Source organism: Nocardia sp. CDC160, assembly GCF_035818795.1.
Classification (GTDB): domain Bacteria; phylum Actinomycetota; class Actinomycetes; order Mycobacteriales; family Mycobacteriaceae; genus Nocardia.
The window spans coordinates 1,082,976-1,137,661 of the sequence record NZ_JAYKYT010000002.1 but is presented as its reverse complement, the minus strand read 5'-3'; the positions used below and the strand labels follow the sequence as shown (position 1 = coordinate 1,137,661).

Here is a 54,686-nt window from a genome sequence, read left to right as displayed (position 1 = left end):
CCCTGCCCGACGAGGAGCCGCTGTTCCCGGCCCAGGAACGCGCGATCATCCGAATCCACCCCGACCGCATCATCTCCTGGGGCATCGACGGCGATTCCTTCGACTTCACCAGCCGCAGCGCCGAATAACCAAGGACCCCAATGAAACAGCTCTACTACGCCGCGGCTCTCTACACCCTGCTCGGCCTCTTCTCAGGCCTGTTCTACTGCGACTTCACCAAATCCCACAATTTCACCGGCAAAACCGAACTCGCCGTCACCCACACCCATCTACTGGCCCTCGGCACCCTCTTCTTCCTGATCGTGCTGGCCCTGGACAAGCAATTCGACCTGTCCTCCCAGCGTGTGTTCGGCTGGTTCTTCTGGACCTACAACACGGCCGTCCTCTGGACAGTGGCGTGTATGACGGCAATCGGCATCCGCACCGTCCAAGGCCGCCCCGAAAGCGACCTGCTGGCTCATGTTTCCGGCGGCGGCCACATCCTCCTGACCATCGCCTTCGTCCTCTTCTTCGTCTGCCTCCACCGCCCCGCCACGGCCCGCCGAGCCGAAGCCGACCGCCCGTTTGCCACACCTGTCCGCGGGTAGAGCGATCTCGAGACGAGCGATTCCGGAACGAGGAGAACCGATGACGGCGAACAGCGGCGATCCGCGTGAGCGCGCGGATCTCGACGATGACCCGGAAACCGAATTCGCGGACGAACATCGAGCCGTGACAGCCGACCGCGACAGCGACGGCGAAACCGAATCCCCGGAAGGCTTGGGCGGAATGGACCCCAACAACGGAACCGCCGTCTGAAAAGCGAACTCCCTCACCGTGCGACGACACGCACGGTGTGGAGTTCGGGATCGGCCGGATCCGGAACATTCATACCGTTCTCTATCCCCGTACGCAGGTAGTCGATAACGGCCGCATCGATGAGCTCGCCCGGCACGATCACCGGAATACCCGCGGGTAGGGCGTAACCTGTTCGGCCGCAATGCGTCCCGCGGCCTGCTCGGCAGGCACGGTCTCGCACGGCCCGAAGAACGCCTCCCGGGGCGACATGACGGTCTCGAGTTGCAGATCCCGCGGGGCGGGCAGCTGAATATTCTGGGGCGCAGTGTGTTTCGACCCACATGCCAAGCGGCAAGTCCGTCGTAGAGGTGTCGGCCGAATGTTTGTCGTCGCTCATCGACAGGGTCGCGCCTCGCTGAGAGGCAGCTGGCCATTGACCTCGTTGAGGAGTGGCTGGTCGACCTTGGGGTGTAGGTCGGTTCCGAACCTGAGACAGCTCAGGAGGCCCGGCGCAGGCTTGAATACGTTTCAGTCATCGTTCCGATGCGCCGAGGGCTGCGCGCCGGAATTGGTGGGGTCGCTGGTTGTCGGGGATCTCCGGGTGTTGCGCATACCAGTCACGCATCTTCTGCACTGCTTGAAGTTCGGTGGCCGAGGGGTAGCGGGTCAGCGAGTACACGAACATGGCCGTGAACCAGCCCACCCCGGCGAACATGCCGATCGCGAGGATGCCCGCACCCAGCGCGGAGCCTCCGAATGCGGCGACACCGGCACCCAGCCCCGCGCCTGTGGCACCGGATCGTCGCTTCGGAGTAGCGATTTGCTGTCTTCTGGGGTTCATGTCACGGAAGCCCAGATAGTGACTGACCGCGACCACTGCGACCACCACGGTCCACAGGATGGCCCGACCGATTGAATTCGCGTCCTTGTTGATGGCCATGACCAGGCCGCCGACGAGGAGGGCTCCGATACACAGGATGATCGCGTATAGAACGGTGGCGAGCACCCGCCGGGCCCAGTAACTCGGTCCGCGTCGAAACCACGAGGTCCCGAGACCTTTGATCGACTCGACGGGCGGCGCGCTCCACTGCTGATCGCTCATTGTCATCCGAATGCCTTGTGCCACAAGCTAGTTGTCGCGTTCTTCGTTGCGTTCCAGGCGCTACCGCCGAGATCGGCCATGTCATGACCGGTGTTGGAGAACGTATTGCCCAGGCCGTGAGTGATGCCGCTCACCACACCGCGGTCGTGGATGTCTTCGGCCCAGTGTTCATGGAATCCCTGGTAGAACGTGTCGCCGACGCCGACGACGATCGCGCCGGCGCCCACGGCAACAGCTGCTACCGGTGCCGCTTCGGGTGCCAAAGCGACGGCGGCGGCACCGGCCGCGAGGCCGATCGCGGCGGCACCATAGTCATAGGCGCGCGCCGAGGTTGGATTCTGGCCCTTCGAAATATCGTCGCGCGACTGGATTTCCGCGACCACCCCAGACGCGGCAACATCGACGACCGGGATCTCCTTCAGGAAGTTCAGGCCCTTCGGGGTGACCTTTTCCAGCGCCGGGATGAGTTTGTCCGCATCTTTGATCTTGACGTTCAATAGGTTCGACAGCGGGGCTTCGCCCTTTCCTGCCTCAGCGGCGGACAGTTTGTTCTCCAACTGGGTGAGGTCTTTGTTCGCGGCGAAGGTGTTCGCGAGGGCGGGATCGTCGATGGGTAACTGGCCGCCCTTGGCGATGAAGTCCGAGTTTGCTTTGGCGTAGTCCTGAAACGCCTGGTCCACCGTCTGATTCGCGGCCTTGATCTTGTCGGGCAGTGTCTGGCCCCACAGCGAGTTCTTCTCGTTCGGCACCGCGTAGAGACCGCGTAGGTAGTCGGCGAGCGTCACTCGTTTGTCCCAGCTGAAATCGCTGTCGTGGCCGGTCGGTTTGATCGGGGAGGCGAGGTCGTTGAGTTCCTTGGCTGCCTGTAGTCGGAACCGTTGTGCCAGTTTGATTGCCGAATCATAGGTGGCGCTGTAGTCGGATTGGGCTTGGCGTGCGTTCTTGGCGGTCTCCGTATCCGGGTCGCCGGTAATGACCAGCGGCAGCGGCTTGCCGTCGTCACCGATCTGCGCGCCTCGCAGTTTCGCGTCGTTGGCGGCGTTGTACAGATCGGCCTCGATGGCCTGCAAGTTGTCGCCGAGATCGCCGAGGATCTTTCCGGCGCTGCTGGTGACGGTGGCTACCGCGCCGACCTGGATCGATGTCGAGGTCCAGGCTTTACGGAACGAATCCGCGCCGCTGCCGGTCCATCCAGCATCACCGACGATGGTGTCCACCTTCGAGCTCAGCGCTTCGACAATATCGTTGGTCGATGCCGGTGCGGTTTGCATGGCCGTGCCCATGGCCTGCAGACCAGCCAGGTCGCCGCCGATCCAACTCATCCGGCACTCCTTTCGGTGGGCTCAGTCCAGGTTCTGGGTGAGGTCGTCGAACAGCTTGCGATTGTCGATGTCGTGGCGCTCGTAGGAATCCCGCGCATAGGCGAGCTTGTCCGAATGCGTCTGGATGGTGCGGACGACCTGATGGTTGAGGATTTCCAGCAGCTCCAGCACACCTTTCATCGCCTCGTTCAGGGTGCCGTCGCCGGAATCCACCGCCGCGGGAAGAAAGCCGGGTACGCGCGCTTCGTATGTCGTCGCTTCGTCGCTGAAGGTCTTGGCCATCGACTTCAAATCGTCGAGAACGACCTCGAAACCAGCACTCATATGCGGAACACCACCGGATTGGCCTCAGCGGTTTCTATGTTGTTCTGATACCGGTGCATCGCGGCGAGCCGAGCGCTGCTCCACCAGGTACGACAGGTCTTCTCCAGCGGATCGAGCACGATCGAAATGGCGGCGGTGCAAAGCAATTGGGGCAAGACGGCCGACGGAACCATGACCCAAGGCTGATAACGACCCAACCGCTCAATCAACCGCTCAACCGTCGAGAACACGATCGCCACCGGCGCGCCCGTGACTTCGGCACTGAGTTCGATGGAAAAGCCATCGTCGTCAGGCCGCGGATGGGCGGGAACCACAATCACCTCTGGAAGTTTGGCCCCGATTATTGTCGACGGTTCAGCAGCAGCCTGTGGCCTGACCTGCGTAGCGGGTCGGGGCGGCGTTGGTGGTTCGTCATCCCAATCGTCGTAACCACCGAAATTCACATTCTGGATCACCATGCTCGAGCGCCACCCCCGGTTAGTTCAAGATCGGCTCCATGGGGAGCCTACCAAGTGGTATGCACAGTGCTGCGTACCTCCTAGCTGCCTGCGACCCGCGCTGTCTGGCAGCATTGTGGCGCTGCCCGACTTTTGGTCGACGTCCGGCAAGTTCGGAGTTTGTGGGGGGTTCGGTCCCGGGTTTGCGGGTTCTCCGATGTGGGTAAAGGTGTAACTGCCAGCGTTGTCGCTGGTCATACACCCGATGCGCCCCCGGCAGGAATCGAACCTGCGACCTAGGGATTAGAAGGCCCTTGCTCTATCCAACTGAGCTACGGAGGCAGTGCGGGCATCGGCGGTGATGCGGGCACCAAACACCTTGACCCAAATCGATCTCGGTGTCCAGCGGGTTAAGTATAGCGAGCGTCCAGATCAGCAAAGGACCGTCGCGTAGCAACTGTTCGGCGCGTCGGGGCGGGAGTGCGGACCGGAGGACGGGAAACCCTGGGGGAGTCCGGATGGGCGCTCCGAACTACGCTTGGTCCATGTCGTCAGCGCAGGACCCGCCCGCAGGATCGGACGTTTCGGCGAAAGGGTCGGGTTCGGGGGTGACGTTCGCGGCGATTACGGCACTCGGGGCGGCGGCCGCGGCACTGGTGGCGGCGCTGGTCGTGGGGTTGTCGGCGGCGCAGGCGCTGACGCTGCTGGGCATTCCGGATCCGGGACCGCTCACGACCTACGGGTTGCCCGCGGTGCGAGCGGTGGCGGATTTCTCGGCGGCGTTGACCGTCGGGTCGCTGTTGTTCGCGGCGTTCTTCGTGCCGCCGCAGGGCAGCGGGGTGCTGGATGTCGGCGGTTATCGGGCCCTGCGGCGCGCGGGAAACGCGGCGCTCGTCTGGGCGGGTGCAGCGGCTCTGCTGGTGCCGCTGACACTGTCGGACACCACCGGGCAACCGCTGCAGAAATCGCTGCGGCCCGAAGAGGTGTGGCGGGCCGCGGACAAAGTCGATGTCGCCGGGTCCTGGCGGTTCACCGTGATGATGGTGCTGGTCCTGGCCATCGGCTGCCGGATCGCGCTGCGCTGGGGGTGGACTCCCGTGCTGCTCTGGCTGTCGGTGCTGTCGCTGCTGCCGGTCGCGCTGACCGGGCATTCCTCCTCGGGCGGCGCGCACGACCTGGCCACCAACAGCCTGATCCTGCACCTGGTTTCGGCCTGCTTCTGGGTGGGTGGCCTGTTCGCCGTGCTCGCCTACGCGCTGCGGGACGGCAAGTACACCGCGCTGGCGGTGCGACGGTTCTCGAAAGTGGCGACCGTCTCGTTCGCGGTGATCGCGGCCAGCGGTGTGATCAACGCCTACGTGCGGGTGCCGTGGTCGGATCTGTTCAGTACTACCTACGGCAAACTCGTGCTCGCCAAGGCCGCGGCGCTGATCATTCTGGGCATCATCGGATTCCTGCAGCGGCAGCGCGCGATTCCGGATCTGGAGAAGGATCCGAGTGATCGGGGTGCGCTCATTCGCTTCGCGGGAGTCGAGGCGCTGGTCTTTGCCGCGACCGTCGGCCTGGCGGTCGGTCTGGGGCGCACGCCGCCACCGGAGCTGCGCACCGTGCCCACCCCGACCGAGGTCGAGATCGGCTACAACCTGGCCGGTCCGCCGACCGTCGCGCGGATCCTGTTCGACTGGCGGTTCGATCTGATCTTCGGCACGCTCGCCATCGTGTTGGCCGTGGTGTACGTGCTCGGCGTGCTGCGGCTGCGCAAGCGCGGTGACGCCTGGCCGATCGGGCGATCCATCGCCTGGCTGGCGGCCTGCGCGACGCTGTTGATCGCGACGAGTTCCGGGGTCGGGCGCTACGCACCGGCCATGTTCAGCGTGCACATGGCTCAGCACATGATGCTGTCGATGTTGGCGCCGATTCTGTTCGCGCTGGGTGGTCCGGTGTTGCTGGCGCTGCGGGCGATTCAACCGGCCGGTCGGGACGCTCCGCCCGGACCACGCGAATGGATTCTGGCGGCGGTGCACAATCCGGTGTCGCGCTTCATGACCCAGCCCGTGATCGCCGCGGTGTTCTTCGTCGCCGGTTTCTACGCGCTCTACCTCGGCGGCATCTTCGACAAGTTCGTCGGTACGCACGGCGCGCACCTGTTCATGAACGTGCACTTCCTGCTCAGCGGCTACCTCTTCTATTGGGTGGTGATCGGCATCGATCCCAAGCCGCGTCAGGTGGAGCCGCTCACCAAGCTGGGCATGGTGTTCGGTTCGCTGCCGTTCCACGCCTTCTTCGGTATCGCGCTGATGAGCATGGATACCGTCCTGGGCGGTTGGTTCTACCGCAGTCTCGGACTTGGTTGGAACAGCGATCTGCTCGCCGATCAGCACACCGGCGGTAGCCTCGCGTGGGCGAGCGGTGAGATCCCACTGGTCGTGGTGATGCTCGCGCTGCTCATCCAGTGGTCGCGCAGCGACACCCGCCTGGCGAACCGGATCGACCGCAAGGCCGAGCGTGACGACGACGCGGACCTGTCCGCGTACAACGCCATGTTCGCCGAGCTCGCCCGGCGTGACGGAGAGGTACGTAAGTGAACGACGTCGCCATGGCGACCCGAAAAGTCAAGCGGCTCTACCGATCCGACGTGCGCCAGGCCCGCCGCCTGCTGCGCGGGCACACCCGCAAGACGCCGGTCTTCCACACCGACATCCTGGGCCCGCGCGGGCCGGTGCCGGTGACGCTCAAGCTCGAGCATCTGCAGCACGGCGGGACGTTCAAGGTGCGCGGGTGCCTGAACGCGCTGCTGCAGGCGCGCGGTGAGAAAACCGGCGTGGTGCTGGCCTCGGCCGGGAACGCCGGAATCGCGGCGGCGCTGGCCAGTGCGCTGCGCGGAATGTCGTGCACCGTGGTGGTTCCCGAGTCGGCCTCGCACACCAAGGTGGCGGCCATGTGGTCGCACGGCGCCGAAGTGCTGTGGCACGGAACGACTTACGCCGAGGCGCACAAGTACGCGCGGCAGCTGGCCGAGGAGCGCGGGGCCATGGCGCTGCACGCCTACGATCTGCCCGAAATCGTGACGGGGGCCGGGGTGGTCGGGCTGGAGATCGAGGAGCAGGTGCGGGGGCGCCCGCCGGTGCTGGTCGCGGTCGGCGGGGGCGGGCTGGTGGCCGGGGTCGCGGTGGCGTTGGGGCTGCGCGGGCGGGTGATCGGGGTCGAGCCGCAGGGCGCGCCGACGCTGCACGCGGCGCTGGCGGCGGGGCGTCCGGTGGATGTCGACGTGTCGAGTGTGGCCTCGGATGCGTTGGGGGCGAACCGGATCGGTGATATCGCCATGGAGGTGGCCACGCGGTACGGGGTGCGGTCCATTCTGGTCAGCGATGACGCCATCGTGATGGCGCGCGAGTACCTGTGGCGCGAGTTCCGGATCGTGGTGGAGCCCGCCGGGGCGACCGCGGTGGCCGCGATTCAGAGCGGCGCGTATGTCCCGGCGGCGGGGGAGCGGCCGGTAATCGTGTTGTGCGGGGCCAACACCGACCTCGCCACGCTGTAGTTGTCCACACCCCGCGAGTTGTCCACACTCGCCGTCTCGGGCCTGTTGGCGGGATTGCCGTCGAGCGAAGCTGGAAGCCAACGGAAACCAGTTGCTCGAATCGGCAAGGGGGAGTGGAATGTACGAGGCGAATACCGCGGTCATCGGCCGGGTCGTCACCCATCCGGTGCGGCGAGTGCTGCAGAACGGGGATCACGTCCTGAGCTTCCGGCTGGCCAGCACGGCTCGCCGCTACGATCAGGCCGCGGGTGACTGGGTGGACGGAGGCACGCTCTATCTCACCGTAAGCTGTTGGCGACGGGGGATCGTCGAAGGAGTCGAGGCATCGCTGCAGCGAGGTGATCCGATCATCGCGTACGGGCAGCTGCGCTCGAACGAGTACACCACCCGGGATGGCGCGGAGCGCACCGACCTCGAGATGCGGGCCCTGGCAGTGGGTCCGGACCTGGGTCGTTGCACCGCTCCGGTGGTGCGCAAAACCTTCGGTCGAGCCGACCGGACCGACCCCGTAGAACGGCCGTCCGCGGATGCGGACACTGCCGGAGAACCCGCTACTACACACAGTTAGGCTTGCCCATATGGCTGAGTTCATTTACCAGATGGTGAAGGTGCGAAAGGCGCATGGCGACAAGGTCGTGCTCGACAATGTGACCTTGAACTTCCTTCCCGGCGCGAAGATCGGTGTCGTCGGCCCGAACGGCGCGGGTAAGTCCAGTGTGCTGAAGATCATGGCGGGACTGGACCAGCCGAACAACGGTGATGCCTGGCTCGCGCCCGGCGCGACGGTCGGCATCCTGCAGCAGGAGCCGCCGCTGAACGAGGAGAAGACCGTTCGCGGCAATGTCGAGGAGGGCCTCGGCGAGATCAAGGTGAAGCTGGACCGCTTCAACGAGATCGCCGAGCTCATGGCCACCGACTACTCCGATGAGCTCATGGAGGAGATGGGCAAGCTCCAGGAGGATCTGGACCACGCCGACGCGTGGGACATCGACTCCCAGCTCGAGCAGGCCATGGACGCGCTGCGCTGCCCGCCGCCGGACGAGCCGGTCACCAACCTCTCCGGTGGTGAGCGTCGCCGCGTCGCGCTGTGCAAGCTGCTGCTGAGCAAGCCGGACCTGCTGCTGCTCGACGAGCCCACCAACCACCTCGACGCCGAGTCGGTGCTGTGGCTCGAGCAGTTCCTGGCCTCCTACCAGGGCGCCGTGCTGGCCGTCACCCACGACCGGTACTTCCTCGACAATGTCGCGCAGTGGATCCTTGAGCTCGACCGCGGCCGCACCTACCCCTACGAGGGCAACTACTCCACCTACCTGGAGAAGAAGGCCGAGCGCCTCGAGGTGCAGGGCAAGAAGGACCAGAAGCTGCAGAAGCGCCTGAAGGAGGAGCTGGCCTGGGTCCGCTCCGGCGCGAAGGCGCGGCAGGCCAAGAACAAGGCGCGTCTGGGCCGCTACGAGGAAATGGCCGCCGAGGCCGAGAAGATGCGCAAGTTGGACTTCGAGGAGATCCAGATCCCGGCCGGTCCGCGCCTGGGCAATGTGGTCGTCGAGGTCGAGCACCTGGACAAGGGCTTCGGCGACCGGCAGCTCATCAAGGATCTGTCGTTCACCCTGCCGCGCAACGGCATTGTCGGCGTCATCGGCCCGAACGGTGTCGGTAAGTCGACGTTGTTCAAGACCATTGTCGGTCTCGAGCAGGCGGACAGCGGCTCGGTGCGCGTCGGCGACACGGTCAAGCTGAGCTACGTCGACCAGAACCGCGGCGGCATCGACCCGAACAAGACGGTGTGGCAGGTGGTTTCCGACGGGCTGGATCACATCCAGGTCGGTCAGGTGGAAATGCCTTCCCGCGCTTACGTTTCCGCGTTCGGATTCAAGGGTCCGGATCAGCAGAAGCCCGCGGGGGTGCTCTCCGGTGGTGAGCGCAACCGCCTCAACCTGGCGCTGACCCTCAAGCAGGGCGGCAACCTGATCCTGCTCGACGAGCCCACCAACGACCTCGACGTCGAAACCCTGAGCTCGCTCGAGAACGCCCTGGAGAACTTCGCGGGCTGCTCGGTGGTCATCTCCCACGACCGCTGGTTCCTCGACCGCACCTGCACCCACATCCTGGCGTGGGAGGGCACCGACGACAACCCGGCCTCCTGGTTCTGGTTCGAAGGCAACTTCGAGGCCTACGAGGCCAACAAGATCGAGCGCCTCGGCCCCGAAGCCGCCCGCCCCCACCGCGTCACCCACCGCAAGCTCACCCGCGGATAACCGCCCACCCCAACCGATTCCGCCGCCGTCCCCACCCTGCCAGGGTGGGACGGCCCGGTCGGATGCTCGGGGTGTGGGGTGAGGTGGACGGTGTACGAAAGATCTTGTGGGGCAGGGGGAGTAGGTTGGCTTGGTGGTGGGTCCGAGGGGCCTGCCGAGGAGTGACTCTGCGGGGCGAATGCTCGGTCGGGTGACGGTGGGTGGTTGTTGCCATCGTGTTGGTCTAGTGATTGTTTGCTGGACGGGTTGCGGTTCGCTGGGTGGCGGGCCGGGGCCGAGATCGTGAACGGTTATCCAACAGCGAACTCGGCGGTTTCGCATTCGCACGTTTGCGTGAAATGTGTTTTGGTGCAAGGTTTGTCGGGGACGACCTGGAGGTTTCGCGCGCGGGCTCGCGAGCCGCGAACCGTCTGGTTCGTCCGTATTGTGAGACGCGGCGCGGCATTGAGAGGAATTCAGCCCGGCGCATCTTGCACCCAGTTACTCTCGCATCGGCGTCACTTTGTTACGGAACCGAATCCGAGGAGTTGGCGAAATGACCGTCTCGTCCGAATTGTCCAGCGCGGCCTGGGCTGCGAGTTTGCCCGAGTCCTTGCGGGGCAATCTGGTATCCCTCGAGGAGGCATATTTCCGACACGTAGATGCTGGTGACGCCGACTGCGCCATCCCCGCGACCTCCACCCACATCTTCCGCTGCCACCTCGATCTGGGTATGCAGCGCACCCCCGGCACCGCGAATGTCCATGTGTACCAAGCCGACGACGAGGCCGGACTGGGCGTCGCCGTCCAGATGGTCACCGATGACATGCCCCTGCTGGTCGAGTCGGTCACCTCGTCGCTGAGCCGCATGGGCGTCAGCGTCAGCGAGGTCGTGCACCCCATTTTCGAGGTCACCCGGGATGCCACCGGCCGCCTGGAGACCGCGGCCCCGCACGAGGTCGACGGCAATGGATCCACGGGTCTGCGCGAGTCGTGGATGCACGTGCAGTTGCACCCCGCCACCAGCCGCGCGCAGCTCGAGAAGATCGAATCCTCGCTGCCCGACGTGCTCACCGACGTGCGCCGCGTCATCGAGGACACCGAGGCCATGCGCGAGGCCCAGGAACGCGTCGCCGGTGAACTCGACGCGGCCGCCGAAGCGGGTAGATCCCCTTTCCCCGCAACGGATCTCACCGACTGCGCCGACCTGCTGCGCTGGCTGGCCGACGGTCACTTCACCGTGCTGGGCTACGCGCGCTACGAACGCAGCACCGTCGACGGCCAGGCCAAGTCCGTCATCGTGCCCGAGACCAGCCTCGGCGTGCTGCGCCCGAATGTCGGCACCGACTTCCGCGTTCCCGACAACAGCGGCGACCAGCCGCTGCTCATGCTCACCCAGGGCCTGGTGCCCGCCACCGTGCACCGCGCGGTCTACCCGTACTTCGTCGGCGTCGCCGAAATGGACGAAACCGGTGCTGTCACAGGCGAACACCTGTTCATCGGCGTCTTCACCGTCACCGCCCTGCACGAGAACGTGCTCGACATCCCGGTCATCGAGCGCCGGGTGCGCTCCATCATCGAGGCGAGCGGCTTCGACCTGGACTCCTTCTCCGGCCAGGAGATGCTCGAGGTCATCCAGTCCTTCCCCCGCACCGAACTGTTCTCCTCCGACAGCGATGCCCTGCGCCGCACCGCCGGTGCGGTGCTGAATGTCGGTATGCGCCGCCAGGTTCGGCTGTTCATGCGCATGGACGGCTACGGCCGCTTCGTGGCCTGCATGGTCTACCTCCCGCGCGATCGCTACACCACCCACGTGCGCCTGGAAATGCAGGACACCCTGGTTCGCGAACTGGGCGGCGTGTCCATCGACTACTCGGCGCGCGTGTCCGAAAGCGACCTCGCCAGTGTGTATTTCACGGTGCGCCTGCCCGATCAGGGCGCGGCCGCCGACACCTCGGAGGCCAACCGCCTGCGCATCCAGCACCTGCTGGCCGAGGCCAGCCGCACCTGGGACGACCACCTGCGCGACGAGGTCGCCACCTCCGCCGTGCTCGATCCGGCCGTGGTGCAGCGCTATGTCGAGGCCCTCCCGGAAAGCTACAAGGAGGACTTCGAGCCCACCCGCGCGGTGGCCGACATCCTGCGGCTGCAGCGCCTGACCGAGGGCGGCATCGACCAGCACCTGTACCGCCAGCCCGATTCCGCCCCGGGCGCTTGGCGTTTCACCTTCTATGTGTGCGGCAGCGGCATCTCCCTGAGCCAGGTCCTGCCACTGTTGCAGAGCCTGGGTGTCGAGGTCATCGACGAACGCCCGCACGAACTCGAGCTCGCCCAGGGCCCGGAACAGTGGGTCTACGACTTCGGCCTGCTGGCCCGCCCCGAACTGCTGCGCAGCGCGCTGGACCGCAATATGGACGCCGAGCTGGTGGAGGCGGTCGGCCGCCTGGACGCTCTCGACGCCCAGGTCCGCGGGCTGCGGGAACGCTTCACCGCTGCCTTCGAGGCCCTGTGGTACGGCCGCGCCGAGGCCGACGGCTTGAATGAACTGGTGCTCGGCGCGGGCCTGGGCTGGCGCACCGTCTCGATCCTGCGCGCGTACTCGAAGTATCTGCAGCAGGCCGGTTTCCCGTACAGCCAGGCGGCCATCACCCGCGTGCTGCTGGCCTATCCGGAAGCGGCCAGCATGTTCGTGGACCTGTTCGCCGCCATCTTCGACCCGGACTCGGCCAACCCGGATCATGCCGCCGAGCTCGAGGCCGCGGTCCGCCACCGCATCGACGAGGTGGTGAGCCTGGACGCCGACCGCATCCTGCGCGCCATCCTCGGCCTGATCAAGGCCACCCTGCGCACGAACTACTACGTCACCGATGCCGACGGCAAGCCCCGGGACTACCTGTCGTTCAAGGTGGAACCGCAGGAGATCGCCGAACTGCCCAAGCCCAGACCACAATTCGAGATCTGGGTGTACTCCCCGCGGGTGGAGGGCGTGCACCTGCGCTTCGGTCCGGTCGCACGCGGTGGCCTGCGGTGGTCGGATCGTCTGGAGGACTTCCGCACCGAGATCTTGGGCCTGGTCAAGGCGCAGGCGGTGAAGAACGCGGTCATCGTGCCGGTGGGCGCCAAGGGCGGTTTCGTGGTGAAGAACCCCCCGGCCACCACCGCCGACCCGGTGGCCGATCGCCAATCCCTGCAGGCCGAGGGCATCGCCTGCTACCGCACCTTTATCTCGGGCCTGCTCGACGTCACCGACAATGTCGATCGCGCCACCGGCAATGTGCTGCCGCCCGCACGGGTGCTGCGTCGCGACGGTGACGACACCTACCTGGTGGTCGCCGCCGACAAGGGCACCGCCACCTTCTCCGATATCGCCAATGATGTTGCCCAGCAGTACGGTTTCTGGCTCGGGGATGCCTTCGCCTCGGGTGGGTCGGTGGGGTATGACCACAAGGCCATGGGCATTACCGCCAAGGGCGCGTGGGAGAGCGTCAAGCGCCACTTCGCCGAGATGGAAATCGACACGCAATCCGAGGATTTCACCGTCGTCGGCATCGGCGATATGTCCGGTGACGTGTTCGGCAACGGCATGCTGCTCTCGCGCCACATCCGCCTGGTCGCGGCGTTCGACCACCGCCACATCTTCCTCGACCCGAATCCCGATGCGGCGACCTCGTTCGCTGAACGCGAGCGCATGTTCGCGCTGCCGCGCTCCTCGTGGGCCGATTACGACCGGAGCTTGATCAGCGAGGGCGGTGGTGTCTTCGACCGCACGGTCAAGTCGATCCCGATCAGCGAGCAGGTGCGCGAGGTCCTCGGCCTGGCTGCCGAGATCACCGCGCTGTCGCCGCCGGAGATGATCAAGGCGATCCTGAAATCGCCGGTGCAGTTGCTGTGGAACGGCGGCATCGGCACCTACATCAAGGCCAGCACCGAGACCAATGCCGATGTCGGCGACAAGTCCAACGACGTGGTCCGCGTGAACGCGAACGAGTTGCGGCTGAAGGTGATCGGCGAGGGCGGCAACCTGGGCGTCACCGCGCTGGGCCGCATCGAATTCTGCCGTCACGGCGGCAAGATGAACACCGATGCCCTCGACAACTCCGCGGGTGTGGACTGCTCCGACCACGAGGTCAATATCAAGGTCCTGCTCGACGGCGTCGTCTCGGCCGGTGAACTGCCCGAGGCCGAGCGCAACCCGCTGCTGGCGTCCATGACAGACGAAGTCTCCGAACTCGTCCTGCGCGACAACGTTTCCCAGAACATCCTCATGGGCATGTCCCGGGCCGAGGCCCCCCGCATGCTCAATGTGCACCAGCGCCTCATCGAGGATCTCGAGGAGCGCCGCGGCCTGGACCGCGAACTCGAGGCGCTGCCCAGCGACGCGGAGATGAAGCTGCGCCTGGAACAGGGGGCGGGTCTCACCTCGCCGGAACTGTCGAATCTCATGGCGCACGTGAAGCTTTCGCTCAAGGCCGATCTGCTCGGCAGCGATCTGCCCGACAGCGTGTACTTCTCGGCGCGGCTGCCGCAGTACTTCCCGACCGCGCTGCGCACCCGCTTCGCCTCGGCCATCAAGCGGCATCGCCTGCGTCGCGAGATCACCACCACCATGCTCGTCAACGAGGTGGTCGATCTGGGCGGCATCACCTACGCGTTCCGCCTGGGCGAGGAGATCGGGGCGTCGGCCTCGGACGCGGTGCGCGCCTTCACCGCCGCGACCCAGATCTTCGACCTGCACTCGGTGTGGAACCGCATTCGCGCCGCGGATGTCCCCACCGGCATGAAGGACGCGCTGGAGCTCGAGACCAAGCGCACCCTGGACCGTGCCTCGCGCTGGCTGCTCAACAACCGGCCGCAGCCGGTGGCCGTGGGCGCGGAAATCCACCGGTACGCCCAGGGCGTGCGCAGCCTCTCCCCGAAGGTGCCGGGCTGGCTGCGCGGTCACCACATCGACACCCTCAACGACCAATGCCAGGCCATCATGGATCAGGGCGCGCCCTCGGAGCTGGCCCTCGAGGTGTTCAACCTGCTCAACCAGTTCCCGCTGCTGGATGTGTTGGACATCGCCGACATCACCGATCGCAGCGGCGAGGAGGTGGGCGCGCTCTACTACGCGCTCAATGACCACCTCAAGATCGATTGGCTGTTGCAGGCGGTCAGCCACCTGGAACGCGGTGACCGCTGGCACGCGCTCGCCCGGCTCGCGCTGCGCGACGACATGTACGGTTCGCTGCGCTCGCTGACCCTCGACGTCCTCTCCGCCGGTGACCCGGAGGAGACGGCCGAGGAGAAAATTGCATACTGGGAGTCGAAAAACCAGTCCCGGTTGGGGCGCGCACGCAGCGCCCTGTCGGAACTGTTCGAATCCGGAACCCACGACCTGGCCACGCTGTCGGTTGCGGCGCGGCAGGTGCGCAGCATGGTGAGCGGGGTGGGAGCCCAATCGGAGGTACCGCGTTGACGAGTGTCGGTTCGCTGAACGGCCACGCCAAGACGGCCATCCCGGCCGAGCCTGTGCCGGTGTCGGAGCCCAAGCGGTTCCACACCAAGGTGGAGGTGCGCTGGTCGGATATGGACGCCTTCCAGCACATCAACCATGCCCGCATGGTGACCCTGCTGGAGGAGGCCCGCATCCCGTGGCTGTTCCTCGACGAGCGACCGACCGTCAAACTGCGGACCGGCTGTGTGCTGGCCGATCTGCGGGTGCAGTACAAGGGCCAGTTGCGGCACGAGGATTCGCCGCTGGACGTGTCCATGTGGATCGAGCGGCTGCGGGCCGTGGACTTCACCGTCGGCTACGAGGTGCGCGCGGCCGGTGCCGCGCCCGACTCCCCGCCCGCGGTGATCGCCTCCACCCAGCTGGCCGCCTTCGACATCGACACCCAGCGCCTACGCCGTCTCACCGCCGCGGAACGGGACTACCTGGCGCTGTGGCTGGCCGACTGACCAGAGATCGATCGTGTCGGGAGACCTGACCCTGCACGTTCCGGATCCCGCGGAACGAGAGAATCTGGCCACCTTCATATCGCACGCGGTACGCCTCGACCCGGCGGCCGTCATCCGGTTGCGCCGCCGGGGTGACCGCTATGTCTCCGCCTGGGCGGCCACGGGATTCGAGGCGCTCGCCGTGCGCACGGTGGTCGCCGAGCTCGGCATGGACGACGTGACGGTCGGCGGGGACACCATCCTCGCCGGTCTGCACGGCCCGGACGCCGGACGGGCGTTCGGGCTCGGCTATGCCATGGATTCCGCGTGGCGGACCGCCCTGCCGCCCGAGGCCGGGTTCGTCCACGTCGACGATGTGCCCGCGCGCATGCTCGTCGAATTGGCCGAGCGCGGAGCCGAATTGGCGCAGGAGCACGCCAGTCAGCACGGTCCACCCGCCGCGCTGCTGGACCAGACGGTGCTGACCGTCTCGGGCAGCGGCGAGCGGGTGGAGGTGCCGATGCGGGTGGTATTCGCCTTGGCCGCCATGGATTTCATTCCGCACGGCGGTGAGAAGACCGCCTCGCGCCGTATCTCCGTCGACGAGATCGTGCGGGTGCGGGCGGCCCGCACCTGGCTGCGGTTGGATGCCCGCTACGGCTCGGTCGCGCGGCGGCGGGGACCGGCGCTGCCGCTGCTACCGCACTGAGATCCCTGCTACCGCACTGAGATCGCGGGCGCCTCGTCTCGACGTTCGAATCGGCCCCCAATGCACGGGGCACCGAATATCCTGGCTCGTATAGCTTTTCGAGCCCGGATACGTTCGAGGTGATTCGAACGCAACCGCCGGGGAGGGGCGATCACCATGACGATTCTGAGAAGCATTCTCGCGGGCGTGGCGCTGGGCATCGCACTATTGGCTCCCGCCTTCGGGCCGGTGGTGGGCGGCTGAACGCATACGTGGCCGTGCCGATTGGTCGACGGGCGGCGTCCGCATTACCTTGGCGGCATGACCGATGCCGCGACCGTGACCGAGTGGATCGACCTGAAGGTCGGCAGTGCCGTAATGAGCGCCTACGTCGCCCGACCGGCCGAGCCGGGGCCCTACCCCGGAGTCGTTGTGGGACACGAGATCTACGGCCTGCACGAAACCGCGAGAGCGGCCACCGACCGCTTGGCATCCCTCGGCGTGATCGCCGTCCTGCCGGACCTGTTCCACCGGGTCGCCCCGCGCGCCGAACTGAGACTGCACGTCGACCGTGAGCGCGGACTGGAACTCCTGCGCACCCTGACCCGGCCCGAGGTCGTGGACGATATCGCCGCCTGCCTAGACGAATTGCGCCGTCGCGGAGCGACTTCGCTGAACATGGTCGGCTTCAGCGCGGGCGGCCACGTGGCGTACTACGCCGCGACCCAGCTGCCCTTGGCCGCCACCGCCGCCTTCTACCCGGGCTGGCTCACCAATACCGATGTCCCGCTGTCCACACCCGAGCCCACCGTCGACGCGACAGCGGGCATTACCGGCCGCATCGCGCTGTTCTTCGGCGGAGAGGACCCGCTGATCGACGCCGAGGCCCGCGACGAGCTCGAAGCGGCCTTGAGCGCCAACGACATCCAGCACGAGATCGTCGTCTACGACGACGCCCCACACGGCTTCCTCTTCCCGGGTCGCGATTCCTACCGGCCGGAGTTCGCGGAAGACTCCTGGGCTCGCCTCGCGGACCTGTTGCGCGGCTGAGGCTCTGGTCGTGCGCTCGCTCCGGTCGTGCGCTCAGTGCACGCCCAGCATGCGCAGACCGGCCGTCACCACGGCCGCGGAAAGGATCACCACCAGCAAAGGCGCTCGCCTCCACGCCAGCCCGGCCGCGACCAGTACGCCCGCGGGCAGTGCCCACCCGAATTGGCCACCGCCCGTGGGCACCAGCGTGGTCACCGCGAGCGCGGTCAGCAGCACCACCGAGGCGATCTCCAGCAGTCGAATCGTGCGCGGCGAGATCTTCACCCGGCTCCGCAACAGCGGCCCGGCGAAGCGAAATGCGAAGGTGCCCACGGCCAATGCCATGGCACCCAGCAGCAGGGTCTTGGTCATCCCGCGGATCCGGCTGCCAGGGCTGCGGATTCGCGCTCGGCGTCGAGTTCGTGAGCGTCCGCGTCGGCGGGCATACGACCCGCACGGCGGACGACCAGCAGCACCGCGGTCAGAGCCAGCAGGACCGGCAGGCCCGCACCGAGGAACGGCGTGGTCACCGCGGCCACCGCCGCGCCCGTGAGAGCGGCTGTGCGGGTGAGGGGTTCGCGCAGGGCGGGGATCACGAGGGAGAAGAGCACGGCGGGGAAGACGGCGTCCAAGCCGAAGGCATTGGGGTCCGGAACCACCGAGCCCAGGATCGCGCCGATGGCCGCGCCCAGGGGCCAGGCGGCGAAGACCGCCAGGCCGCACAGCCAGTAGGCGGCTCGTCGACGGTCCCGGTCCGGCTGGGCCAGGGCCATGGCGACCGATTCGTCGTTCATGACATGGGTGCCGAGCAGTCGCCGCCAGCCGGTGCCGACTACATCGGGGACCGACAGCCCGTAGGGCAGGTGCCGTGCGTTGACCAGCAGTCCGGCCAGCACGGCCGCGACCAGGCCGCCGCCCGCGGTGAGAATGCCGATGAAGACGAACTCCGACCCGCCCGCGACCACGGCCACGCTCATGAGCACCGGCAACCAGCCGGGCAATCCCGAGGTCACGGCGGTGGCGCCGTAGGATACGCCGATCATGGCGACTGCCAGGCAGATCGCCGCGATACCTGTAATCACACCCCGATCGAGTGTTCGCCATGCCGAACGCATGTTTTCTATAATGAACACATTGGGTCGGGTTCGTCAAAGGGGCACCCCGTCGTCCCGGTACTGTGAACCTCATCATGACCCAGCCAGACAGCTCCGTGCCGGTGTCTCCACAGGAGGCGACTGTGTCGCCGCAGGCCGTACCGGGGTCGCCGCAGGAGACCATCGCCGCGGCCCTGCGCCGGGAGCGCGCCCGCTCCGGACTCTCGCTGACCGAGGTCGCTCGCCGCGCGGGCATCGCCAAATCCACGCTGTCCCAACTCGAGTCGGGCTCGGGCAATCCCAGCATCGAAACGCTGTGGGCGCTCTGCATTGCCCTGGACATCCAGTTCTCCCGGCTCCTGGATCCGCCGAGCCCGGCGGTGCAGGTCATTCGCGCGGGTGAGGCACCGTCCCTGGCGTCGGGGCAGTCCGAGTATCGCATCGCGCTGTTGGCCGCCTCGCCGCCGTCGGTGCGCCGCGATATCTACCGGCTGACCGCGGAACCCGGTTTCCCCCGGGAGTCCGATCCGCACTCGCGCGGCGTGGTCGAACACGTCGTCCTGTGCGTCGGCCGCGCCAAGGTCGGCCCCGCCGAGGCTCCGGTGGAACTCGCCCCCGGCGATTACATCTGCTACCCCGGCGATATGCCCCACGTCTTCGAGGCCCTCGAGCCCGGCACCTGGGGAATGCTCATCAGCGAATACAGCTGAGCGAGCTCAGGCCGCGCCCTCGCCGAGGTACTGGAGCCAGGTCGGGTCCAGTTCGGAACTGGCCGACAGCAGACGCCAGTGCGGGCCCTTGGGGGCGACCATCGGATGGTGCAGATCCCAACCCAGCTCGCTGAGGAGTTTGTCGGCCTTGCGGTGATTGCACGGCGCGCAGGAGGCCACGCAGTTCTCCCACGAGTGCGCGCCGCCGCGGCTGCGCGGAATCACGTGGTCGATGGTCTCGGCCTTGCCGCCGCAGTAGGCGCAGCGGTAGCGGTCGCGGTGCATGAGGGCGGCGCGGGTCATGGGTACCCGTGCCCGGTACGGGACGCGCACGTAGTTGCGTAGTCGGATGACCGAGGGCAGCGCCACCGAGGTCCCGGCGGAATGCACGACCGGACCCTCCGGATTGTCGTGCACGGTATCGGCCTTGTCGCAGATCAGCAGCACGATGGCGCGGCGCGCGGACAGGGCGGTGAGCGGCTCGTACGTGGCGTTCAGAAGCAGCACGCGGCGTTTGGCCCAGGCGGGAACGGGTGCTGCGGTGGGCGGATGATGCGAATGTTCGCGATGGTCGCCCGGATGGGCAGGCTCGGGATGAGCGCCCGGGTGGTGCTCGGCATGAGAATGGTCGGACAGTAAGTGCAGCGGAGTAGCCCCCGACCCACGATTGTGGACGTCGGCGGGCTGGAGTTGTCGATGCGTCCGCGCCTCGTGTCGGGCGCCGTGCCGCTGCTTCATGGGCCATACCCCGGTTTCGTATTCGTCCGATTGTGTGGTATCTCGGCAGACTGCCACCCAGTTGACCATGACTCGGCGCACAATGCACGGTGATTTCACACATTGTCGGGCACATTCGGATGAACGGGACGTGACAATCTTGCACCCCCGCGCGGCGTGCGTCGAGCAACTCGTGTCGATGGGCTAAGCGGTGTACAAACGGACACCGGTCGGAGCCACCGCCGCCGCGGTTTGGGCCCGCTCAGGGATGCGGTCCGGACGGAATCCGCGGGAGTGGGCAGAATGGGTGTCGTGACTTCGGGCGAGCAGACTGCAACTTCCTTCTACGAGGCCGTGGGCGGCGAGGAGACCTTCCACCGCATCGTGGCGGCCTTCTACCGCGAGGTGGCCGAGGACGAGGTGTTGCGGCCGCTGTATCCGGAGGCGGATCTGGGTCCCGCCGAGCGACGGCTGCGCATGTTCCTCGAGCAGTACTGGGGCGGCCCGCGCACCTACTCCGACGAGCGCGGCCACCCGCGACTGCGGATGCGGCACATGCCGTTCAAGGTGGGTCCGATCGAGCGCGACGCCTGGCTGCGGGCCATGCACATCGCGGTGGCCGAGATCGAGCCGGAGGTGCTCGACGACGCGCACCGGCAGCAGCTGCTGAACTACTTCGAGATGGCCGCCAATTCGCTCATGAATTCGCCCTTCTGAATTCGTTCCGTAGAAGACGCAGTGCCCCACAGCGATTCCGCTGCATCGCCGCCGCGCGCTGATCATTTGCTGAAACTGGACAAGTCCCGCCGACGGGCACGCGAAAGTCGGTGTGCTTTGGCACCATTACGGCTGTGACTGATATTTCCGCCAGGGCCGGGGGCGGGACCGCGCAGGTCCCGTGGTGGCGATCGGCCGTTTTCTACCAGGTGTATCCGCGTTCCTTCGCCGACTCCGACGGCGACGGGGTCGGCGATCTGGGTGGACTGCGCGACAAGCTCGGCTATCTGGAGTTGCTGGGGGTGGACGCGCTGTGGATCTGCCCGGTCATGCGCTCGCCCATGGCCGACGGCGGCTACGACGTATCCGATCCGCGCGATATCGATCCGCTGTTCGGTGGGATCGCGGCGCTGGACGAGATCATTCTCGAGGCGCACGACCGGGACATGCGGGTCACCATGGACCTGGTGCCCAATCACACCAGCGATCAGCACCCCTGGTTTCGGGCGGCGCTGGCGGCGGGGCCGGGGAGCCCGGAGCGGGCGCGGTATCACTTCCGGGACGGGCGCGGGCCCGACGGCGCTGCGCCGCCGAACAATTGGCCGAGCATCTTCGGCGGACCGGCCTGGACCCGGGTGACCGAGCCCGACGGCAGACCCGGGCAGTGGTACCTGCACATTTTCGCGGCCGAGCAACCCGATCTGAACTGGGAAAACCCGGAGGTCGCAGCCGATTTCGAACAGACCCTGCGGTTCTGGCTGGATCGCGGTGTGGACGGGTTCCGGCTCGATGTCGCGCACGGTATGGCCAAGCCCGAGGGCCTGCCCGATATGGCCCGCCTGCCAACCCGGATGCTGCACCTCGACGACGATGATCCGCGCTTCAACAACCCTGGCGCGCACGAGATTCACCGGCGCATCCGCAAGGTGCTGGACGAATACCCGCACGCGGTCTCGATCGGCGAGGTGTGGGTCAACGACAACATCCGCTTCGGCGAGTACGTCCGGCCCGACGAGCTCCATCTGGCCTTCAACTTCCGGCTGGCCCAAACTCCGTTCGAGCCGGACCGAATTCGCGAGGCCGTGGAGAATTCGCTGATCGCCGTGGCCGGGGTAGGGGCTTCACCCACCTGGACGCTGTCCAACCACGATATCGAGCGCGAGGTCACCCGCTACGGCGACGGCCCGGTCGGCCAGGCGCGGGCGCGGGCCATGATCATGCTCGAATTGGCGTTGCCCGGGGCCGTATTCATCTACAACGGAGCCGAATTGGGGCTGCCCAATGTCGACGATCTGCCCGAGGCGGCGCTGCGGGACCCGACCTGGGAGCGATCCGGGCACACCGAGCGCGGCCGGGACGGCTGCCGGGTGCCGCTGCCGTGGGAGGGGGACCGACCCGCGTTCGGATTCACGACGGGCACACCGTGGCTGCCCATGCCGCCGGGGTGGGCGATGCTGACCGTGGAGAAGCAGTTGGAGCGGCTCGAGTCGATGCTGTCGCTGTATCGCATGGCCATCGAATCTCGGGCGGTGCGGCCGGAATTCGCGGGCGGGCTGGAGTGGTACGGGAGTCCGCCCGGCTGTCTGGCGTTCCGACGCGAGGGCGGTTTGCTGTGCGTGCTCAATGCCACCGACGCCCCGATTCTGTTGCCCGCCGGGGACGTCTTGTTGGCGAGCGCGCCGATTAGTGGAAGGAAACTTCCGGCAAACTCGACTGCCTGGCTCGTCTGAAAGGCGAATATTACGACACGGTCGCACTACCCCTTACCGGTCGTAGTAGTCGCGGGCGCATCGACTACCGTTGGGCCGTGAGCATTCTCCAGACAGTGCTGATCTACGTCGGCATCCCGGTCGCGATCTATCTGGTGATCGCCGGTTTGTCGTTCCTCGGCAAGCCGCTGCCGGGCAAGAAGCCGGCACACTATGAACTCGGTGAGAAGTGGACCCAGCCCCCGGTGCTGTGGAGCGCGACCGACGAGGTGACCGTCTCCGGCCACCACGACACTGCTGATTCGCATGGCAACCATGCGGCTATCGACTCCGCCCCGGCGGACCTGATCGGAGGCCGGGCAAGTGGCAACTTCTAATTGGCCCGCGGTGAACCAGGCCGACCTACCTCACGGCTACGCGATCACCACCAGCGGCCGGGTCTCCGGTGTGCACGAGGCGGGCGATCTGTTCAACGACGCCCCGTTCACCGACCGCGAGCGGCTGCTCATGGACAACGCTCTCACCGATGCCACTCGCGCCACCAAGGTGCGGTTCAACATCTACATCGGTGACCTGGGCGCCGACGCCGCCGCCGGTGCGGACGCCCTGTTCCCCTCCACCCCCGAGGCCGCCCGCTCGGTCCTGATCGCGGTGGACCCGAACACCAGCTCCGTCGAGGTGCGCTCCGGCCGCGACGTCGCCGAGCGCGCCAACGACCGCGTCTGCCAGCTCGGCGCGACCGCCGCCACCAGCTCCTTCCGTCAGGGTGAGCTGATCGACGGCCTGGTCTCCGCCGTGCGCGTGATGGCCGCCGCCATCGGTCGGGTCTGATCCGCCGAAGGCAGTCCAGCCCCGAATCCCACGGATTCGGGGCTGTTTCATTTCTGCCGCGGAAGTCCCGGCCCGTTCGCCCACAGCAGATCGGGGCGCGGGGGCGGAGCGCTGGCACTTAGGCTCGGGCTTATGGCCGAGCATCCGCGTTTGACAGCTATTCCCGGTGGCCTCGACGAGACGGGGCGGGGGGAGCGGCGCGGAGTCTCGCCCGCTCGCGACGTGAGTGTCGTGCCCGCCCGCGATTCGGGTGTCGCGCCCGCCCGCGAGGTGTCCGGGCGGGAGCGGCCGGGGGCGGTGCGGCCGGACACCGGGCGCGAGCCGTTGTGGCGCGAGGCGCTCGGGGCGCAGTTGCGTTCGCGGCGCTTGGAATTGGGGGAGAAGCTCACCGAAACCGCTGGGCGGGCCGGGATTTCGCCGCAGTACCTGTCCGAAGTGGAGCGCGGCCGTAAGGAACCCTCGAGCGAGATGATCGCCGCCCTCGCGGGGGCGCTGGGCACCACCCTCAGCGGGCTGACCCTGCGAGTGGCCCAGGAGCTGCGCAATCGTCAACTGGCCTCGTTCACTCGCACGACCGTCCCGCAGCGGTACTCCGGCCAGGCCATGCTCTCCCTGGCCGCCTGATCCCACGGCCATTCGGGCCACGCAGCTCTCCCGGCGGTATGACCTCCGCCAGCGGGAGCGCTGGCCCGCGAGAATGTATTGGTGCGGTGGCCTTTTCGGGCTTTGCCGCACCAATACGTGCTCGTCGGAGTCAGTTGCGGGGGCCGAGGATGGTGTCGGCGAGGCCGTAGGTGAGGGCGGCTTCGGCGGTGAAGACGCGGTCGCGGTCGGTGTCTCGGCGCAGGGTTTCGGGGGATTGGCCGGTGTGGGCGGCGAGGATTTCTTCGACCTGGGCCCGCATGCGGACGATTTCGTCGGCCTGGAGGATGAGGTCGGGGATGGTGCCCTGGCCGCGGATCGCGGGCTGGTGCAGGACGATTCGGGCGTGCGGCAGCACATTGCGGCGGCCCTTCGCGCCACCCGCCAGCAGGACCGCACCCACCGCGATGGCCTGCCCGACGCAGGTGGTGACCACGGGGGATTGAATGTGCTGCATGGTGTCGTAGATGGCCAGCATGGCCGACAGGTCGCCGCCCTCGCAGTTGATGTAGAGGTTGATGTCCTGGCCGGGGCTCTCCGCGTCCAGATGTAGCAACTGGGCGATGAGGGCGTTGGCGACGCCCGCGTCGATGGGCGTGCCCAGGTAGACGATTCGTTCCGTCAGCAGGTGCGAATAGACGTCCATGATGCGTTCGCCGCGCGGGTCGCGCGCGATGACGTTCGGGATGGTGTAGCTGGTCATGCTGTACCTCCTGGAAAGGGGCGGGGCCGCAGGCGATTACGCCGAGATGCCCAGGCGCGGACGGTCGGGGATCACCTGGTTGAAGGACTCCACGATGCCGTCGATGAAGCCGTATTCGCGGGCCTCGGTGGCGGTGAACCAGCGGTCGTGCAGGGAGTCCTCGAAGACGCGGTCGTAGGGTTGCCCGGTGTCCTCGGAGATGCGGCTGAGGATGGTCTGCACGGTGTAGCGCAGATCGTCGGCCTGGACCTCCACCTCGACCGCGCTGCCGCCGATGCCCGCCGAGCCCTGGTGCATGAGGATGCGGGCGTGCGGGAGCGCGAGCCGACGCCCGCGGGTCCCTGCCGACAGCAGGAATTGACCTGCGCTGCAAGCCAATCCGAGAGCTAGGGTGGAGACCTCGCAGGGGATCAGACGCATGACGTCGCGGATGGCGAGCATGGCCGGAACCGAACCGCCGGGGGAGTGGATCCACAGCGAGATCGGCGCGTCCGAATCCTCGGCCGCCAGCGTCAGGAACTGCGTCATGAGCAGCGCGCCATTGTCGTCGTCGAGCTGGCCGTCGAGCACCAGCACCCGGCGGGCGTAGAGCTGTTCGCGGGTCCGCCAGTTGAACATCGGAGTCTTGTTCTCTGCCATGACTTCACGGTGCCGCAAACCACCGGCGAAAGTCCGGTCGCGCTGCTGTCAGCGGATCCGCTCACAGCAGCGCGGCGCGGACCCCGGAACCGGGGGCACCGGTTCGGAGGGCTTCAAACCGGGGCTTTCTCGCTCTAATGTCCGGAGCGCTAAGGGAATTGGGAGTAGAGAAAGGTATTCATGAACTTCGTGGCGATCTCCACCGGCAGCGCGGTGACCGATCTGGCGGTGACCCTGCTGAGGCTGCTGGGCATCACGTCCATGTGCACGATCTCGGCCAATTACGCCGGGTGCAATGGACAGCCCTGGTAGGCGGCCCCGACCCTTTCCGGGGCAGTGAACGACAGCCCCTCCCGAGTCTCTCGGGAGGGGCTGTCGCTGTGTGAAAGGCGTTGCCGTACGGCCTTTTCTAGCCGCGGTCGAAGGCGCGGGCGCGCAGCGAGCGCTCGATGCCCGCCTTGCCCTCGATCACCAGGCGGCGCAGGGCGGGCGGGTGGTCACCGGCGAGGAACTTGTCGGCCACCGCGACGGCCTCGTCGGTGACGGCCCAGTGCGGGTAGAGGCCGACCACCACGGTCTGCGCGACCTCGCTCGAGCGGCGCTCCCACACCGAGGCGATCTCGGCGAAGTAGCGCTCCACGAACCGGGCCAGCAGTTCGGCCTGGCCCGCGGGGGCGAAGCCGCTGACGATGGCGCGGGCGGTGATGTTCGGGACCGTGTCATCGCCCATCACGGTGTTCCAGGCCTGCTCCTTGACCGCCGCCTGCGGGCGGGCGGTGGCGGCAGCGGCGGCCTGGCGACGGCCCGCGGCGGTGTCGTCGCGGGCGAGTTCCTCGTCGATGAGCGGGGTTTCGATGCCGTCGGAGTCGATGGCACCGGCGGCCGCGAGCGCCTGGGTGAGCCGCCAGCGCAGGTCGGTGTCGACGGTCAGGCCCGCGAGGCCGACGCCCTGCGGGTCTTCGGCGAGCAGCTGGCGCAGCACCTGCACGTGCTGGGGCGAGAGCAGCGAACCGGTGAGCGCGTTGACGAAGGCCAGCTGGTGATCCGAGCCCGCACCGGCGGCGCGGGCCAGCTCCAGCAGGCGGTCGGCGTAGGCGGGCCAGCCTTCCGACGCCGCCCATTCGGGGTCGGCGTAGGCGCTCAGCGCGGTATTGGCCTGCATGAGAAGCCGTTGCACGACCCCGATTTCCGTTTCCGCGCCGACGCCGCGCTGCACCAACGCCACGAAGTCGCGGGCCTTCATCTCGGCCTGGCGGGTCATCTCCCAGGCGGCCGACCAGGCGAGGGTGCGCGGCAGCGGCTCGGCGATATCGGCGATGCGCGCCACCACCGTGTCGAGGGAGTCGGCGTCGAGGCGGACCGAGCAGTAGGTGAGATCGTCGTCATTGATCAGCACCAGCTTGCCACGGCCGACGCCGACCAGCTCGGGCACCTCGGTGCGCTCGGCCGGGTCGATATCGAGCTCGACGCGCTTGGTGCGCACCAGCTTTCCGTCCCGATCGTCGTAGACGCCGATGGCCAGCCGGTGCACGCGGCGCTCACCGGCACCCGGCTCCGCGCCCTCCTGAATGACGGTGAAGGAGGTGAAGTTGCCGTCCGCGTCCACGGTGAAGTCGGGGCGCAGGATGTTCAGGCCGGTGGTCTTGAGCCACTGCGCGCCCCAGTCCGACAGGTCGCGGCCCGACGCCTTCTCCAGCGCGCCGACCAGATCGTCGAAAGTGGCGTTGCCGAAGGCGTGTTCGGTGAAATAGTCGCGCAGACCCGCCAGGAACGGCTCCTGACCGACATAGGCGACGAGCTGCTTGAGCACGGAAGCGCCCTTGGCGTAGGTGATTCCGTCGAAGTTGACCTCCACGGCGGCCAGATCCGGGATGTCGGCGGCAATGGGGTGGGTGGAGGGCAGCTGGTCCTGCCGGTACGCCCAGGACTTCTCCACATTCGCGAAAGTGGTCCAGGCATTGGTGTATTCGGTCGCGCCGACCTGGCACAGCACCGAGGCGAAGGTGGCGAAGGACTCGTTCAGCCACAGGTCGTCCCACCACTTCATGGTGACCAGGTCGCCGAACCACATGTGCGCCATCTCGTGCAGGACGGTCTCGCAGCGGCGCTCGTAGGAGGCGCGGGTCACCTTGGAGCGGAAGACATAATCCTCGAGGAAGGTCACCGCACCGGCGTTCTCCATGGCGCCCGCGTTGAATTCGGGCACGAACAGCTGGTCGTACTTGCCGAAGGCGTAGGGCACACCGAAATTGGTGTGGTAGAAGCCGAAGCCCTGCTTGGTCTCGGTGAAAAGCCGTTCGGCGTCCATGAATTCGGCCAGCGAGGCGCGGCAGTAGATGCCCAGCGGGATCTCGCCGTGCGAATCGCGGTAGGTGTCGGTCCATTTCGCGTACGGACCGGCGATGAGCGCCACCAGGTAGGTGCTCATGCGCGGGGTGGTGGCGAAGGTGTGGCGGACCACGGTGCCGATCTTGTGGGTGTCCACGACCGCGCCGTTGGAGATGACCTCCCAGTCCTCGGGCGCGGTGACGATGATGTCGTAGGTGGCCTTGAGGTCGGGCTGGTCGAAGCAGGCGAACATGCGCTTGCAGTCGGCGGTTTCGAACTGCGAGTACAGGTAGACCTTGTTGTCGGTGGGGTCCACGAAGCGGTGCAGGCCCTCGCCGGTGTTGGAGTATTCGCCGTCGGCCTCGACGACGAGCTCGTTGCTGGCGGCCAGATTCGGCAGCGTCAGGCCCTGCTCCTCGTCGTAGCCGCTGACGTCCAGGGCCACGCCGTTGAGGACGGCCGAGCGCACGCCCGCGCCCACGAAGTCGATGAAGGTCTGCGCACCCGGGGTCGCGGTGAAGGTCACCGTGGACTTGGTGTGGAAGCTCTCCCGGCGCGGTTCCTCGGCATTGGTGGGCTGGCCGGTCAGGTCCAGTTCGACCCGGTAGTTCTCCACCTGGACCGTCGCGGCGCGTTCGATCGCCTGCTCGCGGGTGAGATTCGGTGCGGACAAGGGGGCTCCTTAGCTCTCGGAGAACTGCTGCCGTGCAGGTGCACCCGGCTCGAGGGGCGGCGCTGCCCGCGGTCCGGTGCGTGATGCGGTGTTCCCCACAATGCCATGTCCGGGTGATCGAAGGTGGTGGGTACGCTGTGCGCGGCAGCAATCGCCCAGCACGAGGAGGACCGTTGAAGCACATCCACGCCGGTAAGGTGCGCGACCTGTACGAGGACGGCGATTCGCTGATCCTGGTCGCATCCGATCGGGTGTCGGTGTACGACGTGGTCCTGCCGACGCCGATCCCGGACAAGGGCGCGCTGCTCACCCAGCTGTCGAACTGGTGGTTCGGGTTCTTCTCCGATGTGCCCAACCACATTCTGTCCACCACCGACGTGCCCGCCGAGTTCGCGGGCCGCGGCGTGCGGGTCAAGCCGCTGAAGATGGTGAAGGTGGAGTGCATCGCGCGCGGCTACCTGACCGGCGGCGGCCTCGCCGAGTACCGGCGCTCCGGCACCGTGTCCGGGATTCCGCTGCCGCCCGGGCTGCGCGACGGCGACAAGCTGCCCGAGCCCATCTTCACCCCCACCACCAAGGCCGACGAGGGCCACGACGAGCCGATCAGCTTCGCCGACGTGGTGAACCAGGAGGGCCGGGAGATCGCCGAGAAGCTGCGCGACCTGACCCTCGAGATCTACTCGCGCGGCGCGGATCACGCCGCCGCCCACGGCGTGATCATCGCCGATACGAAGATCGAACTCGGTTGGGACGGTGACGTTCTCACCGTGGGCGACGAGGTGCTGACCTCCGACTCCTCGCGCTTCTGGCCCGCCGACGACTACGAGCCGGGCCGCCCGCAGAAGTCCTTCGACAAGCAGTTCGTGCGCGACTGGGCCACCTCCACCGGGTGGAACAAGGAGTACCCGGGTCCGGAGATTCCGGCCGAGGTGATCGACGTGACCCGCCAGAAGTATGTCCAGGCGTATGAGTTGATCACCGGCAACAAATGGAACGGGGTCGGCGTCTAACGCCTCGGCCGGTCATCGGCGCGTGATCAGGCCGGAATCGACTCGGCGGCAAGGAAGTTCGTGACGAACTCGTCGGCGCGGCGCTCCAGGTCGGCGTATTGCGCCGCGCGTTCCGCGCCGACGGTGGCCGGTTCGATCACCAGCTGCCCGTCGGCGTCCAGGCGCTGACGGCGTTCCTCGGTATCGGGCAGCAGGCCGACGGTCGAGTGCGCGAAGCCGCAGTAGTAGGCGATTCCCACATTGAGCTGGCCCTCGAGGGCCAGCCGCATATTGGGCACGAGCGGGTCGGCCGCGCCCAGGCCCGCGAGCGCGAGCCAGAGGATCCGTTTGCCCGCGAGCCCGGACTTGCTGCGGCCGTAGGCGAGACCGTAGTTCCACACCCGGTCGATCCAGCCCTTGAGCAGCGCGGGCGTGCTGGCCCAATAGACCGGGAAGGCCACGACCACGAGGTCGGCGGCGAGGATGCGGTCCATGTGGTCGTGGACCTCGCGCGAGTAGGTCTTGTCACGATTTCCCCAGTCGGGTTGGTCGGCCACGGTCATGCGCGGGTCGAAGCCCTCGGCGTGCAGGTTCAGCAGGTCGATGCGGTATCCGGCGGCTTCCAGGCGGGCGGCGGCGCGGCGGGCGATGTGGGCGGTCAGCGAATCGGAGCGGTGATGGGCGACCACGACCAGTGCCGTGCGGATATTCTGATCGATATCGTTGTGCGACAAGGGATTTCCTCCTGGATCGGTAGTGCTTGCGGTCCGGTGCCTCCAGTACACCCGCCCGGGTGTGGACGATCCATGGGTGATCAGCTTCATTGGATAGGAATTCGTCTACGCTGGAGCGAGTGGATCCTCTGAGCAGACTGTTGGGCGGTATTCGCGCCGAAGGTTCGGTGCTGACGCATGCCGTCATGCCCGCACCCTGGACCATCCGGTTCGCCGATCGCGCCCCCCTCACCATGATCACCGTCCTGCGCGGCGGCGGGGTGCTGCTGCTGCCGGATGGCACGCAGCGGACGCTCGGGGCCGGTGACACCGCGCTGGTGCGCGGTCCGGACGAATTCCGCTTCGTCTCCGAGGATTTCGCGACCGCGGATGGTCACCATGTTCGCCCGACCGAATACGAGATCGCCTGCTTCATCGGCGATTCCGAATGCTCGGGCGAGGAATTGACCGGAATCCATTGGGGCAGTGAGGCCGACGCCACCGCGTTGCTGGTCGGCGCGTACCGCACGTCCACCCGTCGCCACGACCGCCTGTTGCGCGCACTGCCGGAATTCCTGGTGATCCACGAGAACATGGACACCTGCGCCTGGTTCGAGCAGGCCGCCGCCTCGGCGGTCGACCAGAGCGCGGGCTCGCAGGCCATGATGGATCGTCTGCTGGACTGGAGTCTGGTGTGCACGCTGCGCACCTGGTTCGAACAGGCCGGGCCCGACGCCCCGACCTGGTTTCGCGGCCTGTCCGATCCGGTCGTGGCCCCGGCCCTGCACGCCATCAACACCACCCTCGGAGCGCCCTGGACGGTGGCCTCGCTGGCCGCCGAATCACAGGTCTCCCGAGCCTTTTTCGCCAAGCGCTTCGCCGCCGTCATGGGCCAGCCGCCCCTGACCTACCTCACCGCGGCCCGCATGGACGAGGCCGAGGAACTCCTCACCGACACCGACCTCACCGTCGCCCAGATCGCCAAATCCGTCGGCTACGCCGACCCGTTCGGCTTCTCCGCCGCCTTCAAACGCCACCGCGGCCTCAGCCCCACCGCCTTTCGCGCGGCGGCCGCCTGACCCGGCGTCAGGTGGCGCGGCGGAGGCGGGCGGCGCGGATGGTGAGGTAGTCGCGTTCGGGGAGGCTGGTGGTGGCTCGGGCGGCGGCCGCGTAGGCGGCGATGGCTTCTTCTGGGTCGCCTGCCATTTCGTAGAGGTGACCGCGGACGGCGGCCAGTCGGTGATTGCCCGCCAGTGAATCCTGAAGCGTGTCGGTGAGATCCAGGCCCGCTTGGGGGCCGTGCACCATGGCCAGGGCGACCGCGCGATTGAGGGTCACCATCGGGTTGGGGGATTGGCGTTCGAGGGCGTTGTACAGCAGGAGAATTCGGGGCCAGTCGGTGTCCTCGGGGCGCAGCGCCTGGGCGTGCAGGGCGGCGATGGCGGCCTGGATTTGATATTGGCCGATGAGGCCGCTGCGCACGGACGCGGTGGCGAGCCGCACACCCTCGATGATCATTTCGCGGTCCCACAGGCTGCGATCCTGTTCCGCGAGCGGGATCAGCTCGCCGCGTTCGCCGGTGCGGGCCGCGCGCCGGGCGTCGGTGAGCAGGAGCAAGGCGAGCAGGCCGGTGACCTCCGGATTGTCCGGTAGCGCGCGAAACAGGGCCCGCGCCAACCGGATCGCCTCGGTCGACAGGTCGGCCCGATGTAGCCGATCACCGCCGCTGGTATGGCCCTCGGTGTAGATCAGGTAGAGCACCCGCAGCACGTTGTCGAGTCGCTCATTCCATTCCCCCCGTTGCCCATTCGCCGCGACGGGCATGGCGAACGGCCGTTCCTCGGCGGCCAGCCGCTTCTTGGCGCGTGTGATCCGTTGCGCCATGGTGCGTTCCGGCAGCAGAAAGGCGCGCGCGATCTCCTCGGTGGTCAGACCTCCGACCGCGCGCAGGGTCAGCGCGATGGCGCTCGCGGGCGTCAGTGCTGGATGACAGCACAGGAAGAGCAATGTCAGCGTGTCGTCCCGGCCCGCGGCACCCGACGCACCGCCGAGCCCATCCCGGACCGGCCGATTGCCGTTCGGTGCGTCGCCGCTCGGACGGTCGGCTCGGCCGGGTCCCATGCCGACGCCGAAGGCGTTGGGCCGCGCCGAATCCGGCGGACCCGCCAGCCCCGGCAGCTCCGCATCCGCCAGTGCCGCGATGGCGGCCTCGGCCGGATCAGGCGCGGTCTGTTGCCACGCGGGATCGCGAACCGCATTGGCGGCCTCGCGATTCCGGCGAGCCGATTCGGCGCGGATCGCGTCGATCAGGCGGCGCTGGCCGACCGAGATGAGCCACGCCCGGGGGTTGTCGGGGATGCCATCAGCGGGCCATTGGGTGGCGGCGGCGAGCAGCGCCTCCTGGACGGCGTCCTCGGCGGCGTCGAAGTCGTTGTAGCGGCGCACGAGTGCGCCGAGGACCTGCGGCGCGAGATCGCGCAGCAGGTCCTCGAGGGTGCGGTCCGCCGTCACAGGTCGGTGGTGGGCGCGCTCATGATGGGACGCACTTCGATGTACTCACCGATCGGCTTGCCGCCCGGGCCGGGGGCCGCGGACGCCTTGGCGGCGATCTCCACGGCACGCTCGGGGGAGTCGACATCGATGATCCAGTACCCGGCCAGGAATTCCTTGGTCTCCGGGAAGGGCCCGTCGGTGACCACCGGCGCGGAACGGCCGTCGGACATGACAATGCGCGCCTGGCCCGGATCGGCGAGGCCCTGGGCGTCCACGAGCTCGCCGGACTTGGCCAGTTCCTCGCCCAGGGTGCGCTGGAAATCGATGTGCGCCTGGATCTCCTCGGGCTCCCAGTCGCCGATGAAGGTGTCGCAGTAGGCGGCGGGGGAGTAGGTCTTGATCAGGATGTACTTCACGATCGGCTCCTTCGTCTGTGCGCGCCCCGGTGGCGCTCTCGTACCCAGGGTCGGAGCCGTGCACGCCGGGTCGACGTACTCCTCACTCCCAGTTCTATGACCGCGGTCACAGAGTGTCGGGATCCACGGCCTCGCCACCGAGGATCAGCTGTTCGATCTTGTCCGTCACATCCCACACGTTCACGTTCATTCCGGCCAGCACCCGATTCCCGGAGTCCAGCCAGTAGGCCACGAACTCGCGCTTACCGAGATCGCCGCGCACCACGACGCGCGCCTGCTGCTTGGGCGCGACGTAGCCGGTGTACTCCATGCCGAGGTCGTATTGGTCGGTGAAGAAGTAGGGCAGGCGGTCGTAGACGGCCGGTTTGCCGAGCATGGTCAGCGCCGCGATCGCGGGCTGGTTGAGCGCGTTGGCCCAGTGCTCCACCCGGATTCGCTGTTCGAGCACCGGATGCAGCTGATCGGCGATATCCCCGACCGCCACAATGTCCGGGTCGCTGGTCGCGAGGCTCTCGTCCACGAGCACGCCGCCGCCGACGGCCAGCCCGGCATCGTCGGCCAGTTCGATATTGGGTCGCGCGCCCACGGCCATCAGCACCGCGTCGGCCTCGATCACGGTGCCGTCGTCGAGGCGCACCCCGGTGGCCCGCCCGTCGGCGACGGTGATCTCGCCGACCTTGGCCCCGCACCGCAGATCGACGCCGTGCTCGCGATGCAGCTGCGCGAACACCTCGCCCATCTCGGTACCGAGTGCCGCCTGCAAGGGCACCGATTCCGCTTCCAGCACAGTCACTTCCACGCCCGCCGCCCGCGCCGCCGCGGTGACCTCGAGCCCGATCCAGCCGCCGCCGATGACGGCCAGCCGCCGCGCGGTGCCGAACATGGCCAGCAGGGCATCGGAGTCCTCGATGGTGCGCAGCGTGTACACGCCCTCGGCGTCCGCGCCCGGCAACCGCAGCAGGCGCGGGCGGGATCCGGTGGCCAGTGCCAGCTTGTCGTAGGGCAGCGTCGTACCGTCCGGCAGCGCAATCGTTTTCGTGGTGCGGTCCACGGCGGTGACGGTGGTGCCGAGCAGGACCTCGACATGGTGATCGCGATACCACTGCGCGGGATCCACGGTGAAGTCGACCAGCGCCTTCTTGCCCAGTAAATGCTCCTTGGACAGCGGCGGCCGCTCGTAGGGCAGGTGTTCCTCCGCGCTGACGAGCGTGACCGTCCCGTCGAAGTCATTGGCGCGCAAGGCTTCCGCGAGCTTCGCCGCGGCCAGCCCACCTCCCGCGATGACGAACCTGGATGTGGTCATGCCGAAACCTCCCTGCTGCCGCGGTCGGGTTCCACCCCGACGCATTTCCCGACGAGGCCGATATTCCGACACTAGCCCCGGCCGGAGGGGGCGGAGCGGAAATATCGGCAACAATCCTGGTTGTTGCGCATGGAGTACGGTCGCGAGCGTCTGGTGTAGAGCGCTGCCCCGGGCCGTCGACAAGCTGCGAAAGGACTTCCTGTGAGCGACACCAAGAAGGACCGGGTCGATTTCTGGTTCGACCCGCTGTGCCCGTGGTGCTGGATCACCTCCCGCTGGATCCTCGAGGTCGAGCAGGTGCGCGATATCGAGACGCACTTCCACGTCATGAGCCTGTCGGTGCTCAACGAGGGCCGCGAGGGCCTGCCCCCGCAGTACGAGGAGCTGCTGGCGACCGGCTGGGGCCCGGTGCGCGTCGCCATCGCGGCCGCCCAGGAGCACGGCGACAAGGTGCTGCTGCCGCTGTACACCGCCATGGGCACCCGCCTGCACAACCGGCGGGCCGAGTACGAGCGCGACGACGCCTCGCGCGCGGAGGTGCTGGCGCAGATCATCTCCGAGTCGCTGGCCGAGGTGGGCCTGCCTGCGCAGCTGGCCGAGGCCGCCAATGCCACCGATTTCGACGAGGCCCTGCGCGCCTCGCACCACGCCGGTATGGACAAGGTCGGGCCGGATGTCGGCACCCCGACCATTCACATCAACGACGTCGCGTTCTTCGGCCCGGTACTGTCGCGCATTCCGCGCGGCGAGGAGGCGGGCAAGGTGTGGGACGGCGCGGTCGCGCTGGCCTCCTACCCGCACTTCTTCGAGCTGAAGCGGACCCGCACCGAAGATCCGCAGTTCGACTGAGCTCGCGGAGTAGTCGACGCGCCGTCGCGAACAGTGATCGGGCGGGGTCCGCACAGGGCGGACCCCGCCCGATTGCCGTCGCCGCGAAACCTCAGTTGGGGCCGCGGTATTCGTGGTAGGTCGGGGTGTCGCCGTACTCCTGCGGTGCGCCGTATCCCTGTGGAGCGCCGTACCCGGGAGTCGTGCCGTACCCCTGGGGATTTCCGAAGCCGCCTGGGCTCGGCGGCTGGTAGCCGCCGTAGGGCGGGGGCAGGACCGGTTGCGTCGGCGCGCTGGGGCGCCAGAACAGCTTGCCGTGGCGGCTGCGGTCGCGCAGGGCCCACATGCGCCAGGTCAGCACGGGATGGCTGGCCATGGCGTTCACGATCCAGACGAAGAAGCCCTTCTCCTGCGCGGCCCGGTCGGCCATCTCGTCGAAGCTCACCAGATTGTTGAGGTATTTGCCGCCCGCGAGGGTCTGCATGGCGGCGGGCGCGCCCTGCGGCCGATTGCAGAAGCCGTGATTGTCGGCGGTGTACTCCTGGGCGCGGATCAGCGAGATGCCCAGGATCGGCACATAGGAGCCCGCGAACATGCCGAGCTGCCGCCAGTACGAGACGTGCCCGGCCGCGATGTGCCCGACCTCGTGGCCGATGATGAACGCCAGCGCGTCGGGATTGCGTGCCGCGCCGCCGATTTCGAACAGATCGCTGTAGACGACCACGAAGCGCCGGAAGCCGTGCCCGGAGGCGAAGGCGTTGATCTGGCCGTTGCCCAGCACCACGTAGGCGTCGGGCACCTTCTTCAGGCCGAAGCGGGCGGCCGCCTCCTGCACCATCCGATAGCCCTCGGGGAACTGCGTGGGCGACATCTTGATGCCGTTGATGCGTTGGGTCGCATAGGTCATACCGCGGATCAGATAGACGATCAGCGGCGCGAACACCAGGAGCAGGGTCAGCTGCCCGGCATTACCGGTGACCAGGAGCAGCAGCGCGATCAGATACGCGATGACAGTGATGATGACGACGATCACCAGCAGCGGGATCTCCCAGCTGTGGCGCGCGGGCATGCCGTACGGGGACAGGCCGCGGGTCTGCTGCACCACCGGTGGCGGGGGCGGTGAATACGACTGCTGTGGACCCCAACCCGGCGGGCCCAGGCGCGGGTCCCACCCGGACACGCCGTTGATCGTGGCGACGGGTTGGCTTCCGGTGCTCGGCTGCCCCGGTAGCCCGCCAGCGGTTTGCCCCCCGTAGGCGTTCGGCGGTTGCGATCTGTCGTCGGACGTCATGCCTGGATAGTACGTTTCAGCGCACAGGTCGGTTCGGCCTCGGTGAGAGCCCCCTGCCGACCGACCGCGAGCGCCCTGACACAATCGCTGCCATGCGCGTATACCTGGGTGCCGACCATGCCGGTTTCGAACTGAAGAACCACGTCAAGACTCACCTCGAGGGCCAGGGCCACGAGGTCGTCGACTGCGGCGCGCTGGAATACGACGCCCTCGACGACTACCCGGCCTTCTGCATCGAGGCCGCCCGCCGCGTGGTGGCCGACCCGGGCTCGCTGGGCTTCGTGTTCGGCGGCTCCGGCAATGGCGAGCAGATCGCCGCCAACAAGGTGCCCGGCGCGCGCTGCGCCCTCGGCTGGAGCGTGGAGACCGCGCAGCTGGCCCGCCAGCACAATAATGCCCAGTTGCTCGGCATCGGCGGCCGCATGCACACCACCGAGGAAGCCCTCGCCATCGTCGACGCCTTCGTGACCACCCCGTGGTCGAACGAGGAGCGCCACCAGCGCCGCATCGACATTCTCTCCGAGTACGAGAAGACCGGCGTCCCCCCGGCCCTCCCGAACTGACCTGTGCCCGAAGGTCATACGCTGCACCGCCTCGCGAAGCTGCACCACAAGCGCTTCGCGGGCGGTCAGGTCCGAGTCTCCAGCCCGCAGGGCCGCTTCGCCGACGGCGCGGCACTGCTCGACGGCCGCGTCCTGACCCGCGCCGAAGCGTGGGGCAAACACCTTCTGCACCACTATGATTCGGGCGTCACCCTGCACATCCACCTGGGCCTGTACGGGAAGTTCACCGAATCCTCGGTCCCGATGGACCCGCCCGTCGGCGAGGTCCGCATGCGCCTCATCGGCGGTGGCCGCAAGGGCGAACTCCACGGCACCGACCTGCGCGGACCCAACGCGTGCGAAATCCTGCACGCCCCCGAGGTCGACGCCCTCACTTCCCGTCTCGGCCCCGACCCGCTGCGCCCCGACGCCGACCCCGACCGCGCCTGGCACCGCATCAGTCGCTCCCAACGCCCCGTCGGCGCACTGCTCATGGACCAGAAGGTCCTCGCCGGAGTCGGCAACGTCTACCGCGCGGAAGTCCTCTTCCGCCATGGGATTTCACCCCATCGGCCGGGAAAGTCGTTGAGCCGCAGCGAATGGGACGAGATGTGGACGGACCTGGTGGCCCTGATGAAAATCGGCGTCCGCCGCGGCCTGATGCACGTCGTCCGCCCCGAACACGACCACGGCGCACCCTCCTACGCACCCGACCGCCCCCGCACCTACGTCTACCGCCGCCTCGGCGACCCCTGCCGCCTGTGCGCCACCCCGGTCCTCCATTCGGTCATGGAGGGCCGCAACCTCTTCTGGTGCCCGACCTGCCAGCCGGGCTGACGGACGCGCGCTTCTAGGCCGAGGCTGCCGTCATGTCGACCGGTATCAGGACGTCGGAAAGGCGTTGCAGCGCTTCGGGAACGATACGGTAGTACACCCACGTGCCGCGGCGTTCGGAGGTCAGCAGACCGGCCTCCCGGAGCACCTTGAGGTGGTGGGAGATGGTGGGCTGGGACAGGTCGAACGCCGGGGTCAGCTCGCAGACACACACTTCCTCCCCGCGCGCTGCCGCGATCAATGACACCAGGCGCAGGCGGACCGGGTCGCCGAGTGCCTTGAAGGTGGTCGCGAGTGTGGCGGCTGTGGCGCTGTCCAGGGGTGAGGACAGGGTGGTTTCGCAGCAGCCGGGGGAAGCGATCACCGGGAGATCCTGTTTCGACACTCATCAATATTGACATCTGTCTAATCAGAGCGCCACACTTGCTTCGATGGATATCGATATAGCCAGTTCGGGATGTGAAAATCACCCGAGCTTGGGCCGCTGAGAGGGTGTGAATTCAATGTCGGAGCAGGGTGACGAGCTGCGCGAGACGGTGCGCGAGCGGTATGCCGCTGCGGCGGTGGCTGTGGCGGGAGGTGGCACGGCCGAGGACTGTTGCGGGGGGAGTGACTGTTGCGCGACGGGGGCGATCGATATCGACGAGAACTTTGGTGCCAGCCTCTATCGGGCCGCTGATCGGGATCAGCTGCCGATCCAGGCCGTGGCCGCGTCGCTCGGCTGCGGTAACCCGACCGCGGTGGCGGACCTGCGCGAAGGTGATGTCGTCCTCGACCTCGGGTCCGGCGGTGGCATCGATGTGCTGCTGTCCGCGCGCCGCGTCGGGCCGACCGGCAAGGCCTATGGCGTCGATATGACCGACGAGATGCTCGCGCTCGCACGGGAGAACACCGCCAAGGCGGGCGTCACCAACGTGGAGTTCCTGAAGGGCACCATCGAAGCAATCCCTCTCCCCGACAACATGATCGACGTAGTGATCTCCAACTGCGTCATCAACCTGTCCACCGACAAGCCTGCCGTCTTCGCCGAAATGTCCCGAGTCCTGACCCCTGGCGGCCGCATCGGCATCGCCGACGTCGTCGCCGAGGATGCCCTGACCCCCGCCGAACGCGCCCAACGCGGCGACTACGTCGGCTGCATAGCGGGCGCCCTCTCCTTCACCGAATACCGAAACCACCTGGAAGCGGCCGGATTCGCCGACATCCAGATCGAACCAACCCACCCGGTAGCCGACGGCATGCACTCCGCAATCATCAAGGCGGTGAAGCCCGCCGACCGCACCTGCTGCGGCCCCGACTGCTGCCATTCTTGATTGGGGAGGCCGAGATCAATCGTCATCCCATCCCGCCCCGACCTCGTCGGTAAGCAGATCGCGGGTGGCGTCGATATCCTCCCCGAACCCGGCAAGCGGTGTGTGTTCGGCGAAGAACTCGACCAGCACGTGGCGGTCCAGGTTGGGTTTCGGCCCGGTGTTGCCAGGTAGTCTCCGCAGGTCTCCTTCACCAGCCACAGGGCTCAGGTTATCGCAGCCCCTCCGGATTCAGTTCTTGTAGCGCTGGCCTTCTGCGAGTGTCCGGGAGATGGTCTCGGCGCCTAGAGCGCGTTGGATGGCGGCGGTCAGGGTGGGGGCTATGCCTCCCAGTAGGGCGATCAGGCGCAAGTTCGGTGGGGCGACGTCGATTTCGGCGCGGTTCTTCTCGATGGCTCGGATGGTCGCCTGGGCCACGTCGCGTGGGGAGCGGGTGCCGATTCCGCGTGGCAGGGTCACACCGGAGTCGACGACCATGCCCGCGTCCCTGATGTAGCCCGGGAAGAGAGTTGAGACGCCGACATTGTGCGGGCGCATATCCTCGCGGAGAGCGAGGGCGAAGCCGCGTAGTCCGAATTTGGTTGCGCTGTAAAGGGAATCCAGGGCGGTGGCCGTTTTTCCGGCCAGGGAGGACATGAACACCAGGTGGCCGCGGCGGCGGGCGGCCATCTGCTGGGCGGCGAGTTTGGCCATCACGATGGGCGCGCGCAGGTTGACGTCGAGCGCGCGGTCGAGTTCGGCCATGGAGAATTCCGTCAGCAGTCCGCCTGCCGGGAGTGCGGCATTGGCAATGAGAATGTCGATGTCGCCCGCGTCCCGGAGCAGCTTGTCGATGGCGTCGCGGTCGGTCAGGTCGGCGGGAATGGCTCGTACGCCGAGTCTTTCGGCCAGCGGCTCCAGCAGGTCGATGCGTCGGCCGGTGAGCACCATCTCGCCGCCGCGTCCGGCCAGCTCCGCCGCCAGGGTGTGCCCGATTCCGCCGGTGGCCCCGGTCAGCAGGATCTTCGCGCCACGCACGTCCATGTCAGATGCTCCGATCGGTGAGTTCGGGGGTGACGTCGGTCGTGGCGGTGCCGGGGGCGCGGGGGTCGGCGGCGGTGGATTCCAGGGTGGTGCCCGGGGTGAGGAACAGTTCGACGACCTCGTCGGCGTCGATGTGTCTGTGCCAGTGGCCTTTCGGGACGATGGTGAATTGTCCGGTGGTGAGGGGGAGGCGGTGGCGGGCGGTGTCGGTAAGGATTTCGACGGTGACGCGGCCGGACAGCACCATCAGCAGTTCGTCGGTGTCGGGGTGCAGTTCCCAGCTCGAGGTGGCGAGGCGGTCGCCGTAGAACATGCAGAACGCCGCGTCGTTGAAGGGCTCTAGCACCTGGAAATCGAAGGGGGAGAGGGTTTTCGCGAGGGCGAGGGGGTCGTGAATTCGCATGCTTCGACCTTGCCGGGGGCGGGGGTCGGCGTTCTTGTACGAATGTTCCCTATCGTGCGTAGGCGAGGTGGTCGGCGGCGAATCCGGGATCACCGGCCAGTGCGACCGGGGTCATTCCGGTGAAGGCCACCACCTCTCGATGCAGGTGGGACTGGTCGACATAGCCGCAGTCCGCGGCGACCCGGGCGGCATCGCGGCCCGCCGCCAAATGATGGGCGGCCCGGTCGAATCGAACCAGTGAGGCGGCGCGCTTGGGAGGCAGACCGACCTGGTCGCGGAAGCGGGTCCACAACCGTTTGCGACTCCAGCCGAGCTCGGCCGCCAACTCCTCGACCCGAATTCGGCCGTGGCTCCGGACGATTCGTCTCCACGCCCAGGCCACCTCCGGGTCCGGCGCGGGGCCGGTCTCGCCGCGCCGCGCGAGCAGTGCGTCGGCCAGCGCGAAACGGTGTGCCCACGAGGGGCTTTCGCCGAGTTGCTCGCGCAGCCGCGCCGACTCCCGGCCCCACAGGTCGTCGAGCGAGAGCAGGGCGCGGCCCAGCTCCGCCGGGCTGGTGCCCAGGACCGCTCGGACGACCAGGGGCGACAGTCGTACTTCCAGACACGCGATATCGTTCCCGCGCAGGCGAACTCCGCCGAACGTCAGCCCGGCGACGTGGCCACCCGGCTGTCGCCGTCCCGTGGCGTCCTCCACGACCAGTGAGCCGGTACCGAAATCCGCCACGAGCGTGACGGCGGGATGCGGGATCACCGGCATCTCGATCGGCCCCGAGGCTCGGCTCCGAAATCCGGCCATTCTGAGTCCGATCGCCGCTCCGGGACGCACCGGTCGGGCAATGTCCCAGCTCACGGCGTCGGCGGTGTCGTGGTCGTCCCCCGCGAATCGCACCGGTCCATGGTACGAGCGGACCGGCCCGCCTAGCCGATCTTCACTATCGGGTACGGGAGCGCAGGCGCGGGAGTTGGGCGAGGCCGACCATGAGGAGCGCGACCGTGGCGAGGATGTAGACGTCGCCCGGGATGTGTTGCCACCAGGTCCAATTCATTTCGCGGTGTTGGCCGTTGGGCATGAGGCCGGGGCCGATCAGGAAGACCAGGGCGATGATCGTGATGGCGGCGAAGGGGGCGCGACCGGGGTTCTTGGTGGTCCAGGCGATCGCGGTGAGCAGGGCGGGGGCGACCCAGACCCAGTGGTGGGTCCAGGAGACCGGCGAGATCAGCAGGAGCACCGCGGCATTCACCAGCAGAGCGGTGACCGAGTGAATGGTGATCGGGGTGGCGAGGAGGTCGGGCGAGGTGCGCTCGACGCCGATCAGGTAGTGCATGAGGACCGCCCCCGCGCACATGACGACCAGGGCCAGAGCCAGCCACACGACGGTGGTCGCCGAGTGCGGGACGCCGACCCGGAACACCATGCCCTTGAGGGATTGATTGCCGACGTAATCGGGGGAGCCGATGCGGTTGGTGTCGGTGATGGCGTGCAGCCAGTAGTCACGGGATTCCCGTGGGAACAGCAGGAATCCGGCCCCGATCACACCGGCGGCGGTGGCGGCCGCGGTACCGGCGGCCTTCCAGTCGCGGCGGATCAGGAAGTACAGGACGAACGCGGCCGGGGTCAGCTTGGTCACCGCGGCGACGCCGACGAGGACACCGCGCGGCCAGCGGGGCTTCTCGGTCAGGCAGTCGAGGGCGACCGCCGCCATCAGCACCAGATTGATCTGACCGAACCACAGGGTGGTGCGCACCGGCTCGATGGCCAGCGCCACCACGAGCGCGCCCGTGGCGAGCGTGAACCGGGTGCGCGGGTCCAGATCCGGTCGCACCCGCGAGAGCACGAGCCACAGCGTCACGCCCAGGCAAGCGAGCGAGCTCAGGGTGACAAGGAATTCCGCGAGCCACAGCGGCATGATCGCCAGCGGAATCATCAGGACCGCGGCCGACGGGGGATAGGTGAACGGCAGATCGGTGTGTCCGGCCACCGGCAGGGTCGGGCCGTAGAGCGTGCCGTGTTCCAGCCAGCCGCGGGTGTCCACGCGATAGACCTGCAGATCGAGGAAGCCGTGCAGGGCCGAGAATGCCACCGTGAACGCCAGCGCGAGCGCGAGCACGATCAAGATCGGAATGCGAGGCAGGCCAGCGCGGCCGTCGGTCTTCAGGTGGCGCAGCAAGTTTCGTTGCCCCGCCCGCGTCGTGATCATCACCGAGACACTAACCCTTCCGGCTTTCGCGCAACTTGTCCGGATTGCCTTGGGAGGGCAGTGAATCCATGGCAAATCCATCCGGCGCGATGCGGCCGCCCCACTGCGCCACTCGACCACCGGGGTGAGCGAACCAGGTCGCGTAGAAGGTGAACACCACGGCGGCCAGCGAACCCAGCACGAGAATTCCGGCGGGCACCGGATATTCGGCCATGGTCTCGGCCAGGAATCGATATGACAGCAACAATCCAGCGAGCACGGTGGCACCCAGCGAGACGATCCGCACGCGATGCAGGTCCCAGCCTCGATCGGGATCGCGCAGCGCCGACTCCACCGTCAGGCACAGCACGGCACCGGCCACCAGATCGCTGCCGTAGTGGTACCCGAATCCCAGCGTCGCGAGCAGCGTGCAGGCCAGCCAGAACGCACCCGCCCAGCGCAGCCATCGCGGCCCGCTCCGGGAATGGATGAACAGGGCCGTCGCCCAGGCGGTATGCATGGACGGCATGCAGTTGCGGGCGGTCACCGAGTCGAACAGCATCGGTTGCGGGTCGGAGGTGAGGGCGGGCCAGACCGTCGGCCAGTCGCCGATTTCCAGCCCGTGGCCGAGCGGACCGTACGCGAAGACCGGGCCGACGACCGGGAACAGCACGTAGCCGAGCGGGCCGATCACGCCGAGTACCAGGAAGGTTCGCACGAGATGGTGGCGCGGCCAGCCGTCGGTCGTCACCTTCCGCAGCTGCCACACGGCGACGACGACCGCCGCCACGGGCAGTTGGATGTAGACGACATGCAGCACGTGCGACGGCACGGGCCCCAGCGCGTCGAGCAGGCGCCCGATGACCCACGCCGGTTCGCCGAGCGCGCGGTCGGCCAGCTGCACATACTGATCGAGCACGCGCGGCCCCGCGATGATGCTGACCATCAGCCAGGTGTCGGCGAGCTTGGACGCCATGATCAACAGCGCGCCGAAGCCGATGGCGTGCAGGGCCGTCCGGCGGCGCTCGCCCTCCCATCGGAAGACCGTCACGGTCAGGGCCGTCAGCGCGAGCGTCGGACCGGTTCCGATCGACACGTGCCATCCGCACGCCGCCTGCAGCGCCAATGTCAGCGCGTCCAGCACCCCCGCGGCAACCAGGCTGACGACCCGGACCCGCCCGGGCACGCCGATGCAGGCGAGCCCCAGCCCCGCCCACGACACGGCCGCGGACTGTGGATTGGCGAAGTAATCGTCGACCAGGCTGCGCAGCGGACCGAGCATCCCGTGCGCCGAGGCCCAGAGCTGCGCGGCACCGAGCAACACCGCCGCCACGACCAGCGCGGCGACGGGCAGAACCTTCGAACGCACCCCGTCGGTGGACAACGACGAGCTGGAAACGTTCACCTCGTGGTTGACCAGCACTGTTAATCGATAACACAGTGCAAACGGAGGCACAACATCCGGTTACCGGCAAGGTGTGATCACTTGCACGGAAGGTTAAATCCAGAGCCATTAGCTATGAGTTGCCGGACGGGTGCGGGCCGGGCGTGTCGAGGATGGCGTCAGGCCACGCCGCCGTTCACCCGCAGGATCTGACCGTTGACCCAAGAGGAGTCCGGGTGCAGTAGGTAGGCGACCGCGGCCGCGATCTCGTCATTGTCCCCGAGTCGGCCCAGTGGTGATTGGGCGAGGAAGCGCCGCAGCTCCGCGTCGGTCTTGCCCTCGCGGAACATTGGTGAGTCGATCAGCCCGGGCGCGACGGCATTCACGCGAATCCCCCTCGCGCCGAACTCCTTCGCCGCGACCCGTGTGAGCGTCTCGACACCGCTCTTGGCGGCAAGGTAGACGCCGAGGCCGGGTGTCGCGGTGTGTACAGCGGTGGAGGACAGATTGACGATCGCGCCGCCGGGCACGAGTCGCGCCGCGGCCTCGCGCATGCCGTACAGCGCGCCGAAGAGGTTCGCGCCGAACAAGTCTCGGATCAGGGCGTCGTCACTGTCGGCCAGGGGCCGGACCCGCGCCGCCCCGGCATTGTTCACCAGGCCGAATACCGGCCCGAATGTCGTTTCGGCGGTATCGAATACGGCACGCAGATCGGCGGGCGAGGCGACATCGGCGGGCACGGCGACTGCTCGGCCGCCGCCGCGCTCGAGCTCCGCCACGACCGCCGCGGCGCGGTCGGATCCGGTGCGATAGGTGAGGACGAGATCGTGCCCGGCGCGGCTCAGTCGGCGCGCGATGGCCGCGCCGATCCCGGCGGATGCGCCGGTCACAATGACTGGAGTTGTCATAGCAACCAGTGAAACACGGTCGGGTTGCTATGACAACTACGATGTTTCGCATGACGGAACTCACTGCCGAGGACATGACGATCTGGCATGCGTGCAAGACCCTCGGTGATCACGTGACCCGGCGCGTCGCCGCCGACATCACCACGGCGTCGGGCATGTCGGGTACCGACTACGGCGTCCTGTCGCGACTGGCGGAGCTCGGCGGCGGCCGCCTGCGTCAGCAGGTGCTCACCGATTCGATGGGACTGCACAAAGGGGCGATGTCACACCAGCTGACCCGGATGCAGAATCGCGGGCTCATCCGCCGCGAGCGTGTGCCCGCGGGCACCGATGTCGTTCTCACCGACCAGGGGACGGCCGCCCTGGAGACGCTGCGACCCATTCACGCCGACGCGGTCCGCCGACACCTGCTCGACCGCCTCATGCCCGAGGATCGAATCGCATTGCGGCGCATCGCCACCGCACTGGCGGAGGCGGCGTCGGGGGATTGAGGACCCTGCCTACTTCGGTGGCTTCACCGCCGCGGACGTTCTGCCGGTTAACATTTCGAGCTCCCTGACGATCTTGAATTGGCGGGGGCGCGTGGTCCTCCGCGTCAGTTCGAGGGGAAGTACACATGCGCACGTTCATCACCGCGGCCGTTCTCGCCATGGCAGTGGCGGGCGGCTCGGCGGCCACCGCCGTTGCCGCGCCGGTCGTCTCCATTCAGAAGCAGTCACCGGCCTCCGAGGCCGCACTGAAGGAGACGCTCGCCGACTACACCCACCACATCGGCGAATCCTTCACCGTCTACGGCGAGATGTACAACGTCACCGACGAGAGCCACGCCGCCTTCGTCACGGCGGGGCCGACCGACACCTACGCGCTCGACGGCACCTCCATCGAACTCACCGGCCCGGGTGTGGGCACCCTCGCCGAGGACGACTACTTCACCGCCACGGTCACCATCACCGGCAACGAGATTCTCGGGGACCCGGAATTGCGCATTACCTCGGTGACTCGCACGGGGCACAACAACGGCTGACGGTCACGCCGGGCTCGACCGCTTCGGTCGGGCCCGGCGTGGGTTCGTTGTTCGCGGGTTCGATCAGGGGATGTTCAATACCTGACCGACATTGATCATGTCCGGATTGTCGAGGCCATTGGCTCGCACGATCTCCATGAAGCGGGCCCGGTCGCCGAGTTCGCGTTCGGCGATCGCCTCGAGGGTGTCTCCGGCCTGGACGGTGTAGGGGTGTGGGCCCGCGGCCGCCGGTGCGGCCTCGCTCACCGGCTTGGGTTTGTCGGTCGCGGTCTTGCTCGACCACACGCCCTTGTCGCCCGCGTAGACCACCAGATTCCGGTCCGGCTGCAGGGTCACCCGATCGGCCCCCTTGCCGTTCGTCCCGGACGACCACGCGGCACTGCCGTCCGACTTGTAGAGCACGAAATTGCCGTCGTCCTGCATGACGGCCCGCTGCACATCCTGGCCGTGTGTCCCGGACGCCCACACCTCGGCGCCGTCGTCCATCAACACCAGATTGCCGTCATTCTGCAAGGTCAGCGAGTACGCGCCATTCTGCAGCGACTGACCCAGCCCAAGCTCCTCACCCACTCGCAACGTATCGCTCATGGCTGCTCCTTTCGAAGAAGGTTCGCTCGTCTGTCGATCAACTTCGCAGGTGGTGCACATGCACCCGCCTAAACGGTACGCCTGCCCAGAAACGGCTCGACGGCGCAGCCACTGCACCGAGACTTAGAGAGAAAGGAGGCGTGAGCGCCCCTGAAACATGCTCGCCCCGGAGGGATTTCGAAGCGGAGCTGAAAGATGGTCGGGGTGACAGGATTTGAACCTGCGACCCTCCGCTCCCAAAGCGGATGCGCTACCAAGCTGCGCTACACCCCGTTACGCGTTCGGTGAACGCTCCCGCTGAGGGGCGGGACAAGAGCGGGTGACGGGAATCGAACCCGCACCATCAGCTTGGAAGGCTGAGGTTCTACCATTGAACTACACCCGCATCACCGCATCCGTGGATGCCGCGTGCGTTGAGCACTGTACCGAACCTCACTCCCGGAATGCCAATCCGCCCCTGTAGTCGCACGTCGCGGCAGGTCGCGCGGTGCGCCCGGCGAGTCGTGGAAAACATGCCGAAATCGGGTGTAACACCTCCTGCGCTGTAGCGATGAGCCATGCGATCGCCATTCGCGAGACAGCGGGAACCTGTTCTGAATCAGGGGTTTTCGATGTCGGGTGGCTTGCTAGGATCCTTTTTGTCCGGACGGGGGTATCGGAAAGGGGGCGGTGAGCATGCACCTCAGGTGTGGCCGACCGCGTAGTAGTGAGCTCGATCCACAGGGTAGGACCGGCGGCGAAGTCGGCCCCGACAGCACGTACGCAGGGTGAGCGCGCATGCCCATCCGCGTCGATACTCGAACCTCCGCCGTCGTGGCGGCCACCATTCGGGAATGGGTGCGGTCCGTGCACCCGGGCGCGAGCAGCGCCGCGCTGGGGCATTCGCCCGCGGTTCCCGCCGATGAACTCGAGCGCATCTTCGGCCGGGTCATCGATGAATTGCTCGAATTGGCCGGGTCCGAACCGTTTCCGGTGCAGGCCGCCCGCCGCATCGGCCGCAGCCTGGCCGAGTCTCCGTTCGACCGCACCCGCATGCTCGCCCCGGCCAGCCGCGCGCTGCTCGGACTGTCGCCGGGCATGCGCGGTTCGCTGATCGCGACCCGCTGGTCGTTCATCGCCAGCCAGGCCATCGACGCCTATGCCGAGGCGCTGCAGCAGCGCGCCCTCGCGCAGCAGGAGCGCAGCCTCTCGGAGGCGGTGTCGGTGCGGGTACAGGAGATCGCGGCGCTGCAGACGCGGTTGCGGCACGAGGCCACCCATGACGTGCTCACCGATCTCGCGAATCGCTCGCTGCTGCAGGAACGCGTGCGGGTGATGTCGACCGATCCGGCGCGCGGTGTCGGCCTGCTGCTCATCGACCTCGACGACTTCAAGCAGATCAATGACGGCTACGGCCATACGGTCGGCGACGAGGTGTTGGTCACCATCGCCCAGCGGCTGCGCGCGGTCTGCCCGGCCGAGAGCGTGATCGCGCGCTACGGCGGCGACGAGTTCGTGGTCGCGCTGCCCGCGCGCCGCAATACCCTCGGTGAACTGGCCATGCGGGTGCTGTCCGCGCTGTGCGAGCCGGTGCCGACGGCCGCGGGTCCGGTCCCGGCGTCGGCGAGTGTCGGCACCGCCTTCTGCCCGCCCGGACGGGACTGCGACTTCTCGGATCTGCTGCGCAGCGCCGATCGGGCCATGTATTCGGCGAAAACCGCTGGCAAACGTCAGTTCGCGGTGTCGGAGCTGGATGAAGAGGAGGTTGATCCAGGTCGCCGCGAAGCGCGCTTTGCGGCGGTGGCCGGATAATCGCGTAGCTCACAGCGCGTGGCAACTAAGTGGCGAATTTTGCTGCGTAGGCTGGTCGCATGGCCACGGTCGTCGTTCTGCTCATTGTCATGGTTGTCGTCCTGCTGGGTGTGGTGGCGGTCAACCGCGCCCAACGCTCACGGTCGAACACCCAGCTCGAGGATGCGAAGGCCGATGCGCGCCGGGTGATCGAACGGCTCGGCGGGCAGGTCTACAACCTCAATGGCACCGACGCGGCGTCCAAGCAGGCGCTGGCCGACGCCGGGGAGCGGTTCAATGCGGCGGGTTCGCAGATCGAGCAGGCCACCACCCCGGCGCAGGCTCGGCTCGCCAAAGAGACCGCGCTCGAGGGCCTCTACTACGTGAGCGCCGCGCGCACGGCCATGGGCATGGATCCCGGTCCCGCGGTGCCCGAGCTCGATGGGCAGCGCACTGCCGGTCGGGTCACCGAGGACCGGTCCATCGACTTCGACGGTCGGCGCATCGAAGCCTCACCGACCCCCTCCACGGCGACTCCGAACTACTACCCGGGCGGTCGAGTCGCGGGTCGTCCAGTCCCGGCCGGTTGGTACTCCGAGCCGTGGTGGAAGCCCGCGCTCATCGCCGGTGCCTGGGGTGTCGGTTCCGCGATGCTGTTCAATGCCCTCTTCACCGGCATGTCCGGTGTCGGCTATGACGCCGCCGCCTTCGAAAACGGTTACGGCGACGGCTATCAGGCGGGTCTGGACGCCGCCGACGGCGGGTATGCCGACGGCGGCTACGACCAGGGCGGCATCGATCCCGGCATCGACCTCGGCGGCCAGGACTTCGGCGACTACGGCGATTTCGGTGGCTTCGACGGATTCGACAGCGATTTCTGATAGCCGAAGAACTCCATCGCCCGCTCGACGACCCGCTCCGGCTGCTCGGTCGCGGGAAAATGTCCGACCTCGTCGAACACCTCGACGCGGATATCGCTTGCCAGCGAGCCGAATTCGCGTGTGGCGGTGACCGGGAGCAGCGGATCCCGATTGCCCGCGAGGATCAGCGTCGGAACCCGGAGCCGAGACCAGCGGTACTGACCCGACAGCAGCAGCGGTATCTCATGGGTGATGAGATTGCGGTAGTAGCTGACGGTCGCCGCGACCCGGGCGGGTTCCTCGAACTGGGCCAGGAAGATGGCCCGATCCTCCGGCGTCATGGTCGCCGATCGATGGGTCCAATGCCGCAGTGCCCAGTCCGGAATCGTGTGCGCCGCGAGCCGCGGACCCACCAGCGGTGCGGCATTGGCGGCGATGTGCCAGAGGCGGACGCCGTCGGCCAGGACCCGCGGTGTCGGGCGCAGGAACGGGCTCGCCGTATTGATGGCGATGTAGTGCCGCATGCGTTCCGGAAAGCGCAGGGCCAGTAGATATCCCACCAACCCGCCCCAATCGTGGCCGATGGCGCGAAACCGCTCGACACCCAATTCGTCGAGCAGGCCCGTGATGTCGTCGGCCATCACCGCGGGCCGGTACCCGTTCGGCGGGGCGTCGGTCCAGCCGAGCCCGCGCAGATCCGGGCAGATGACCCGAAAGTGTTGTGCCAGTGGGCCGATCACGTGCCGCCACTGCCACCAGTGCTGCGGCCAGCCGTGCAGCAGCACCAGCGGCTCACCGCCGCCCGCCAGTGCTACATGCGTCCGCAACCCGCCGACGTCGACGAAGCGGTGTTCGACGTCGGCGAGGTGGGGCAGCTCGCGCACGGTCATCGCGGGCTCTCGGCGCGGGTCGCGTTGAGGAAGGTGGTGATCGCGGCGGCCAGCTGAGCGGGCTGGTCCTCGGGAGAGAAGGTGCGTGAATCGTGAATCCACTCGATGCGGGCGTCGGGGAAATCGGCGGCCAGGCGCTCGGCGTAGCGCTCGGGGAAGAATCGATCGCCCGCCGACCAGGCGAGTAGCACGGGCTTCTTGAAGTCGGCGAAAGTCTTTGCGGCGGCGAGGGTGTACTTGCTGTCGATGCCGCCGATGACGCGGCGGACATCCTCGCGGATGGCCTTGGTGCTCACGGGCAGGACATACGAGTCCCCGACGGCACGGTCGAGCGGACCATGGGTCAGCCAGCCGTAGGCGATGGGCAGGCGGCGCACCGCGCGGATGCGCATGCTCAAGGCCAGCGAGGTGAGGCCGCCCGGGGCCCGGGCGGCGAGGCCGACGAAATTGAAGAACGGCGGCGGGAAATTCTCGTAGGCGTCGCAGGAGGTCAGGATCAGGCGGGCGACCAGATCCGGGCGGGCCGCGACGACCAGCTGACTCACCGCGCCGCCGGAGTCGTTGCCCACCAACGTGACCGGGCCCAGGTCGAGTTTCTCGATGGCCGCGATGACCAGCTGGGCCAGACCGGGTGCGGTCAGGTCGGCGTCGGGCATGGCGGTGGTGTGCGAGCCGAACGGCAGATCGATTGCCACGCAGTGATATTCGCGCGCCAGCGGCGGAATGACCTTGCGCCACAGGTTGGCATTGACCAGCAATCCGTGCACGAAGACCACGGGATCGCCACTGCCGCTGTCGAATACGGTCAGCGTGCCTTGCGGGAGGGTGAGCTCGTGCCGGGTGCCGAGGGCGGGATCGCGCCAGGCGGCGGGGGATTCGGGGCTGATGGTGTTCGTCATCTGGATGACTCCCTTTGGAGCAGAGACGGTGAAGAGGATTTCAAAGTAACAAACAGGCTGCCTGTTTTCAATAGATTCACGATACGATCCACCCACCGAGCCCAGAAAGGTGTCGATGATCAGGCAAGCCGAACGATCCGAGTCGACCCGCGCGACCTTGATCGCCGCCGCGCGCGAACTGTTCGCCGAACGCGGTTACGCGGCCGTCGGCACCCCCGAGATCGTGCAGCGCGCGGGCAGTTCCCGCGGCGCGATGTATCACCAGTTCAAGGACAAGAAGGACCTGTTCCGGGCCGTCTACGAGCAGGTCCAGCAGGAAATCCTGCAGCAGGTCGGCGAGACCATGGCCCAGGTCGCGCCGACCGATCCGCTCGCCGTGCTCGAGGCCGGGCTGCACAACTTCCTGCTGTCGTGCGTCGACCCCGAGCGCGTGCGTATCACGCTGATCGACGCGCCGTCGGTGCTGGGCTGGCAGGAATGGCGGGAGGTCGACGAGAAGTACGGCCTGGGTCTGGTGGTGGCGGGCCTCGAATCCGGCATCCAGGCGGGTGTGCTGCGCGCCGATCTCGATATCCGCCCGCTGGCCCTGATCATCCTGTCCGCCCTCGGCGAGGCGGCCATGTTCATCGCCAATGCCGAGGATCCCGAAACCGCGCGCACACAAACCGAACCCGTGGTCCTGGCCCTGATCAACGGTCTACGCGCCTAGACACCGGAATTCACCGACACGCCAGAGGATTCGAGGCGATGGCCGCACAATCGATCGGGTGACGGACCTGGTGCTCACGCCGCAACGCCGGACCGAACTGTCCGCCCTGCTCGGGGACGAGGCGCGCTTGCGTCTCGAATTCCCCAGGGTCGCCGAGTATCTCGACACCGCCTCCCGGCTACCGGGCACCGGGGACGAGCGCGCGGACGCGGCCTTCGACCTCAGGCTCGTGCATTATCTGACCGGCGGCGAGTCGGATAATCCGTACTGGGACATCGTCTGTCCGGCCGTGTCCGAGTTTGCCCGGCGTCGCGTCGTCAACGGCGGTCGGGTATCCGGCAGCGCGAGACTCGCCTTCGCCCAGACGATCCTGCAATCGGCCTACGCCTATGCGATTCCCGCGCCCGAGACGATCGGTTGGCTGGTCGACGTCTGCGACGGACGCGCCGTCACGGAAATCGGTGCGGGCCGCGGCTATTGGGCCGCCCAGCTCACCCGCGCGGGCCTGACCGTCCACGCGTACGACTCCGAGCCGCCCGGCATCGCCCCGAACCCCTCGTTCCCCACCGCCCGCGGCCAGCGGACACTGTGGCATCCGGTGAGCCCCAACCTGACTCACGCCGCCCACAATGCCGGACGACACGGACGGACGTTGTTCCTGTGCTGGCCGCCCGGCTGGGGCAATCACATGGCGTCCACGGTGCTCGCCGACTTCACCCGCGCGGGCGGGAACCGCCTCGTCTACATCGGCGAGCCACGCGGTGGAAAGACCGGCGACGAAGCCTTTTTCGACACCCTGGACTCCGCATGGCGGCTGGAATCCCAGGACTCGCACTACGTCTCGTGGTGGAACCTGACCGACACGGCCCAGCTCTGGACCCGCCCCTAGCCACGCAGATAGGTGCGCGATGCCGCGACAGGTACTGAATACTTCGACAGATGGCCGCGCTCACCCTGTTCGACACCCCGCTCCTGCACCGCCTTCGGGACAGCGAACGCATCCTGATCGCCGGTGCGGGCGGCGGCTTCGACCTGCTCAGCGGCCTGCCGATCGCCTTCTCGCTCTGGGAACGCGACAAGACGGTCTTCCTCGCGAACCTCACGTTCACGCCGGTCACTCGCACCGATGCGCGACCGGTGGCGCCGGGACTGTTCGAAATCGACGCCGACACAGGCGGATCGGCCTCCTACTTCCCCGAGAAGCACCTCGCGGTCTGGTTGCGCGACCACGGCCACCCCGACCGGGTGCACCTCATCCGCAAGGGCGGTCCGGCCGACATCCGGGCCGCCTATGCGTGGCTGGCCCGGGAACTGCGCCTGGACGCGGTGGTCCTCGTCGACGGCGGCACCGACCTGCTGATGACCGGCGACGAGGCCGGACTCGGCACCCCGGTCGAAGACATCACCAGCCTGCTGGCCGCGAACGCCCTCGACCTCCCGGTGAAACTGGCGGTCTGCGTCGGCTTCGGCGTCGACACCTACCACGGCGTCTGCCACGCCCACTTCCTCGAAAACGTCTCCGCCCTCGCCAAACTCGACGCCTACCACGGCGTCTTCTCCCTCCTCCCCGGCATCCCCGCCGTCGACTCCTGGCTCGCCGCCGTCGACTGGGTCCAGCGCCACACCCCCGGCCGCGAAAGCATCGTCTGCGCCTCCATCACCGACGCCGCCCGCGGCGAATTCGGCAACCACCACTCCCTGTCCCGCACCCGCGAAAAGCCCACAGAACTCTTCATCAACCCCCTGATGTCCATGGTCTGGGCCTTCGACCTCCCCGCCGTCGCCACCCGAGTCCGCTACCGCAACGAAATCGCCAACACCACAACACCTTTCGAGGTAGCAGCCGCCATAGAAGCCTTCCGAGACACCATCCCCCTCCGCCCCCACCGCCCCATCCCCGCCTGACAGCTAGCAAATCCCCACCAGCATGCAATCGAGCAGGTGCCTTCTCGGCCGATGCCTGCTCAATTGCATGCTCGTCATCAAGCACCGTCCGCCTGTGCCAATGGCAGGTCCTGCGATGGCGGTACGGCACGACGGGCGTACGTTTCCTCGGGGTGGACGGTGATGACGTCGAGGCGCTGCACCAGCGAGCTGGGGATGTGGCCGTCGGAGAAGTGCGCCGGACTCGGCACGATCACCGCCTCGGCGGCGAGACGGGTCGCCTGGGTTTTCAGCCGAGCCAGCGGCGGGCGAGCCGAGTTCGGATCGAAGACCACCACCTCGGCCAGGTCGTACCCGTATCTCGCCGCGAGCCTGCGTATCTCGGATTCATCCCACTGCTGACCCACACCGGACACATCGGTCCGAAGGTATCCCAAACAGGTTGGTTTCCAACGCATTGCAGCCCCTTGGTGTTCATGTCCGTCGAGCACGATGTGTCCGTTGATCTCGAGATAGAAGCCCGAGTAGTCCTCTGTGTCGTCTCCGTGCGACTGGAGTTCCAGCACGCCACCGGGGAACTGGTACAGCCGTATGTGCGCCTCCATGAACCGACGCTACGAAGCGCGTACATCTTCGAGCCACACCTATGCCGAACTATGCCGAAACTGGCTGAATACCTGGATGTGCCACACATCTGAGCGCGACAATCAGTACGCGCAGGCATAGCTGCGCCTAGTCCAAATAGGGAGGTCATCATGTTGTTGAAATTCCTGGGCAAGGGTGGTTCGGGCGACGGTGAGTGCCCGTCGCTGTACGCGACCGACACCAGCACCTACGTCGTCGTGGGCTGGAAGACCGAAACGCCGGGGACGGTGGAGATTCCGCATCTGCTGTTGGGATTCGCGGAGCCGGATACCTTCGTCGGCGCCACCATGACCGATACCGGCCGGGGAACGTTCCTGGTGTCCGGCCGACCGGTCACCGACCTCGAGACGGTGGTGCGGCTGGCAATGGAGGCTGACGAGACCGCTATCGAAGTGCCCAAGGTCGAGAGGACTTTCTACGGTGTTACTGCGGCAGCCTAGCCCGTGGCCTGAGCTGTTCAGGGAGGCCCAACGCGAGGCATTCCACTTGGAGGTGAGAGACACTTACTCCGTGCCTGCCGAATCAGAACCGTTGCGGCGGTTCCTGAACGGTGAGCCACCGGTCCCGGATTACGGCAAGCGGCCCTGGACAGAACTTGTTCAGGAGACTGTCGGCCGGGGTGTGCGGGTTACCCGTGTCCGGGTAGTCACCGAGCCGCACTCCG

Annotated in this window: 61 protein-coding genes, 3 tRNA genes and 1 pseudogene (2 of these 65 cut by a window edge); 33 read left to right on the top strand and 32 right to left on the bottom strand. The window is 67.4% G+C overall.

Going from position 1 to position 54,686, the window contains the following annotated elements; genetic code table 11:
* The 3 genes in view from VMT40_RS12795 to VMT40_RS12785 are tightly spaced (at most 40 nt apart) and all read left to right on the top strand, a layout consistent with a single transcriptional unit that may run on beyond the window.
* Window positions 1-128 carry the 3' end of a PPOX class F420-dependent oxidoreductase gene (locus VMT40_RS12795; protein ID WP_326358187.1) on the top strand. It extends 271 nt beyond the left edge of the window, so the window shows 128 of its 399 coding nt (coding positions 272-399); the start codon falls outside the window, past its left edge; the stop codon is at window positions 126-128.
* A gap of 12 nt (window positions 129-140) precedes the next feature.
* Window positions 141-587: a DUF2871 domain-containing protein gene (locus tag VMT40_RS12790; protein ID WP_326358186.1), complete on the top strand. Its 447-nt coding sequence runs from the start codon at window positions 141-143 to the stop codon at window positions 585-587.
* A gap of 40 nt (window positions 588-627) precedes the next feature.
* Window positions 628-798, top strand: coding sequence for a hypothetical protein (locus VMT40_RS12785; protein WP_326358185.1), 171 nt, complete (start codon window positions 628-630; stop codon window positions 796-798).
* Window positions 799-811: 13 nt separating this feature from the next.
* Here VMT40_RS12785 and VMT40_RS39360 read toward each other — a convergent pair whose 3' ends face one another.
* The 7 genes and pseudogenes from VMT40_RS39360 to VMT40_RS12755 all read right to left on the bottom strand — a co-directional run bounded on the left by VMT40_RS39360 (window position 812) and on the right by VMT40_RS12755 (window position 4,304).
* Window positions 812-940, bottom strand: a complete 129-nt coding sequence (locus tag VMT40_RS39360) for a hypothetical protein (protein WP_442789957.1) — start codon at window positions 938-940, stop codon at window positions 812-814.
* Between the two features lie 9 nt (window positions 941-949).
* Window positions 950-1,180, bottom strand: a pseudogene (locus tag VMT40_RS39355) (hypothetical protein); the annotation flags it as partial.
* A 129-nt stretch (window positions 1,181-1,309) separates the two neighbouring features.
* Window positions 1,310-1,879 (bottom strand): hypothetical protein, encoded by a 570-nt coding sequence (locus tag VMT40_RS12775; RefSeq protein ID WP_326358184.1) that lies wholly within the window; start codon window positions 1,877-1,879, stop codon window positions 1,310-1,312.
* Window positions 1,880-1,881: 2 nt separating this feature from the next.
* Complete coding sequence (locus VMT40_RS12770; RefSeq protein ID WP_326358183.1) at window positions 1,882-3,201, bottom strand: WXG100 family type VII secretion target; 1,320 nt, start codon at window positions 3,199-3,201, stop codon at window positions 1,882-1,884.
* Window positions 3,202-3,222: 21 nt separating this feature from the next.
* Window positions 3,223-3,525, bottom strand: coding sequence for a DUF6317 family protein (locus VMT40_RS12765; protein WP_326358182.1), 303 nt, complete (start codon window positions 3,523-3,525; stop codon window positions 3,223-3,225).
* Window positions 3,522-3,983: an SAV_915 family protein gene (locus VMT40_RS12760; protein ID WP_326358181.1), complete on the bottom strand. Its 462-nt coding sequence runs from the start codon at window positions 3,981-3,983 to the stop codon at window positions 3,522-3,524. Before VMT40_RS12760 ends, VMT40_RS12765 begins: the two co-directional genes overlap by 4 nt.
* A gap of 247 nt (window positions 3,984-4,230) precedes the next feature.
* A tRNA-Arg gene (locus VMT40_RS12755) sits at window positions 4,231-4,304 on the bottom strand.
* Between the two features lie 176 nt (window positions 4,305-4,480).
* Between VMT40_RS12755 and VMT40_RS12750 the strand changes: the two genes are divergently transcribed.
* From VMT40_RS12750 to VMT40_RS12715, 8 genes are all read left to right on the top strand, one after another.
* Window positions 4,481-6,547, top strand: a complete 2,067-nt coding sequence (locus tag VMT40_RS12750; protein ID WP_442789956.1) for a cytochrome c oxidase assembly protein — start codon at window positions 4,481-4,483, stop codon at window positions 6,545-6,547.
* A gap of 11 nt (window positions 6,548-6,558) precedes the next feature.
* Window positions 6,559-7,503, top strand: a complete 945-nt coding sequence (locus VMT40_RS12745; protein ID WP_326358606.1) for a threonine/serine dehydratase — start codon at window positions 6,559-6,561, stop codon at window positions 7,501-7,503.
* Window positions 7,504-7,621: 118 nt separating this feature from the next.
* On the top strand, window positions 7,622-8,071 hold the full coding sequence (locus tag VMT40_RS12740) for a single-stranded DNA-binding protein (RefSeq protein ID WP_326358179.1): 450 nt from the start codon (window positions 7,622-7,624) through the stop codon (window positions 8,069-8,071).
* Window positions 8,072-8,081: 10 nt separating this feature from the next.
* A complete protein-coding gene (ettA, locus tag VMT40_RS12735; RefSeq protein WP_326311687.1) occupies window positions 8,082-9,758 on the top strand; it encodes an energy-dependent translational throttle protein EttA in 1,677 nt (558 codons plus the stop codon).
* 535 nt (window positions 9,759-10,293) lie between these two features.
* The gene (locus VMT40_RS12730) at window positions 10,294-15,195 is read left to right on the top strand and encodes an NAD-glutamate dehydrogenase (RefSeq protein ID WP_326358178.1); all 4,902 of its coding nucleotides are present in this window, start codon (window positions 10,294-10,296) and stop codon (window positions 15,193-15,195) included.
* 53 nt (window positions 15,196-15,248) lie between these two features.
* Window positions 15,249-15,680 (top strand): acyl-CoA thioesterase, encoded by a 432-nt coding sequence (locus VMT40_RS12725; RefSeq protein ID WP_326358605.1) that lies wholly within the window; start codon window positions 15,249-15,251, stop codon window positions 15,678-15,680.
* A 13-nt stretch (window positions 15,681-15,693) separates the two neighbouring features.
* On the top strand, window positions 15,694-16,368 hold the full coding sequence (locus VMT40_RS12720; protein ID WP_326358177.1) for a hypothetical protein: 675 nt from the start codon (window positions 15,694-15,696) through the stop codon (window positions 16,366-16,368).
* Between the two features lie 300 nt (window positions 16,369-16,668).
* On the top strand, window positions 16,669-17,397 hold the full coding sequence (locus VMT40_RS12715) for a dienelactone hydrolase family protein (protein WP_326358176.1): 729 nt from the start codon (window positions 16,669-16,671) through the stop codon (window positions 17,395-17,397).
* A gap of 33 nt (window positions 17,398-17,430) precedes the next feature.
* On the opposite strand, the gene VMT40_RS12710 is transcribed toward VMT40_RS12715, so the two are convergent.
* Window positions 17,431-17,748: an AzlD domain-containing protein gene (locus VMT40_RS12710; RefSeq protein WP_326358175.1), complete on the bottom strand. Its 318-nt coding sequence runs from the start codon at window positions 17,746-17,748 to the stop codon at window positions 17,431-17,433.
* A complete protein-coding gene (locus tag VMT40_RS12705) occupies window positions 17,745-18,491 on the bottom strand; it encodes an AzlC family ABC transporter permease (protein WP_326358174.1) in 747 nt (248 codons plus the stop codon). The genes VMT40_RS12710 and VMT40_RS12705 overlap by 4 nt, the downstream gene beginning before the upstream one ends.
* A 122-nt stretch (window positions 18,492-18,613) precedes the next feature.
* Between VMT40_RS12705 and VMT40_RS12700 the strand changes: the two genes are divergently transcribed.
* The gene (locus VMT40_RS12700; protein ID WP_326358173.1) at window positions 18,614-19,180 is read left to right on the top strand and encodes a helix-turn-helix domain-containing protein; all 567 of its coding nucleotides are present in this window, start codon (window positions 18,614-18,616) and stop codon (window positions 19,178-19,180) included.
* A gap of 6 nt (window positions 19,181-19,186) precedes the next feature.
* On the opposite strand, the gene VMT40_RS12695 is transcribed toward VMT40_RS12700, so the two are convergent.
* Window positions 19,187-19,918, bottom strand: coding sequence for an HNH endonuclease (locus tag VMT40_RS12695; protein ID WP_326358172.1), 732 nt, complete (start codon window positions 19,916-19,918; stop codon window positions 19,187-19,189).
* Window positions 19,919-20,200: 282 nt separating this feature from the next.
* On the opposite strand from VMT40_RS12695, the gene VMT40_RS12690 reads away from it, so the two are divergent.
* The 5 genes from VMT40_RS12690 to VMT40_RS12670 all read left to right on the top strand — a co-directional run bounded on the left by VMT40_RS12690 (window position 20,201) and on the right by VMT40_RS12670 (window position 23,778).
* On the top strand, window positions 20,201-20,614 hold the full coding sequence (locus VMT40_RS12690) for a globin (RefSeq protein ID WP_326311695.1): 414 nt from the start codon (window positions 20,201-20,203) through the stop codon (window positions 20,612-20,614).
* A 134-nt stretch (window positions 20,615-20,748) separates the two neighbouring features.
* On the top strand, window positions 20,749-22,344 hold the full coding sequence (locus VMT40_RS12685) for a glycoside hydrolase family 13 protein (RefSeq protein WP_326358171.1): 1,596 nt from the start codon (window positions 20,749-20,751) through the stop codon (window positions 22,342-22,344).
* 77 nt (window positions 22,345-22,421) lie between these two features.
* Window positions 22,422-22,700: an aa3-type cytochrome oxidase subunit CtaJ gene (ctaJ, locus tag VMT40_RS12680; protein WP_326358170.1), complete on the top strand. Its 279-nt coding sequence runs from the start codon at window positions 22,422-22,424 to the stop codon at window positions 22,698-22,700.
* Window positions 22,687-23,154, top strand: a complete 468-nt coding sequence (locus VMT40_RS12675) for a DUF5130 family protein (protein ID WP_326358169.1) — start codon at window positions 22,687-22,689, stop codon at window positions 23,152-23,154. The genes ctaJ and VMT40_RS12675 overlap by 14 nt, the downstream gene beginning before the upstream one ends.
* A gap of 132 nt (window positions 23,155-23,286) precedes the next feature.
* Window positions 23,287-23,778 carry a helix-turn-helix domain-containing protein gene (locus VMT40_RS12670; protein ID WP_442789955.1) on the top strand — a complete coding sequence of 164 codons (492 nt, stop codon included), beginning with the start codon at window positions 23,287-23,289 and terminating at the stop codon, window positions 23,776-23,778.
* A gap of 130 nt (window positions 23,779-23,908) precedes the next feature.
* On the opposite strand, the gene VMT40_RS12665 is transcribed toward VMT40_RS12670, so the two are convergent.
* Entirely contained in the window at window positions 23,909-24,499 is a 591-nt protein-coding gene (locus tag VMT40_RS12665; RefSeq protein ID WP_326358168.1) for a ClpP family protease, read from the bottom strand.
* A 36-nt stretch (window positions 24,500-24,535) separates the two neighbouring features.
* On the bottom strand, window positions 24,536-25,138 hold the full coding sequence (locus tag VMT40_RS12660; protein WP_326358167.1) for a ClpP family protease: 603 nt from the start codon (window positions 25,136-25,138) through the stop codon (window positions 24,536-24,538).
* A gap of 180 nt (window positions 25,139-25,318) precedes the next feature.
* Here VMT40_RS12660 and VMT40_RS12655 point away from each other — a divergent pair, with 180 nt between their 5' ends.
* Window positions 25,319-25,450 (top strand): hypothetical protein, encoded by a 132-nt coding sequence (locus tag VMT40_RS12655; protein ID WP_326358166.1) that lies wholly within the window; start codon window positions 25,319-25,321, stop codon window positions 25,448-25,450.
* A gap of 97 nt (window positions 25,451-25,547) precedes the next feature.
* Here VMT40_RS12655 and pepN read toward each other — a convergent pair whose 3' ends face one another.
* Window positions 25,548-28,139, bottom strand: coding sequence for an aminopeptidase N (gene pepN / locus VMT40_RS12650; protein ID WP_326358165.1), 2,592 nt, complete (start codon window positions 28,137-28,139; stop codon window positions 25,548-25,550).
* 173 nt (window positions 28,140-28,312) lie between these two features.
* On the opposite strand from pepN, the gene VMT40_RS12645 reads away from it, so the two are divergent.
* Window positions 28,313-29,149 (top strand): phosphoribosylaminoimidazolesuccinocarboxamide synthase, encoded by an 837-nt coding sequence (locus VMT40_RS12645; RefSeq protein WP_326358164.1) that lies wholly within the window; start codon window positions 28,313-28,315, stop codon window positions 29,147-29,149.
* Window positions 29,150-29,175: 26 nt separating this feature from the next.
* Here the strand turns inward: VMT40_RS12645 and VMT40_RS12640 are convergent, their stop codons facing one another.
* Complete coding sequence (locus tag VMT40_RS12640; RefSeq protein ID WP_326358163.1) at window positions 29,176-29,862, bottom strand: NAD(P)H oxidoreductase; 687 nt, start codon at window positions 29,860-29,862, stop codon at window positions 29,176-29,178.
* Window positions 29,863-29,981: 119 nt separating this feature from the next.
* On the opposite strand from VMT40_RS12640, the gene VMT40_RS12635 reads away from it, so the two are divergent.
* Window positions 29,982-30,920, top strand: coding sequence for an AraC family transcriptional regulator (locus tag VMT40_RS12635; RefSeq protein ID WP_326358162.1), 939 nt, complete (start codon window positions 29,982-29,984; stop codon window positions 30,918-30,920).
* Between the two features lie 7 nt (window positions 30,921-30,927).
* Here the strand turns inward: VMT40_RS12635 and VMT40_RS12630 are convergent, their stop codons facing one another.
* The 3 genes from VMT40_RS12630 to VMT40_RS12620 form a co-directional block, all read right to left on the bottom strand.
* The gene (locus VMT40_RS12630; RefSeq protein ID WP_326358161.1) at window positions 30,928-32,352 is read right to left on the bottom strand and encodes an RNA polymerase sigma factor; all 1,425 of its coding nucleotides are present in this window, start codon (window positions 32,350-32,352) and stop codon (window positions 30,928-30,930) included.
* On the bottom strand, window positions 32,349-32,750 hold the full coding sequence (locus tag VMT40_RS12625) for a YciI family protein (RefSeq protein ID WP_326358160.1): 402 nt from the start codon (window positions 32,748-32,750) through the stop codon (window positions 32,349-32,351). The genes VMT40_RS12630 and VMT40_RS12625 overlap by 4 nt, the downstream gene beginning before the upstream one ends.
* A gap of 106 nt (window positions 32,751-32,856) precedes the next feature.
* Entirely contained in the window at window positions 32,857-34,053 is a 1,197-nt protein-coding gene (locus VMT40_RS12620) for an NAD(P)/FAD-dependent oxidoreductase (protein ID WP_326358159.1), read from the bottom strand.
* A 201-nt stretch (window positions 34,054-34,254) separates the two neighbouring features.
* On the opposite strand from VMT40_RS12620, the gene VMT40_RS12615 reads away from it, so the two are divergent.
* On the top strand, window positions 34,255-34,902 hold the full coding sequence (locus tag VMT40_RS12615; protein WP_326358158.1) for a mycothiol-dependent nitroreductase Rv2466c family protein: 648 nt from the start codon (window positions 34,255-34,257) through the stop codon (window positions 34,900-34,902).
* A gap of 91 nt (window positions 34,903-34,993) precedes the next feature.
* Here the strand turns inward: VMT40_RS12615 and VMT40_RS12610 are convergent, their stop codons facing one another.
* Window positions 34,994-36,172: a M48 family metallopeptidase gene (locus VMT40_RS12610; RefSeq protein ID WP_326358157.1), complete on the bottom strand. Its 1,179-nt coding sequence runs from the start codon at window positions 36,170-36,172 to the stop codon at window positions 34,994-34,996.
* A gap of 92 nt (window positions 36,173-36,264) precedes the next feature.
* Here VMT40_RS12610 and VMT40_RS12605 point away from each other — a divergent pair, with 92 nt between their 5' ends.
* Window positions 36,265-36,735 carry a ribose-5-phosphate isomerase gene (locus tag VMT40_RS12605; protein WP_326358156.1) on the top strand — a complete coding sequence of 157 codons (471 nt, stop codon included), beginning with the start codon at window positions 36,265-36,267 and terminating at the stop codon, window positions 36,733-36,735.
* 3 nt (window positions 36,736-36,738) lie between these two features.
* Window positions 36,739-37,551, top strand: a complete 813-nt coding sequence (locus VMT40_RS12600; protein WP_326358155.1) for an Fpg/Nei family DNA glycosylase — start codon at window positions 36,739-36,741, stop codon at window positions 37,549-37,551.
* 13 nt (window positions 37,552-37,564) lie between these two features.
* On the opposite strand, the gene VMT40_RS12595 is transcribed toward VMT40_RS12600, so the two are convergent.
* Complete coding sequence (locus VMT40_RS12595; RefSeq protein WP_442789954.1) at window positions 37,565-37,912, bottom strand: ArsR/SmtB family transcription factor; 348 nt, start codon at window positions 37,910-37,912, stop codon at window positions 37,565-37,567.
* 139 nt (window positions 37,913-38,051) lie between these two features.
* On the opposite strand from VMT40_RS12595, the gene arsM reads away from it, so the two are divergent.
* Complete coding sequence (gene arsM / locus VMT40_RS12590) at window positions 38,052-38,861, top strand: arsenite methyltransferase (protein WP_326358154.1); 810 nt, start codon at window positions 38,052-38,054, stop codon at window positions 38,859-38,861.
* 15 nt (window positions 38,862-38,876) lie between these two features.
* On the opposite strand, the gene VMT40_RS12585 is transcribed toward arsM, so the two are convergent.
* From VMT40_RS12585 to VMT40_RS12555, 7 genes are all read right to left on the bottom strand, one after another.
* Window positions 38,877-39,059: a hypothetical protein gene (locus VMT40_RS12585; protein WP_326358153.1), complete on the bottom strand. Its 183-nt coding sequence runs from the start codon at window positions 39,057-39,059 to the stop codon at window positions 38,877-38,879.
* Between the two features lie 30 nt (window positions 39,060-39,089).
* Window positions 39,090-39,881 (bottom strand): SDR family NAD(P)-dependent oxidoreductase, encoded by a 792-nt coding sequence (locus VMT40_RS12580; protein WP_326358152.1) that lies wholly within the window; start codon window positions 39,879-39,881, stop codon window positions 39,090-39,092.
* A gap of 1 nt (window position 39,882) precedes the next feature.
* Complete coding sequence (locus VMT40_RS12575) at window positions 39,883-40,284, bottom strand: cupin domain-containing protein (RefSeq protein WP_326358151.1); 402 nt, start codon at window positions 40,282-40,284, stop codon at window positions 39,883-39,885.
* A 49-nt stretch (window positions 40,285-40,333) separates the two neighbouring features.
* Window positions 40,334-41,173, bottom strand: a complete 840-nt coding sequence (locus VMT40_RS12570) for a helix-turn-helix domain-containing protein (RefSeq protein ID WP_326358150.1) — start codon at window positions 41,171-41,173, stop codon at window positions 40,334-40,336.
* Between the two features lie 43 nt (window positions 41,174-41,216).
* Window positions 41,217-42,482: a glycosyltransferase 87 family protein gene (locus tag VMT40_RS12565; protein WP_326358149.1), complete on the bottom strand. Its 1,266-nt coding sequence runs from the start codon at window positions 42,480-42,482 to the stop codon at window positions 41,217-41,219.
* A 10-nt stretch (window positions 42,483-42,492) separates the two neighbouring features.
* Window positions 42,493-43,845 (bottom strand): phosphatase PAP2 family protein, encoded by a 1,353-nt coding sequence (locus VMT40_RS12560; protein ID WP_442789979.1) that lies wholly within the window; start codon window positions 43,843-43,845, stop codon window positions 42,493-42,495.
* 179 nt (window positions 43,846-44,024) lie between these two features.
* The gene (locus VMT40_RS12555) at window positions 44,025-44,753 is read right to left on the bottom strand and encodes an SDR family NAD(P)-dependent oxidoreductase (protein ID WP_326358147.1); all 729 of its coding nucleotides are present in this window, start codon (window positions 44,751-44,753) and stop codon (window positions 44,025-44,027) included.
* A gap of 50 nt (window positions 44,754-44,803) precedes the next feature.
* On the opposite strand from VMT40_RS12555, the gene VMT40_RS12550 reads away from it, so the two are divergent.
* Window positions 44,804-45,244 (top strand): MarR family winged helix-turn-helix transcriptional regulator, encoded by a 441-nt coding sequence (locus tag VMT40_RS12550; protein WP_326358145.1) that lies wholly within the window; start codon window positions 44,804-44,806, stop codon window positions 45,242-45,244.
* 125 nt (window positions 45,245-45,369) lie between these two features.
* Window positions 45,370-45,777 (top strand): hypothetical protein, encoded by a 408-nt coding sequence (locus VMT40_RS12545; protein ID WP_326358144.1) that lies wholly within the window; start codon window positions 45,370-45,372, stop codon window positions 45,775-45,777.
* Between the two features lie 63 nt (window positions 45,778-45,840).
* On the opposite strand, the gene VMT40_RS12540 is transcribed toward VMT40_RS12545, so the two are convergent.
* The 3 genes from VMT40_RS12540 to VMT40_RS12530 all read right to left on the bottom strand — a co-directional run bounded on the left by VMT40_RS12540 (window position 45,841) and on the right by VMT40_RS12530 (window position 46,750).
* Window positions 45,841-46,365 (bottom strand): LysM peptidoglycan-binding domain-containing protein, encoded by a 525-nt coding sequence (locus tag VMT40_RS12540; protein WP_326358142.1) that lies wholly within the window; start codon window positions 46,363-46,365, stop codon window positions 45,841-45,843.
* Window positions 46,366-46,561: 196 nt separating this feature from the next.
* Window positions 46,562-46,638, bottom strand: a tRNA-Pro gene (locus VMT40_RS12535).
* 41 nt (window positions 46,639-46,679) lie between these two features.
* Window positions 46,680-46,750, bottom strand: a tRNA-Gly gene (locus tag VMT40_RS12530).
* 392 nt (window positions 46,751-47,142) lie between these two features.
* On the opposite strand from VMT40_RS12530, the gene VMT40_RS12525 reads away from it, so the two are divergent.
* Together VMT40_RS12525 and VMT40_RS12520 are read left to right on the top strand one after the other, a co-directional pair.
* On the top strand, window positions 47,143-48,156 hold the full coding sequence (locus VMT40_RS12525) for a GGDEF domain-containing protein (RefSeq protein WP_326358141.1): 1,014 nt from the start codon (window positions 47,143-47,145) through the stop codon (window positions 48,154-48,156).
* 59 nt (window positions 48,157-48,215) lie between these two features.
* Complete coding sequence (locus VMT40_RS12520; protein ID WP_326358140.1) at window positions 48,216-49,016, top strand: DUF1542 domain-containing protein; 801 nt, start codon at window positions 48,216-48,218, stop codon at window positions 49,014-49,016.
* Here the strand turns inward: VMT40_RS12520 and VMT40_RS12515 are convergent.
* The gene (locus tag VMT40_RS12515) at window positions 48,971-49,885 is read right to left on the bottom strand and encodes an alpha/beta fold hydrolase (RefSeq protein ID WP_326358139.1); all 915 of its coding nucleotides are present in this window, start codon (window positions 49,883-49,885) and stop codon (window positions 48,971-48,973) included. The genes VMT40_RS12520 and VMT40_RS12515 overlap by 46 nt on opposite strands.
* Window positions 49,882-50,784, bottom strand: coding sequence for an alpha/beta fold hydrolase (locus VMT40_RS12510; protein ID WP_326358138.1), 903 nt, complete (start codon window positions 50,782-50,784; stop codon window positions 49,882-49,884). The genes VMT40_RS12515 and VMT40_RS12510 overlap by 4 nt, the downstream gene beginning before the upstream one ends.
* 115 nt (window positions 50,785-50,899) lie before the next feature.
* Here VMT40_RS12510 and VMT40_RS12505 point away from each other — a divergent pair, with 115 nt between their 5' ends.
* Genes VMT40_RS12505 through VMT40_RS12495 form a run of 3 tightly spaced genes read left to right on the top strand, consistent with a single transcriptional unit; the run spans window position 50,900 to window position 53,398 of the window.
* Window positions 50,900-51,493, top strand: coding sequence for a TetR/AcrR family transcriptional regulator (locus tag VMT40_RS12505; RefSeq protein ID WP_326358137.1), 594 nt, complete (start codon window positions 50,900-50,902; stop codon window positions 51,491-51,493).
* A gap of 58 nt (window positions 51,494-51,551) precedes the next feature.
* On the top strand, window positions 51,552-52,382 hold the full coding sequence (locus tag VMT40_RS12500; RefSeq protein WP_326358136.1) for a hypothetical protein: 831 nt from the start codon (window positions 51,552-51,554) through the stop codon (window positions 52,380-52,382).
* Between the two features lie 50 nt (window positions 52,383-52,432).
* Window positions 52,433-53,398, top strand: coding sequence for a DUF1152 domain-containing protein (locus VMT40_RS12495; protein ID WP_326358135.1), 966 nt, complete (start codon window positions 52,433-52,435; stop codon window positions 53,396-53,398).
* A 77-nt stretch (window positions 53,399-53,475) separates the two neighbouring features.
* On the opposite strand, the gene VMT40_RS12490 is transcribed toward VMT40_RS12495, so the two are convergent.
* Window positions 53,476-53,982, bottom strand: coding sequence for a hypothetical protein (locus tag VMT40_RS12490; protein WP_326358134.1), 507 nt, complete (start codon window positions 53,980-53,982; stop codon window positions 53,476-53,478).
* A 150-nt stretch (window positions 53,983-54,132) separates the two neighbouring features.
* Here VMT40_RS12490 and VMT40_RS12485 point away from each other — a divergent pair, with 150 nt between their 5' ends.
* Entirely contained in the window at window positions 54,133-54,462 is a 330-nt protein-coding gene (locus VMT40_RS12485) for a hypothetical protein (RefSeq protein ID WP_326358133.1), read from the top strand.
* Window positions 54,443-54,686, top strand: partial view of a DUF6879 family protein gene (locus tag VMT40_RS12480; RefSeq protein ID WP_326358132.1) — the beginning only. The gene runs 275 nt beyond the window's last position; the window shows 244 of its 519 coding nt (coding positions 1-244); it begins with the start codon at window positions 54,443-54,445; its stop codon lies beyond the right edge, outside the window. Before VMT40_RS12485 ends, VMT40_RS12480 begins: the two co-directional genes overlap by 20 nt.

Coding starts and splice junctions, on each gene's coding strand:
- VMT40_RS12790 (WP_326358186.1), top strand. CDS start 141: ATGAAACAGCTCTACTACGCCGCGGCTCTCTACACCCTGCTCGGCCTC.
- VMT40_RS12785 (WP_326358185.1), top strand. CDS start 628: ATGACGGCGAACAGCGGCGATCCGCGTGAGCGCGCGGATCTCGACGAT.
- VMT40_RS12775 (WP_326358184.1), bottom strand. CDS start 1,879: ATGAGCGATCAGCAGTGGAGCGCGCCGCCCGTCGAGTCGATCAAAGGT.
- VMT40_RS12770 (WP_326358183.1), bottom strand. CDS start 3,201: ATGAGTTGGATCGGCGGCGACCTGGCTGGTCTGCAGGCCATGGGCACG.
- VMT40_RS12765 (WP_326358182.1), bottom strand. CDS start 3,525: ATGAGTGCTGGTTTCGAGGTCGTTCTCGACGATTTGAAGTCGATGGCC.
- VMT40_RS12760 (WP_326358181.1), bottom strand. CDS start 3,983: ATGGTGATCCAGAATGTGAATTTCGGTGGTTACGACGATTGGGATGAC.
- VMT40_RS12750 (WP_442789956.1), top strand. CDS start 4,481: ATGGGCGCTCCGAACTACGCTTGGTCCATGTCGTCAGCGCAGGACCCG.
- VMT40_RS12745 (WP_326358606.1), top strand. CDS start 6,559: ATGGCGACCCGAAAAGTCAAGCGGCTCTACCGATCCGACGTGCGCCAG.
- VMT40_RS12740 (WP_326358179.1), top strand. CDS start 7,622: ATGTACGAGGCGAATACCGCGGTCATCGGCCGGGTCGTCACCCATCCG.
- ettA (WP_326311687.1), top strand. CDS start 8,082: ATGGCTGAGTTCATTTACCAGATGGTGAAGGTGCGAAAGGCGCATGGC.
- VMT40_RS12730 (WP_326358178.1), top strand. CDS start 10,294: ATGACCGTCTCGTCCGAATTGTCCAGCGCGGCCTGGGCTGCGAGTTTG.
- VMT40_RS12715 (WP_326358176.1), top strand. CDS start 16,669: ATGACCGATGCCGCGACCGTGACCGAGTGGATCGACCTGAAGGTCGGC.
- VMT40_RS12710 (WP_326358175.1), bottom strand. CDS start 17,748: ATGACCAAGACCCTGCTGCTGGGTGCCATGGCATTGGCCGTGGGCACC.
- VMT40_RS12705 (WP_326358174.1), bottom strand. CDS start 18,491: ATGCGTTCGGCATGGCGAACACTCGATCGGGGTGTGATTACAGGTATC.
- VMT40_RS12695 (WP_326358172.1), bottom strand. CDS start 19,918: ATGAAGCAGCGGCACGGCGCCCGACACGAGGCGCGGACGCATCGACAA.
- VMT40_RS12690 (WP_326311695.1), top strand. CDS start 20,201: ATGGGTGTCGTGACTTCGGGCGAGCAGACTGCAACTTCCTTCTACGAG.
- VMT40_RS12670 (WP_442789955.1), top strand. CDS start 23,287: ATGGCCGAGCATCCGCGTTTGACAGCTATTCCCGGTGGCCTCGACGAG.
- VMT40_RS12665 (WP_326358168.1), bottom strand. CDS start 24,499: ATGACCAGCTACACCATCCCGAACGTCATCGCGCGCGACCCGCGCGGC.
- VMT40_RS12660 (WP_326358167.1), bottom strand. CDS start 25,138: ATGGCAGAGAACAAGACTCCGATGTTCAACTGGCGGACCCGCGAACAG.
- VMT40_RS12655 (WP_326358166.1), top strand. CDS start 25,319: ATGAACTTCGTGGCGATCTCCACCGGCAGCGCGGTGACCGATCTGGCG.
- VMT40_RS12620 (WP_326358159.1), bottom strand. CDS start 34,053: ATGACCACATCCAGGTTCGTCATCGCGGGAGGTGGGCTGGCCGCGGCG.
- VMT40_RS12610 (WP_326358157.1), bottom strand. CDS start 36,172: ATGACGTCCGACGACAGATCGCAACCGCCGAACGCCTACGGGGGGCAA.
- VMT40_RS12605 (WP_326358156.1), top strand. CDS start 36,265: ATGCGCGTATACCTGGGTGCCGACCATGCCGGTTTCGAACTGAAGAAC.
- arsM (WP_326358154.1), top strand. CDS start 38,052: ATGTCGGAGCAGGGTGACGAGCTGCGCGAGACGGTGCGCGAGCGGTAT.
- VMT40_RS12580 (WP_326358152.1), bottom strand. CDS start 39,881: ATGGACGTGCGTGGCGCGAAGATCCTGCTGACCGGGGCCACCGGCGGA.
- VMT40_RS12575 (WP_326358151.1), bottom strand. CDS start 40,284: ATGCGAATTCACGACCCCCTCGCCCTCGCGAAAACCCTCTCCCCCTTC.
- VMT40_RS12565 (WP_326358149.1), bottom strand. CDS start 42,482: ATGATCACGACGCGGGCGGGGCAACGAAACTTGCTGCGCCACCTGAAG.
- VMT40_RS12555 (WP_326358147.1), bottom strand. CDS start 44,753: ATGACAACTCCAGTCATTGTGACCGGCGCATCCGCCGGGATCGGCGCG.
- VMT40_RS12550 (WP_326358145.1), top strand. CDS start 44,804: ATGACGGAACTCACTGCCGAGGACATGACGATCTGGCATGCGTGCAAG.
- VMT40_RS12545 (WP_326358144.1), top strand. CDS start 45,370: ATGCGCACGTTCATCACCGCGGCCGTTCTCGCCATGGCAGTGGCGGGC.
- VMT40_RS12540 (WP_326358142.1), bottom strand. CDS start 46,365: ATGAGCGATACGTTGCGAGTGGGTGAGGAGCTTGGGCTGGGTCAGTCG.
- VMT40_RS12525 (WP_326358141.1), top strand. CDS start 47,143: ATGCCCATCCGCGTCGATACTCGAACCTCCGCCGTCGTGGCGGCCACC.
- VMT40_RS12520 (WP_326358140.1), top strand. CDS start 48,216: ATGGCCACGGTCGTCGTTCTGCTCATTGTCATGGTTGTCGTCCTGCTG.
- VMT40_RS12515 (WP_326358139.1), bottom strand. CDS start 49,885: ATGACCGTGCGCGAGCTGCCCCACCTCGCCGACGTCGAACACCGCTTC.
- VMT40_RS12510 (WP_326358138.1), bottom strand. CDS start 50,784: ATGACGAACACCATCAGCCCCGAATCCCCCGCCGCCTGGCGCGATCCC.
- VMT40_RS12505 (WP_326358137.1), top strand. CDS start 50,900: ATGATCAGGCAAGCCGAACGATCCGAGTCGACCCGCGCGACCTTGATC.
- VMT40_RS12495 (WP_326358135.1), top strand. CDS start 52,433: ATGGCCGCGCTCACCCTGTTCGACACCCCGCTCCTGCACCGCCTTCGG.
- VMT40_RS12490 (WP_326358134.1), bottom strand. CDS start 53,982: ATGGAGGCGCACATACGGCTGTACCAGTTCCCCGGTGGCGTGCTGGAA.
- VMT40_RS12485 (WP_326358133.1), top strand. CDS start 54,133: ATGTTGTTGAAATTCCTGGGCAAGGGTGGTTCGGGCGACGGTGAGTGC.